The organism is Streptomyces sp. NPDC048291 (assembly GCF_043201715.1).
GTDB lineage: Bacteria > Actinomycetota > Actinomycetes > Streptomycetales > Streptomycetaceae > Streptomyces.
Map to the genome: position 1 here is coordinate 112068 of NZ_JBICZC010000016.1, position 57470 is coordinate 169537.

Here is a 57470-nt window from a genome sequence, read left to right on the forward strand (position 1 = left end):
TACGCCGACACCTGCGTCCCGGCCGAGGTGACCTCCCGTACCCACGGCGTCTTGGCGTCCACCCGGCTGCTCTTCTGGACGTCCCAGGCGCCGTAGCGCGGGTTGAGGTCGACGTGGAGCTCCTTGGAGGCGCCGGCCAGGGCCTTCCAGAAGGCGGGCTGCGAGGTGTCGGTGCCGAGCGCCTCGGCGAGCTTCTTGGCCTCCACCTGGAAGCGGAGGTTGTCGTCGAGCCGGCTGGGGGCGATGCCGTACTTCTGCAGCCAGGCCGTCTGCAGGGCGGCGGAGCTGCCGGCCTGCTGTTCGAGGCCGGAGCGCATCTGCTCGACCTCCGCGCGGGTGACGCTGACGCCGGCGTCCTGGGCGGCCCGGTGCAGCACCCGGTCGAGCACCATGTTGTACAGGGTGTCCCGGGTGAGGCTGCTGGTGGAGGCGAGGACCTGCTGGTACTGCGTCTCGTCCGGCACCGCGGCGCGCTGCGCCCGGCGCACCTCGTTCACGCGGTTCTCCAGCTGCGAGACGGTGATCCGCTGGCCGCCCACGACGGCCGCCGCGCCCGGATGCGCGTCGCTTCCGCAGGCGGTCAGGAAGGGGGCCGCGGCGGCGATCGCGGCGGAGAGGAGGAGCGCGGTGCGACGGCGGCGGTGCAAGGAGGACCTCCCGAGGAGATTGTGCGACGGTGCACAAAGTCTTGCGGTGATCGATGGTAGGCAGTGGGCAGGCTCTGGCCAACCCATTCGACCAACGATTCACGCGCGCGTCCGGCACCGCCGCACCACCCTCCGCAAGGGTTTCCGGTACGGATCCCGTGCGGCCCCCGTACGGATCCCCGCTCAGCCCGTGATCGCCACCGGGGCGTCCCACGCGTCGCGGTCCACGGTGATCGTGTAACCGCCGCGCGTCTCCTTGCTGTTCACCATGTACTGGTGGGCCCGGCTGTGCCCGGTGTACTGGGTCGAGCCGAACGGCCAGTCCGCGGTCGTGGTGTTCTGCTTGTCCCACAGCGCGTACCAGAGGTTGCCCGGCAGGTCCGTCTTGTCCGTGGCGTTCGCGATCGCCTTGGCGCTGGAGCTGGTGAAGCCGTAGTAGCCGGCGCGGTACGTCTTCGCCCGCAGTTCCTTGTCGAAGGCCCGGACATAGGTCAGCACGGCGTTGTTGCACGACGTGTTCGTCGTGTCGTACGCCTCCATGTCGAGGTAGATCGGGCTGCCGGCCTTCATGCCGAGCGCGGCGGCCTTGGACACGGCGTCGTCCGCCTCGGACTTGCCGACGGAGGCGGCGGTGGAGGCGCTGATCTTCACCGAGCCGCCGGATCCGCAGGACGGCTGGGAGCCGACGTAGAGCGGGATGAGTTTCCAGCCGAGCGCGGAGACGGACTTGACCCAGGAGGCGGTGAGGTTGGGCTGGTTGCAGCCGCGGTTCTTGCCGCCGATGTAGACGGCGGCGGCGCCGTAGAAGCCGGTGTTCCAGGCCTTCATCACGGTGGTGGAGGGTGCGGTGCAGGTGTCGAAGGCGCGGCCGGTGAACGTCTTCTGGGCGGGCCAGGTGGTGGCCGCCATGGAGGTCTGCGCGGCGATCCCGGCCCCGGCGACGACCGCGGCACCCGCGACGCCCCAGGTGATGTATCTGCGCTTCCTCGACTGCCGATGGCTGGACATGCCGGAACCCCACCCCTGTGTCTTTGCTGTACGGCCAGTTGTGCGAAAAGTAGGTGCAGTATGCACTGCGCGGAGGCTAGCCGCGCATCTGGCCCAGCCAGTGCAGGGTCCGCCGCACCTCGCCGGCCAGCGGATGGCCGGGCCCGTGCAGCCGTTCCACGTCGAACAGCAGCCGGGTGAACGTGTCGTGGGCGGCCGAGCGGTCGCCGAGCGCGAGCAGCAGATGCCCGATCCGGCGGCGCACGTCGTGCGCGAGCTGCGGGTCGCCGGCCACGTACTGGTTCTCGTAGTACGGCAGCAGCGCGCGGTACTCCGCGAGCGCCGCCGCCGGTTCGCCGAGCTGTTCCAGGCACTGGGCGGTCTCGTAGCGGAAGCGCAGGGCCTGCGGGTCGGCCTGGCCCGCCTCGGCGGCGCGTTCGTCGGCGAGCCGGCGCAGTTCGGGCAGCGCGCGCCGGTACTGCCCGTCGTCCATCAGCGTGGCCGCGTACTGCTTGCGCAGGGTGCGTACGACCGTGGAGCGCTCGCCGTGCTGGTCGGCGGCGACGGGCAGGATCGCGCCCAGGATGTCCACGGCCTGGGTGATGCGTCCCTCGTCGAGCAGCCGCTTGACCTCGTCGACGGCGGCGGCGACGTCCGGCCGGTCCGGTACGGCGGCCACGGGGGCGGCGGGCTGGGGTGCGGGCGTCCGGGCCCGGTCCGGCCAGGGGGCGTGCGGGCGCAGGAAGGGGCGGGTGGGGTCCAGGGGCGACCCGGACGGCGTCCCGCGCGCGGGCAGGAGCGATGCCAGGCTCTCGTAGACCTCCTGCGCGGAGGCCGGGCGGTGCTGCGGGTCCTTGGCGAGCAGCCGCAGCACGAGGCTCTCCAGCGGCTCCGGGACCTCGGGGCGGGTCCGGCGCACGGGCAGCGGCGGCTCGTACAGATGCCGGTGCAGCACGCCGAGCGCCGTGGAACCCGCGAACGGCACCTCCCCGCTGAGCAGTTCGTGCAGCAGCACGCCGAGCGCGTACAGGTCGGTGTACGGGCCGACCGCGCCGCCCATCGCCTGCTCGGGCGCCATGTAGGCGGGCGAGCCGATCGGGGAGCCGGTGTGGGTGAGGCGGGTGGTGTCCGTGTCCATGACGGAGGCCACGCCCAGGTCGAGGACGGTGACCGTGCCGTCCTGCTTCACCATCACGTTGCGCGGCTTGAGGTCGCGGTGGACGATCGGCACGGCGTGCACGGCGCTCAGCACGGCGCACAGCTGCGCGGCCACCGCCACCGCCCACTGCCACGGGTACGGGTCGTGCTCGGCCAGGTGGTCGGAGAGGTCGGCGCCGTCCACGTACTGCATGACGAGGAAGAGCTCCTCGCCCTCGCTGCCCGCGTCGTGCACGGTGACCAGGCCGGGGTGGTCGACCTGCGCGGTCACCCGGCACTCCCGCAGGAACCTGCGGCGCAGCTCCTCCGCCTCCGCGCCCGCCACCTTGTCGGGGCGCAGCAGCTTCACCGCCACCCGCCGGTCGAGCCGCTGGTCGTAGGCCGTCCACACCTGGCCCATGCCGCCCTGTCCGATGAGCGTGGACAGCTCGTAGCGGCCGGCGACGACCCGTCCTGTCGCCACGGTCACCGTCCGCCCTCGTGGTCGCCCTCGCGGTGTCCGTCGTGCTTGCGCAGATAGTCGCTGAGCTCGTCGAGTTCGGCGCGCACCTGGTCGATCCGGACGGGCGCCGGGCGCTGCGGCGGCGCGGGTATCGGAGGCTGCGGGGGCGCGGGTATCGGGGGCTGCGTGCCCTGGCCGGTCGTCCCCGTGGCGTACGGCGCGGCGGCGGGCGGGTAGCCGTACGCCGGCGCCTGCGCCTGCGCCCGGTACGCCTCGCGCTGCCGCTGGAAGTGGCGTACGTCGGCCACGAGGTAGTAGACGACGCCGAGCAGGAGCGTGCCGAACAGCAGGGTGATCCCCACGTAGCCGCCGGCGGTGTGCACCTCGTCGCCGGGTTCGGTGCCCAGCAGCACGATGCTGAGGACGTCGGCCGCCGCCACCGCCACCAGCAGCCCGAAATCCACCGACCTGCGGGTCACGACGGCCAGCCGCAGCAGCATCGCCCAGGCCAGGAAGCCGGCGCTGCACACCGCCATCGTCACGAACACCACACGCAGCAGGACCAGTACCGCGTCGTGCGGCGGCCGCTGCACCGGCTGCGCATGGCCCTGGCCTTGCATGATCGCTCCTGGGTGCCTGGTGCCTGAAAAAGGGCGTACGTGCCCGCCCGTCGCCGTCCGCCCGCGGACGACACCGGTCGTGCGATGGTCGGACCGAGCATATGGCCCGGCACGGACAACCGGTTCGGGTTGTACCGAACCGTTGTCGGAGCGACCGCCCGCGCGGGCCGGTCAGGGCTCCGGCGGGCCGCTCAAGGCTCGGCGGGCCGGTCAGCGCTCCGTCCGGTCGGTCAGGGCTCCGTCCCGGTCGGTCAGGGCTCAGTCGGGCGTGACGGTCCCGTCGGTGAGGCCGTCGTACATCCCGCGCACGAGGTGCTCCCCGAGCCGGCTCGCCCGGCGCAGCGTCCGCTCGAACTCGTCGAGTGCGCGGAACCGCGCGCCGTAGCGCCGCTGTTCCGCCAGCGGGAGCCGGGGCAGTTGCAGCCGGCGCACGTCCAGCCGGGTCGCCGTGGAGGCATAGCTGCTGGCCTGCCGGTTGTTGGCGGTGCCGCGCAGGAAGCCGGCGAGGAACCACGGGTCGAGGGCCGCGTGATCGGGGCGCAGCAGTACGAGGTTGCGCCCCAGGGCGGCGCCCGCCGTCGCCTCGTCGATCACCCGCGCCACCGCGCCCCCGCCGAGGACCGGCACGACGACGTCGCCCGGCTCGGTCAGCACGGCCTCCTCCTCGCTCTCGGGAAGGGTGCCCGAGGGCGCCGCCGCGGCGACGACGTCGTGGTCGGTGAGCACGGGCACGCGCGCGTGGCCGCCGTTCCCGCCGGTGCGCAGCACCAGCGCGCCGCCGCGCGCGAGTTCGCCGACGGTGGTGAGCGGCCACCGCGCGTGCGGCGCCTGGACGGCCGGGGGCGGGGTGAGGCCCACGGTCAGGCGCAGGGTCTCGCCGAGCCGCTCGCGGACCGCCGTGAGCTCCTCCGCGCCGTCGGCCGCGGCGGCCGGGGGCAGATGGCGGGCGGGGGCGAGGTCCACGTCGTCGTCGAGGAGTTCGATGACCGGCACCGACCGGGCCAGCCCCGGCCGTTCCACCGGCCCCCCGTCGCGTTCGAAGGCACGCCAGGCGTCCAGGACGGCGTCGCGTACGGCCGCCCGGTCGGGACCGCCGCGCCCCTCCCCGGTGAACCTCCCGGTGTCCACGAGCAGCACCTCGGGCGTGGCCGGCGTCCGGTCGGGCCGGCGCAGCACCCACAGGTGCAGCGGGATGCTGTACGGCGGCGCCGCCCCGGCCGGCAGCGCGACCAGCGCCCGGAGCGCGCCACGGCGCAGCAGGTCGGCGCGGATCCGGCGCCCGGAACGGCGGGACGCGACGGCCGGCGGCATCAGCAGGACCGCGGTGCCGCCGTCGGCGAGCCGGGCCAGGGCGTGCTGCACCCAGGCCAGTTCGGACTCGGTGCGGGCGGGGAAGCCGTACTCCCAGCGCGCGTCGTACGCCAGCTCGTCGTGGCCCCAGTTGCGCTCGTTGAACGGCGGGTGGCAGAGCACCGCGTCGGCGCGCAGCTCCGGGTAGGCGTCGGCGCGCAGGGTGTCGCCGGCCGCGCCGTGCACCCCGGCCCGGGAGTGCAGCGCGAGCCGCAGCGCGGTCAGCGCGGCGAGGTCGGGGGCGCTGTCCTGGGCGTACAGCTCCTGGCCGGGGCGGACGTCGACGGCCCGCAGCAGGGCGCCGGTTCCGCAGGCCGGGTCCAGCACGGTGCGGGCGGGGCCGGCCAGGTCGGCCATGAGACCGGCGAGTTCGGCCGGGGTGAGCGTGTACTGGCGGGGGTTGGCGTCCAGGTGCCGGCCCAGCAGGAACTCGAAGGCCTGCCGGGCTCCGACCTCGGCGGCCAGTTCGGCGGCGCCGCGCAGGAGGGGGGCGGAGGGGAGGAGCTGGGGGCCGGTGGGGGTGGGGACGGCGGGAGCGGCGGGCGGGGCGGGGGTGGCGAGCGAGGCGGGGCCGAGGGAGGCAGCGGGGTGGGCGGTGTTCACATCTTCCGTGCCGCCGGACCTGTTCACAGCTTCGGCGGCATCCGAGGCCCGGCCGCTGTGAACCGTGGGCTCCACCGCGCCGCGGAGGCGCGCGGTCAACACCTCGTCCAGCGCGGCCGGCAGCATCGCGGCCAGGCGCTCGTCGGAGCCGGCGCTCACGTGCAGCCAGACGGTGGGGCGCTCGTGGATCAGCAGCAGCACGCAGCCGGCGTGCACCAGCGCCGTCAGCGCGCCGTCGGGGTGCCCGGCGAGTTGCTGCCAGACCCGTTCGCGCAGCGGCACCTCGGCGAGTTTGCCCTGCTTGCGCAGCCAGGACTCGACCTCGGCGAGCGCGAAGGACGGGCTGCTCTCGGTGCCGCCGACCGGCTTGGGGAAGTCGGCGTGCCGGCGCCGCCAGTTGCTGACGGCGGCGCGGCCCACCCCGGCGAGCCGTGCGATGCCGGCCGCGGTCACCTCTGTGGCGTTGTCCTGCACGCGGCCTCGCTCCCCTTGTCCCATGTGTGCACCGAGCATACCGACGCGCACAAGATCCCCCCTTTCACGCACGTGTACACATCGACCTTCGTAAGCCATGTTGACTCGGTTCACAGCCTCTGCTGTTATTGACCCACCGCTTCACCAACTCCCGAAGGACTCCCGATGCGTCTCCCGTCCCGCGCCGTGATGCTGATAGCCGCCGCGGCCCTCCCGCTGGCCCTGACCGCCTGCTCCACCGGCTCCACCGGCTCCGACTCCGGGACCGGCACGAGCGCCGAGCCGGCCAAGGCGAAGGACCCCAACTCCGGTCTGGCCACGGGCACGCAGCTGAAGCAGGCGCTGGCGCCCGCCTCGGCCTTCCCGGCCGGGCTGACCCTGGAGTCCGACGGCTCCGCGGACAGCGGCGGCCAGTTCCTCTCCCCGGCCGGCCGGAAGGCGGGGAAGCCGGACTGCACCAGACTGGAGAGCACGTCCTGGATCCAGGTGTCCGGCTACAAGGGCGGGGTGTCGTTCGCGCAGAACGGCTACGCGAACAAGACCGAGGAAGTGGACCAGGAGATCGACGCCTTCCAGGGCACCACCGCGACCGAGGTGATGAAGGCGCTGCGGACCGTGGCCGCCGAGTGCGCCACGTTCACGGACACCGACGCGCACGCCAAGGTGAAGCTCACCGGCGGCGCGACGGCCGGACTCGGCGACGAGGCCTACACGATGACGCTGACGAGCGGCTACTGGGAGAACGGCACCACGCTGATCGCGGCCCGCTCCGGCGGCTCGGTGGTCACCGTGCTGTCCACGGCGGGCGGCGACAACGGTGCCGCGTCCGCGAAGAAGGTGACGACGACGATCCTGTCGGCACTGAAGAAGTAACCGGACGACCGGCGCCCGGGGCCCGGGGCCGGCGTCCCGCCTCCGTCCTCCGCCGCGCGGCCACCCCCTCCCGGGGCACCTCTCCCGAGGCACCCCCCGAGGCAGTGGCACCCACGGCGGGGACGGGACGGTTCAGCGCGCCTTGAAGCGGCTCGGGGCCTTGGTCGGGTTGCCGCCCGAGGGGAGTTTCTGCCCCGGGCAGCCCTCCAGCACCTTCTTCATCGCGGCCTTCTCGGCGGCGGTGGTCCACAGGCCGTACTTCTTCTTCACGGCGACCTGCGCGGCGACGTAGGTGCAGCGGTAGGACTTGTCGGGCGGCAGCCAGGTGGCGGTGTCGCCGTCGCCCTTGCCGCGGTTGGCGCTCGCGTCGACGGCCAGCAGGTTCAGCGGGTCGTTGGCCAGGGCTATCCGCTTGCTGGCGTCCCAGTACTTGGCGCCCGTCTGCCAGGCGTCGGAGAGCGCGACGAGGTGGTCGATGTCGACCAGGCTGCGACCCCGCCGGTAGGTGACCTCCTTGCCGGAGTAGGGGTCCGGCTCCAGCACCCCGTAGGAGACCTTGCAGTCGCCGCCGGTGTACTTCACGTCCTTCAGGTCGCGCTTGAGTATGTCGTCCCGGGTGTCGCAGGAGTTGGAGTCGGTATCCGCCCAGGCGGAGCCGAACTTCTCCCGGGAGTAACCGGTCTTCGGCGCCCGCCCCTTGACGGTCAGCGAATCGGCCGCGGCCAGGGCCGCCCCGCCGCCTCCGGCGCCTCCGGCGCCTCCCGCGCCGCCCTCGGCTCCCGAACTCCCCTTGTCCTGCAAGTCCTTGCAGCCGGCCACGGCGAAGACCATGACGACGGCCACGACCGCCCCGCCCCTCAGACGCGCCACGTGCGCCCCCTCTTCCTTACCCCGGTCCGCCTCCGCACGGGCGGATTTCCGCTGGTCCCACGGTAACTGCCGCGCGGTTCGCCCCGGACGGGGCGCAAAACGACACGTACCCGCAACTCGCCTCTGTCGGCCGCCGGGAGGCGACCGGGACGAAGCTCGGACCGTACGTACTTCGCGCCCGCTCACTCCCCGCGGCGAACGAATGCCCCCGATGGCGCGGCTGACACCTTGTCGCGCGCGCACGCCTCACAGGCGTGTGACGAAGAGGGCGGGGCGCGGCCCGTGCCGGGAGACCGGCGAAGGCCACGCCCCGCTTCGCGCCGGGATCCTCCGCGACGCCGGACCGGGTCCTTCTACGATCCCAGGATCGAGGCGAGGAACTCCCCGACCCAGCTCAGCAGTTCCCGCCCGACGAGCGGCTTGCCGCCCACCTTCGCGGTCTTGGGGCGGGGCACCAGCAGCTGGTGGACGGCCGGCTTGATGACGGTTCCCGGGTAGAGGCGCTTGACGCGCAGTTCCTGCGACTCGCGCAACTCCACCGGTGCGAAACGGATGTTGGTGCCCTGGAGGACGATCTCGCCGACCCCGCACGCGCGGGCGAGCATCCGCAGGCCGGCGACGAGCAGCAGGTTCTCCACCGGCTCGGGCAGCTTGCCGTAGCGGTCGGTGAGTTCCTCGCGGACGGCCCTGATGTCGTCCTCGGAGTTGGCGGAGGCGATGGAACGGTAGGCCTGGAGGCGCAGCCGCTCGCCGGGTGCGTAGTCGTGCGGGACGTGCGCGTCGACGGGCAGCTCGATCTTGACCTCCAGCGGCGGCTCCTCCCATCCTCCCGCCGAGGGCTCCCCTGCCTCCAGCTGCCGCCGGTAGTCCGCGACGGCCTCGCCGACCATGCGGACGTACAGGTCGAAGCCGACGCCCGCGATGTGCCCGGACTGCTCGCCGCCGAGCAGGTTGCCCGCGCCGCGAATCTCCAGGTCCTTCATCGCCACGTACATGCCGGCGCCCATCTCGGTGTGCTGGGCGATGGTCGCGAGCCGTTCGTGCGCGGTCTCGGTGAGCGGCTTCTCCGGCGGGTACAGGAAGTACGCGTACCCGCGCTCGCGGCCCCGGCCGACCCGGCCGCGCAGCTGGTGCAGCTGGGAGAGGCCGAAGGTGTCGCCGCGTTCCACGATGAGGGTGTTGGCGTTGGAGATGTCGATGCCGGACTCGACGATCGTGGTCGAGACGAGGACGTCGAACTTCTTCTCCCAGAAGTCGACGACGACCTGCTCCAGGGCCGACTCCGACATCTGGCCGTGGGCGGTCGCGATGCGGGCCTCGGGGACGATCTCGCGGAGTCTGGCCGCCGCGCGGTCGATGGACTCGACCCGGTTGTGGATGTAGAAGACCTGGCCCTCGCGCAGCAGTTCACGGCGGATGGCCGCGCCGATCTGCTTCTCCTCGTACGGCCCGACGAAGGTGAGCACCGGGTGCCGCTCCTCCGGCGGGGTGGTGATCGTGGACATCTCGCGGATGCCGGTGACCGCCATCTCCAGGGTGCGCGGGATGGGCGTGGCCGACATGGTGAGCACGTCGACGTTGGCGCGCAGCTTCTTCAGCTGTTCCTTGTGCTCGACGCCGAAGCGCTGCTCCTCGTCGACGATGACCAGGCCGAGGTCCTTGAACCTGGTCTCGGAGGAGAACAGCCGGTGGGTGCCGATGACGACGTCGACGGCGCCCTCGCGCAGGCCCTCCAGGGTCCCCTTCGCCTCGGTGTCGGTCTGGAACCGGGAGAGCGCCTTCACGCTCACCGGGAACTGCGAGTACCGCTCGGAGAACGTGCCGAAGTGCTGCTGCACCAGCAGCGTGGTGGGGACGAGGACGGCGACCTGCTTGCCGTCCTGGACCGCCTTGAAGGCGGCCCGCACCGCGATCTCGGTCTTGCCGTAGCCGACGTCGCCGCAGATCAGGCGGTCCATCGGGACCGACTTCTCCATGTCGTCCTTGACCTCGGCGATGGTGGTCAGCTGGTCGGGGGTCTCCGCGTACGGGAAGGCGTCCTCCAGCTCGCGCTGCCACGGGGTGTCCCCGCCGAAGGCGTGTCCGGGTGCGGCCATGCGCGCGCTGTAGAGCTTGATCAGGTCGGCGGCGATCTCCTTGACGGCCTTCTTGGCGCGCGCCTTGGTCTTCGTCCAGTCCGCGCCGCCGAGGCGGTGCAGGGTGGGGGCCTCGCCGCCGACGTACTTGGTGATCTGCTCCAGCTGGTCGGTCGGGATGTACAGGCGGTCGCCGGGCTGGCCGCGCTTGGCGGGGGCGTACTCGACGACCAGGTACTCGCGGGTGGCGCCCTGCACGGTGCGCTGGACCATCTCGATGTAGCGGCCGACGCCGTGCTGCTCGTGGACGATGTAGTCGCCGGACTCCAGGGTGAGCGGGTCGATGGTCTTGCGGCGGCGGGCCGGCATCCGCGCGCCGTCCTTGCCGGCCGCCTTCTGCCCGGACAGGTCGGTCTCGGTCAGGACGGCGAGCCGGAGCGCCGGGTCCACGAAGCCGTAGTCGATGGAGCCGCACGACACGTGGACGACGGAGGGGCCCAGTTCGGCCAGGTCGACGTCGAGGCGGGCTGCGATGCCCTCGCCGCCGAGCACCTCGACGGTGCGGGAGGCGGTGCCGTGGCCCTCGGTGACGTAGACCGTGCGCCAGCCGTCGGCCAGCCAGCCCTTGGTGTCGGCGAGGGCCTTGGCGGTGTCGCCGCGGTAGGTCTCGGTGGCGTGCATGCCGAGCTTGAGGGTGTCGGCGGACAGCTCCTCGTCGGCGGCGAACGGCGACACCGACCACCACATCATGTCCAGCTCGCGCGCGCGGTCGCGGACGTCCGCGAGGGACCACAGGGAGGCCGCGCCGACGTCGATGGGCGCCTCGCCGCCGCCCGCGGTGGCCGCCCAGGACGCCTGGAGGAACTCCTGGCTGGTCGCCACCAGGTCGGCGGCGCGCGTCCGCACCCGCTCCGGGTCGCACACGACGGCCATCGCGCCCTTGGGCAGCACGTCGAGCAGCAGTTCCATGTCGTCGACGAGGACCGGGGCGAGGGACTCCATGCCCTCGACGGCGATCCCCTCGGCGATCTTGTTGAGCAGTTCGCCGAGCTCCGGGTGCTCCTCGGCGAGGGCACGCGCACGGGCGCGGACGTCGTCGGTGAGCAGCAGCTCGCGGCAGGGCGGCGCCCACAGGCCGTGCTCGGCGACCTCCAGGGAGCGCTGGTCGGCGACCTTGAAGTAGCGGATCTCCTCGACGTCGTCACCCCAGAACTCGACCCGCAGGGGGTGTTCCTCGGTGGGCGGGAAGACGTCCAGGATGCCGCCGCGGACGGCGAACTCGCCGCGCTTCTCGACGAGCTCCACGCGCGCGTAGGCGGCGGCCGCGAGGGCTTCCACCACCTGGTTCAGGTCGGCGCTCTGTCCGGTGCGCAGCGCCACCGGTTCCAGGTCGCCGAGGCCCTTGACCTGCGGCTGGAGCACGGATCGTACGGGGGCGACGACGACGGAGACCGGGCCGGTCTCGGGGTCGTCGGGGCGGGGGTGGGCGAGGCGGCGCAGGACGGCGAGGCGGCGGCCGACGGTGTCGCTGCGCGGGCTGAGCCGCTCGTGCGGGAGCGTCTCCCAGGAGGGGTACTCCGCGACGCCCTCGGCGGGCAGCAGGGTGCGCAGCGCCGACGCCAGGTCCTCGGCCTCGCGGCCGGTGGCGGTGACGGCGAGGACGGGGCGGCCGGACTCGCGGGCCAGGGCGGCGACCGCGAGGGGGCGGGCCGCGGGCGGGCCTACCAGGTCGACGTGCATGCGGTTGCCGTCCGCGGCCGCCTTGATCGCTTCCGCGAGGGCGGGGTCCTTGACGACGGCGTCGAGCAGACCGTGCAGGCTCATTCAGGGCGGCTTTCGTCGGGGGGGTGGGCAACACGAAGTACCCGGCGCGGGCTGCGACCGGGGGGTCTCCAGCGTACGACGACGCGTCGGTGCGTGCCGGGGCTGTGGATAACCTCCGTCGCGAACACCTCAGGTCACATATGCCGCGCGAATCGCGCACCTCCGCCGGCCGTGCCGTCTGCCGTGCCTCAGCCGTCGAAGCGCCGCCGGGCCTCCTCGATGTGGCCGAGGTAGCGCTGGGTCCAGTCGCACATGCCGTCGACCGTCGCCCGCAGCCCGTGGCCGGCCTCGGTGAGGGTGTACTCGACGCGGGGCGGCACGGTGGGGTGGACGGTCCGCTCGACCATGCCGTTGCGCTCCAGCATGCGCAGGTTCTGGGTGAGCATCTTGTGGCTGATGCCCTCGACCTCCGCCCGCAGCCCGCTGAACCGCAGGGTGCCCCCGCCGAGCGCCTCGATGATCAGGAACGCCCACTTGTTGGCGATGTCGGTGAAGATCTCCCGCGCGAGCGAGTCCGCGCGCCTGAGGTCCGCGTCCTCGGCCGGGCCGTCGAACTGCTTGGTCACCATCAGGTTCCCCAGTCACCGAAAAGTGCGTTCTTCCACGTCAACGATGACTCTCCTACGGTTTCCGGGTAACCACAAGAGAGCACGGAGGCGGTACGACATGTCCATCACCCTGGTGAACCCGAGCGGGCTGCCCACGGTCGACGTCTACCGGCAGGTGGCGGTCGCGTCGGGATCGAGGCTGGTCTTCGTCGCCGGGCAGGTGGCCTGGGACGCCGACGGCGGCACGGTCGGCGCGGGCGATCTCGCCGCCCAGGTCGAGCGGTGCTACGTGAACATCGCCACCGCCCTGTCCGGGGCCGGCGCGTCCTTCGACGACGTGGCGAAGCTGACCTTCTACGTCGTCGACTGGACCCCCGACAAGATGCCCGCGCTCCTGGACGGCGTCTCCCGGGCGGCCAGGACCCTGGGGGTCACCCCGGTGCCGCCGGCCACGCTGATCGGCGTCGCGGCACTGGACGTACCCGAGCACCTGGTCGAGATCGAGGCCGTCGCCGTACTCGACTGAACGGGCCGGACGGGCCGGGACGGCGGACGGCGGACGGCGGACGGCGGACGGCGGCGGAAACGCGTCCGACGCCGAGCAGCCCCCGTGGCTGCTCGGCGCCGGACGTCCCCCGCAACCCCCGTGTGCGGTGGTCTCCCGGGCGGTCGCGGTCAGTCGGTCGCGATCGCGTTCAGGACGTTCATGCGGCCCGCGCGGAACGCCGGGACCAGGGCGGCGAACAGGCCCACGAAGGCCGAGCCGACGAAGACCCCGATGATCGTCGGCCACGGGATCTCCAGGACCTTCAGGCCCTGGAGGGCGAGCAGCTTCTGGGCGGTGGCGCCCCAGCCCATGCCCAGGCCGAGGCCCAGCAGGGCGCCGAAGAGGGCGATCACCACGGACTCCATGCGGATCATGCGGCGCAGCTGGCGGCGGGAGAGGCCGATGGCCCGCATCAGGCCGATCTCGCGGGTCCGTTCGACCACCGACAGGGCCAGGGTGTTCACGACACCGAGGACCGCGACGATGATCGCGAGGGCGAGCAGGCCGTAGATCAGGTTCAGGAGCTGGCCGATCTGGTCCTTGAGCGCCTTCTTGTAGTCGGTCTGGTCGCGCACGGTGTACTGCGGGTAGCCGTGCAGCGCGGACTTGAGCGCCGTGTACGCGGTGTCCTGCTGCCCGGACCTGGCGGTGGCGAAGACCAGGTCGTCGAGGGGCATCTTGGCGGCCGGCACGTACTTGGCGAGCGTGGTGATGTTCGTGTACTTGGAGCCGGCGTCGATCAGGCCGTCGCTGCTGGTGATCGCCCGGACCGTGAGGTGGGCCGTGCGGCCGTCCTTGAAGCTGACGGTGATCTTCGAGCCGAGGCGGATGTCGTGCGCCGTGGCGAACTTGTCGTACACGGACATCGAGTCGGGCAGGTAGGCGTCCTTGAGGTCGCCGGCGACGGTCTTGGTGCGCAGGTCGGTCGCGTACGTCGGGTCGGCGGCCGTGATGTCGGTGTCCTTGAGCGTCTTGCCGTCGGGCGTGGTGTAGTCGGCCGTGGTGGTGCGGTACTCGGTGACCCGCGCGAGTCCGGGCACGTCCTTGACGGCCTTGACCGCCTGCGGGGTGATCCGCTGGCCGCTGTCGGACTGGATGATGAAGTCGGTGCCGACGGTTTTGTCGAGCTGGTCGCTCGCGGAGGCGACCATGGAGGAGCCGACCACCGAGAGGCAGGCGACCAGCGCCAGTCCGATCATCAGGGCGGCGCCGGTGGCGCCGGTGCGGCGCGGGTTGCGCAGCGCGTTGCGTTCGGCCATGCGCCCGACCGGCCCGAACATCCGCAGCAGGACGGCGCCCAGGACCCGTACGACACCGCCCGCGAGCAGCGGGCCGATGACGACGAACCCGAGGAGGGTGAGGACGATGCCGAGGCCGAGCCAGGCCGAGCCCTGCGTGGCCTTCGAGCTGGTCGAGGCCAGGTAGAGGCCGTAGCCGCCGGCACCGGTCAGCACGAGGCCGACCAGGGCGCGTATGCGGCCCGCCCGGGCGTCGGCGGGGGCGCCCGCGTCGCGCAGCGCGGCCATCGGGGAGACCTTGCCGGCGCGGCGTGCGGGGAGGTAGGCGGCGAGGACGGTGACGACGACGCCGAGGATCAGGCCGAGCACCGGGGTGGTCCAGGCGACCGTCAGGTCACTGGTCGACAGGTGCATGCCCATGGAGCCCATCAGCTTCATCAGGCCGACCGCGATGCCGACGCCCGCGCCGACGCCCAGGACGGAGCCGACCACGCCGAGCAGCAGGGCCTCGACGAGCACGGACCGGTTGACCTGGCGGCGGCCGGCGCCGATGGCCCGCATCAGGCCGATCTCCCGGGTGCGCTGGGCGACCAGCATCGAGAAGGTGTTGATGATCAGGAAGATGCCGACCAGGAAGGCGATCCCGGCGAAGCCGAGCATCGCGTACTTCATGACGTCCAGGAAGCTCTCGACGTCCTTCTGGTTGGCGTCGGCGGTCTCCTTGGCGGTCTGCACCTTGTAGGCGGCGCCGAGTTCGCCGACGACGTTCTTCTTCAGCTGCGCGTCCGTCACGCCCGGCGCGGCCGTCACGTTGACGTTCGTGAAGACGCCGGTCCGCCCGACGAGCGTGCGCTGGGCGGTCTTCGTGTCCAGGTAGAAGATCGCGGCACCGGGGTTGGTGACGGTGAAGTCGGCGATGCCGGAGATCTTCGCGGTGTGCGTGCCGACCGCGCTGATCACGCCGATCTCGTCGCCCAGCTTCAGGTGGTGCTTGTCGGCGGTGTCGGCGTCCACCATGACCTGGCCGGAGTTCCCGGGCGCCGTACCGGAGGTGATCTTCATGGTGCGGGCGTCGTTGGAGTTCCAGCTGCCGACGATGGTCGGCGCGCCGCTGGACGGCGACAGGCTGTCCTTCTTGGCGTCCACCACGGTCACGGAGGTCGAGAAGACCGTGCCCTCCGCAGCCTTGACGCCGGTCGCGGCGCGGACCCTGCCGACCACCGCGGCCGGCATGACCGGCGGCCTGCCGTTGTCGGAGGTGGTCGCCCCGGTGTCGGAGGCGCCCTTGGCGCTGACCGTCACGTCGGACGAGGTCGCCGCGAACAGCTTGTCGAACGTCGTGTTCATGGTGTCGGTGAACACCAGCGTGCCGCACACGAACGCCACCGAGAGCAGGACGGCGACCGCGGACAGGGCCATCCGCCCCTTGTGCGCGAAGAAGTTGCGCATCGAGGTCTTCAGGACGGTCATGACGTACGCCCCCGCGCGTCGAAGTCCTTCATGCGGTCCAGGACGGTGTCCGCGGTCGGCTTGAACATCTCGTCGACGATCCGGCCGTCGGCGAGGTAGAGCACGCGGTCCGCGTAGGAGGCGGCGACCGGGTCGTGCGTGACCATCACGATGGTCTGGCCCAGGTCGTCGACGGAGCTGCGCAGGAAGCCGAGGACCTCCGCGCCCGCGCGGGAGTCGAGGTTTCCGGTCGGCTCGTCCCCGAAGATGATCTCGGGGCGGGCGGCGAGGGCGCGCGCCACGGCCACGCGCTGCTGCTGGCCTCCGGAGAGCTGGGTGGGGCGGTGCTTGAGCCGGTCCGCGAGCCCCACGGTGTCGACCACGCGCCGCAGCCACTCCTTGTCGGGCCTGCGCCCGGCGATGTCCATGGGCAGCGTGATGTTCTCCAGCGCGTTCAGCGTCGGCAGCAGGTTGAACGCCTGGAAGATGAAGCCGATCCGGTCCCGGCGCAGCTGGGTGAGCTTCTTGTCCTTCAGGCCGGTGATCTCGGTCTCGTCCAGGTAGATCTGACCGCTCGTCACGGTGTCGAGCCCGGCGAGGCAGTGCATCAGGGTGGACTTGCCGGACCCCGAGGGGCCCATGATCGCGGTGAACTGCCCCCGCGCTATGTCCACGTCGACGTGGTCCAGGGCGACGACCCGGGTCTCCCCGGCCCCGTACGCCTTGACGACCTGCCGCGCCCGCGCGGCAACGGCCGTACGCCCTCCAGTACCCCCGTGCCTGGGAATGGTCACAGCCGATGTCACGGTATGTCTCCTAAATCGGTCAGCGAACGCACAGCGTGGTGCCGTGCGTTGCTGTGCGGTGGTCGGTACGACGACGAGTCTGGCGGCAGGAGGGGCCGCTCCGCGCTGGTGCGAAGCCCCGTCCTGCCCGGGGGAAAACCCCACCCCCGCCGGTTCGGTCAACCGCCCCCCGGCGGCGTAAAGCCAGGTTAAGGACGGACGGGGCGCCGTCTCGTCCTCCGGCGGTACGAACCCTCCCCGAGCCGTAGTACGGAGAACCCCCTAGGGGAAGTCCACCGACGGGTGGAGTCCTTCTCGGGGTCGGTCTCCACCCTTCGACCCGGGCAGCCTCCACCCTCCCGTGGCGTGAGGGTCAAGTCGCCGCCGGTTCCCGCCGGGTGGCGGCCCGTTCTTGCCAGGTGGACGCCTACTCCCGCCGGGTGCGGGCGGATGGGAAGCTGTCGTACACGACATAGATGCATGAGGGGCACACGGGGAGGGGATCCGGGGTGGGGAGCACGACACCCGCGATACGCGCGGCGGGCCGGGAGTCGGGGACGGGCCGGCGCGGGGCCGTGGTGGCCGCGCTGATGCTCTCGATGGCGCTGGCGGCGCTCGACTCCACCGTCGTCTCCACCGCCGTACCGCAGATCGTCGGCGACCTCGGCGGCTTCTCCGTCTTCTCCTGGCTGTTCTCGGGCTATCTGCTGGCCGTGACGGTGACCCTGCCGGTGTACGGCAAGCTCTCCGACACCTTCGGCCGCAAGCCGGTGCTGGTCGCGGGCGCCGCGGTGTTCCTGCTGGGGTCGCTGCTGTGCGCGGTCGCCTGGAACATGGCCGCGCTGATCGCGTTCCGGATCGTGCAGGGCCTCGGCGGCGGGGCACTCCAGGGCACCGTGCAGACCCTCGCCGCCGACCTGTACCCGCTGAAGGAGCGCCCGAAGATCCAGTCGAAGCTGTCCACGGTGTGGGCGGTGTCGGCGGTCGCCGGGCCGGGGCTCGGCGGGGTGCTGGCCGCGTACGCGGACTGGCGGTGGATCTTCCTGGTCAACCTGCCGATCGGCGCGGCGGCGCTCTGGCTGATAGTGCGCCACCTCCACGAGCCGGTGCGCGCGCCGCGCACGCCCCCGCGGGTGGACTGGGCGGGCGCGCTGGCGGTCTTCGCCTGCGGGGGCGTGCTGCTGACGGCGCTCGTCCAGGGCGGGGTGGCGTGGGCGTGGTGGTCCGCGCCGTCGTGCGCGCTGTTCGCCGGCGGGTTCGCGCTGGCGGGTCTCGTGGTGTGGATCGAGCGCCGGGCGGCCGAGCCGATCATCCCGGGGTGGGTGTGGCGGCGCCGTACGATCGCGGCCGTCAACCTCGCGCTCGGCGCGCTCGGCCTGCTGATGGTGGCGCCGACGGTGTTCCTGCCGACGTACGCGCAGTCGGTGCTCGGGCTCGCGCCGGTGGCCGCCGGGTTCGTGCTGTCGGTGTGGACGCTGAGCTGGCCGGTCTCGGCCGCCCTCAGCCAGCACGTGTACCGGCGGATCGGCTTCCGCGACACCGCGCTGCTCGGCATCGGCACGGCCGCGCTGGTCCTGTTCGCGTTCCCGTTCCTGCCCTACCCGGGGTCGGCCTGGCAGCCGACGCTGCTGATGCTCCTGCTCGGCGCCGCGCTGGGCCTGTTCCAGCTGCCGCTGCTCGTGGGCGTGCAGTCGACGGTGGGCTGGGCGGAGCGGGGCACGACGACCGCGTCGGTGCTGTTCTGCCGGCAGACCGGCCAGACGATCGGGGCGTCGGTGTTCGGCGCGGTCGCCAACGGGGTGCTGGCGTCCAGGCTGGGCGGCGCGGGCGACCTCGACTCCGTCACCCGCACGCTGGACGACGGAACGGCCCCCGAGGCCACCCGGCACGCCGTCGCGGACGCCGTCCACGCGGTGTACTTCGGCGCGGCGTGCGCGGCCGCACTGGCGTTCCTGGTGCTCCTGGTCCTGGCACCCCGGCGTTTTCCGGTCCTGACGGAGCACTGAGGGCGACTGCTCCGCCACGCGCGACCGCCGCCGACCACGAGTGATCGCGGCCGTCCGCCACGCGCGACCGCCGCCGCCCGGAAGCCCGCTCCCGCTACCGCCCGTTCGCGCGGCGGCGCACCACCAGGACCGCGCCCGCGCCGAGGGCGAGGGCCGCCACGACGGCGCCGACGAGCGGGAGGGCCGTACCGCCACCGGTGTCCGCCGTGTCGCCGCCGGACGACCCGGCGGCGCCGGTGACGTCGAGCCGGATGCCGGCCTCGTCGTTCCCCGTGTCGGTGTCGAACGGCCGGGACGCGCTGGTCAGTCCGACTGAACCCCGGGCCCCCGACACCGCCTTGTCGATCCTCAGGCGGAAGGCGTAGCTCCGCTCGTACCCTTCCTCGACCCAGGGGAAGTCGACGCCGCAGACGTACTCACCGGGCCCCGTCCTGCGGCAGTAGGGGTCGGCCTTGGCCACCGTCGTACCGGAGGGCATCCTGACCACGATCCGGGCGGCAGCGGCCCGGTCACGCCGCTGCACCCAGCCGGGTCCGGCGTCGGTGAAGCTCACGGTCAGGGGGACGGTGTCCCCGACGCCTCCCTGCAACCGCGCCCCGGTGACCCTGAAGTCGGCCGTGTTCACGGCGGTCACCGGCACGTCGGCCGCGTCCCAGCGGCTGTTCTCCGCGCTGCCCGCGGGCGCCGGGGTGGCGTCGGGCCGCTCGGCCAGCTCGACCGCGGGCGCGGTTCCGTGCACCTCCGGGGTGAAGTTGTCTCCGGCGTAGGGGTACCCGGCGATCTCGGCCTTCACCCCGACCACCTCGTACAACGCGCTGCCGCGCACGGGGAAGGTCAGCTGCCTCCCGGGCGCGTAGACGACACCGGGCCGCACCGTCTGGTCGAACTCGCAGATCACTTCGGTCCTGTCCGACTGCCCGTCCACCACGGTGATCGTCGTGTACGTGCAGTTGGAAGGGAGTTCGGCCCGGTCCGGATGGGCCAGTCCGTGGCTGAGTGTGTACGTCAGCCAGACCTTGCGGAGCGCCTCCGTGCCCGTGTTGGTGAAGCCGGCGGGCACCTGGACGGTGCCGCCCGGCTCGACCCCGTCGACCGAGGCCATCCTGCCCAGGACCACCCCGGCCGACGGATCGTCGGCCGAGGCGGCCACGGCGGGCGCGGCAGGGGTGGCACCCGGCGCGACCAGGCAGAGGGCGCCGAACGCGCCGACGGCCCGCCCGAGGACGCGAAGTCCGGAAGTGGTCTGGAACACGGGGCCCCCAGGTGAAGCATCGGCGACGTACGGGCGAACGGCGGGTCACGGCGCGCCCCGCCCATCAGACTCCCACCGCCGTCGAACAGTTGTAGCGGCCGGCGAGAGGCAGGAGCACCACCCGAGCCGCCGCGGATCGAGGCGCGCGGGAGAATCCGGGTTAACGCGGGTAACACCCGAGGTCAGACACGTTCGCGTGAAGTAAGCGCGTACCGGGCGGCCAGTTGCCGAAAATGGCCGCACGCCCCGGATACCTGCGAGTAACGTGCGTCCCCCGCTCCCTCCTCTCCCTGCGGTCCGCCGCCACGGACCCGAGCCACGCAAGGAGCACCGGGATGTCCCACGACCTTTCCGGCCCAGCCGACCCAGCCGATCCAGCCGACTCCGCGGCCCCTTATGGCCTTTCCGGCCTCTCCCCGCGGGATCCGTCGCACCTCACCTACCCCTGGCAGCCGCTGCCGCCCGAGCCGCCGAGTCCCCGCCACGCGCCGCGCCGGGAGCCGGTCGGCCACCACAGCGACCTGCGGGTGCTGCGCGGCGCCTACCGCCTCCAGCGGCGCACCGCGGCCCTCACCGCGCTCGGCTACTTCACCCTGTTCCTGGTGCTGTCGGCGTTCGCCCCGGGCTTGATGACGAGCACGGTCGCCGACGGCGTACCCGCGGGGCTGCTCCTCGCCCTCCTCCAACTCCCCGTCACCTGGCTGGCGATCGCCCTCTACGAGCACACCGCGCGGCGCCACGTCGACCCGCTCGCCGACCGCATCCGCAGGACCGCGGAACTGGACGCCAGGCGCGGGGCCCTGCGGTGACCGGCTTCAGCGGCTCCGCCCAGTCCATGTCGCTGGTCGCCTTCACCGCCGTCGCCACGCTCACGCTCCTGCTGTGCGTGATGACCGGCCCGGACCGCGACGACCTCGACGAGTTCTACACCGGCTACGGCTCCCTCTCCCCGCTCCGCAACGGCCTGGCCATCGCCGGCGACTACATCTCCGGGGCCGGCGTCCTCGCCACCGCCGGCGTGATCGCCCTGTGCGGCTACGACGGCGTCGTCCTCGCCCTCAGCACGGCCCTGTCGCTGCTGCTCCTGATGTTCCTGCTGGCCGAACCGCTGCGCAACGCGGGCCGGTTCACCATGGGCGACGCGCTGGCCCGCCGGATGCCCGGCCGCGGCGTACGGATCGCGGCCTGCGCGGTGACCGTCGCCGCCCTGCTGCCGCTGATGCTGGTCCAGCTCGCCGGCGCCGGCCAGCTGATGGCCTTCGTCCTCGGCTTCTCCAACGAGACCGTGCAGACCGGCTGCGTCATCGGCCTCGGCGCCCTGATGATCAGCTACGCGGCCATCGGCGGCATGAAGGGCACCGCCCTCATCCAGATCCTGAAGATCGTGATGCTGCTCGGCTCCGGCACCGTGGCCGCCCTGCTGGTCCTGCACCGCTTCGACTGGGACCCGGGCGCCCTGCTCGCCGCGGCGGCCCGGGGCAGCGGCGCCGGAACCGCCTACCTGCAGTCCGGCCTCCAGTTCGGCGGCGGTCCCGCCCCCCGCCTGGACATGATCAGCTCGGAGCTGACCGTCGTCCTCGGCGGCGCCTGCCTGCCGCACATCACCATGCGCATGTACACCGCCTCCAGCGCCCGGCAGGTCCGCCGCTCGATGTCCTGGGCGGTGTCGTGCGTGGCCCTGTTCGTGCCGGTCGTCGCCGTCGTCGGCTTCGGCGCCACCGCCCTGGTCGGCCGCGCCGCCGTCACCGCGGCCGACCCGCAGGGCAACACCGCCTACCTGCTGGGCTCCCGCGCGGCCTTCGGAGCCCACGTGTCGACGGCGGAGACCCTGCTCTTCACCACGGTCACCACGGCGGTCTTCCTGACCCTGCTCGCCAGCGTCGCCGGCATGATCCTCGCCTGCGCCAACTCCCTCGCCCACGACGTCTTCGCGACCCGCGTCCAGGAGATGCCGGCCCGCCGCGAGATGACCCTGGCCCGCGTCTCCGCGCTCGCCATAGGAGTTCCCACGATCCTGCTGGCGGTCCTGGTCCAGCACCACAGCCTGCAGCCCCTGATCACCCTCTCCTTCTGCATCGGCGCCTCCGCCCTCGCCCCCGCCCTGGTCTACGGCCTCTTCTGGCGCCGCTACACCCGCACCGGCCTGCTCTGCACCCTGCTCGGCGGCAGCCTCACCGTGCTGCTGCTGATGCCCGGCACGAACCTGGTCTCGGGCTCACCGGGCGCCGCCTTCCCGCACGCCGACTTCAACTGGTTCCCCTTCACCACCACCGGCCTCGTCTCCATCCCGGCCGGGTTCTTCCTGGGCTGGCTGGGGACGGTGGCCTCCGGCCGGCGCCGGGCCGCGGAACAGCGCCGGCAGTACGAGGCGGTGGAGGGGTGGATCCTGGCGGGGGCGGTGCGGAGGGGGAGCTGAGAGGGAGCCGGGTGGGAGCCCGAACGGGAGCCCAGTGGGCGTCAGCGGAGAGGGAGGCGACGGCGCCGGGCCGGGCGCGGGGCGCTATTCCGCCGCCGCGCGCCCCGTCAGCGTCACGAGGCTGTCCCGCATGTGGTCCATGTGCGCCTGCACGTCGTCCCAGGTCTCGCCGTGCTCGCGCAGCACCCGCTCGGTCTCCCGCGCGACGTGCTCCTCAGTGGCCTTGGCCTCCGCGAGGACCTCGTCGGCCCGCACCTGCGCCTCCTCCTCGGAGCGGCGCGCCGACTCCCCGGCCTCCTCCAGGGCCCGCTCCGCCTCCGCCAGGGCGGCCTCGGCGCGCGCGATGCGTTCGGCGTTGTGCGCGTCGACCGCGGCGGCGCGCGCGGCCTCCTCACGCTCCTCCTCGGCCCAGCGTTCGGCGTGCTCCTTGGCCTGCTCGGCGAGCATCCCGGTGGTGCGCTGCCGCACCTCGCGCAGCGCCGAGAGGGCCTCGCCCCGCTGCTCCTTGACCTCAAGACGGGCGCCGATGCGGATGTCCTCCGCCTCGGCGTTCGCGGCGAGCAGCAGCTGGCGGGCGCGTTCCTCGGTGTCCGTGCGGAGCGCCTCGGCCTGCTCCCGCACCGCGTCGCACTCGCCGTCGGCGAGCGCCGCGGCCTCCACGACCCCCTCCGTCAGCTCGCGCCGGGCGCCCTCGCGCAGGTTCTTCGCCTCCTCCGCCACGAGCCGGAAGATCCGGTGCGCGCGGTCCCCGAGCGCCTCGTACGTCTGCGGCGGAAGCTCCTCGACCACGGCGCGCATCCGCTCGGCCTCCGCCTCCATCTCCTTGGCGAGCACGGTGAGCCGCGCGGCCCGCTCCCAGGCCGCGTCCCGGTCCTCGCCGAGCACCACCATGAACGCGTCGACCTCGTCGGGGCAGTAACCACGCCCCCGGACGGTCACGAACTCGTACGGCGACATCGATGCGCTGCTCACCTGGAACCCCTCTCCGCCGGACCCGCACGAAATGATGATTTCGCGGATATCTTGATGGATCGGACGTAAGTGTTCATAACGCGACACTCCGCTTGCCGCGCCGGAAACACCGCACGCCGCACCGGAGAGGGGAAAGCGCGTCAGGGGGCGCGAAAGCTCAGCCGCGCGCCCTTCGGTAGCGGGTCAGCACCGTCGCACCCACGCGTTCCGCGGACAGACACTCCAGCTCGGCGGGCGGCCCGCCGGCCGGGAAGAGCGGCCGGCCGGCGCCGAGGACGGTGGGGAAGGTCAGCAGCCGGTACTCGTCGACCAGGTCCGCGTCCGCCAGGGCCTGGACGACCCCGATGCTGCCCATGACCACCACGTCCCGCCGCTCGGTCTTCACGGCGTCCAGGAGATCACCGTCGAGGAGACGGGAGTTCGCCCACGCGGACACGGCGGACCCGCCGGACAGGGTGCGGGAGGCGACCAGCTTCGGTGCGGCGTTCAGGCGCGTGGAGAAGTCGTCGTCCCGGCCCGGCCACACCCGGGAGAACGCCTCCCAGGTGGAACGTCCCAGCAGTACGACCCCGTCGTCCAGGGTGCGGCCCAGACCGAACCTGTCCCCGGCGATCTCCTCCCGGCCGAACCGGAAGATCCAGCCGCCGTACGGTGTGCCTCCGGAGCCGTCGGGGTCGGACACGATCCCGTCCAGGGTGGTGAATTCGATGACGACAACGCTCATGACGGTTGTCCCTTCGCTCGATGGTCACCGGTACATACCGGCGGCACGGGGCGGACTCATCGGCGTCGACGGAACTTCTTCAGGGGACTTCTTCAGCTGCTTCAGGGAACTTCCGGCGGTGCCAGCGCCGTCAGTACGCCCGGGTCCGTGAACACCGTGTTGCGCGCGATCCGGCCGTCGCCGGTGACCGTGAAGACCTGCACGCTGTGCAGCCGGTGCCCGCCGCCGGGCTCCGGGGCGTACGCGGCGAGCGCGGGCTGTGCGCTGACGCTCAGCAGGCGCGTACGCCAGCCGGTCCCGCGCATCCGGAACACGCGCTCCATGAACAGGCCGTAGCCGTCACGGCCCCGGTACCACAGCGCCAGCGGCGGCATCTCCAGGACCGCGTCGTCGGTGAGCAGCCGTACGAGCGCGGGCACATCCGCCGCCTCGAACGCCCGCGCGTACCTCCGGACCGCCTCCCGCACCCCGGGATCGTCCGGCTCGGCCACCTCGTCCGCGGCGCCCGTGCCCGCGAGAGCGGCCCGCGCCCGCTGCAGCGCGCTGTTCACCGCCGGCACCGACGTCTCCAACTGGTCCGCGACCTCGACGGCACTGAACTCCAGCACCTCGCGCAGCACCAGCACGGCCCGCTGCCGCGCGGGCAGCAGCTGCAACGCCGCCACCAGCGCGAGCCGCAGATCCGCGCGCACCTCCACGTCGAAGCGCGCGTCGGGGAACGGCTCCAGCCACGGCACGTCGAGCGCCGGCGTCAGCGGCGCCTCCGGGTCCGCGCCGGGCGCCCCGAGCCCCGACGGCAACGGCCTTCGCGCGCGCCCCTGAAGCGCCGTCAGGCACACGTTCGTCGCGATCCGGTACAGCCAGGTCCGCACCGACGCCCGCGCCGGGTCGTAGCGGTCGCGGGCCTTCCAGGCGCGCAGCATGGTCTCCTGCACCAGGTCCTCGGCCTCGTGGAACGAGCCCAGCATCCGATAGCAGTACGCCACCAACTCGCCCCGGTACGGCTCGAAGTCCACCCGCCCATCATGCCCGCGCGGCCCGCACGCCGGGGGGCGAAGCCGTGCACACGCGCGGAGGGCCGGTCCGGTCAACCGACCGGACCGGCCCTCACCGGTCGTTCCTACCGCCGCATCACAGCAGCCCGTCCCACATCTGCTCCAGCAGCACCGACCACCAGCTCTCCGGCGAACCGAGCGCCGCCGGGTCCAGGGAGGCCAGCTGGGCCTGGAAGTCGACGGTCCAGCGGCCCGCCTGCTCCTGGTTCAGGCCGAACCTGAGCCGCCACATCCGGCCCAGCAGCGCCAGACAGCGGGCGAACTCCGGCAGCCCCGTGTTCACGAACTGCGGCGGCGCGGACGCCCCGCCCGGCCCCGCCTCCACGGGCACGGCCACGATGTTCGCGGTGCCGTACTGCACACAGAGCGCCTTGCCGAAGTCGGTCCCCATCACGAGGTACGACGCCGCGTCCGACGCCGGCTGCAACCCGCGCTCCTGCGCCAGCTCCGCCAGCGTCGGCACCGGCCGGCCCGGCTGCGCCTGCGCCCAGAAGAACGGCCCCATGTCCAGCGGCAGCCCCGCCGCCACCAGCGTGTGCGCCACGACCGGCGGCACGCCCTGGCGCGACACCGCCGCCTGCTCGAACCGGAACACACCGGGACCGAACGCCGCCGCCAGCTCCTGCGCGATCGCCTCGGGCGGGATCGGCGGCGCCGCCTGCACCTGCGGCAACGGCGCCCGCACCGGCGCGGGCCGCGCGGGACCCGCCGCCACCTGGTGCAACTCGCCCTGATGCGCCAGCAACTGCCGCATCCCCTGCTGCCGGCTCGCGTGATCCGTGCCGTACGGCGCGATGCTCGCGAGCCGCGCCTGCGGCCACTGCTCCCGGATCATCCGCGCGCAGTAGGCACCCGGCAGCTCGCACGACTCCAACTCGGTGTGCAGCTCCAGCACCTGGTCCGGCGGCACGTTCATGGCCCGCAGCTCGTGGAAGATCTGCCACTCCGGGTGCGGAGTGCCCGGCGCCGAACGCCGGATCAGCTGCTGCTCCGAACCGTCCTGCGCCCGGTAGCGCAACACCGCCTGGTATCCCGGCCCGACCGTCGGCTGCCCCTGCTGCGGGTAGCCGTACGCCGGCGGCTGCTGGCCGGGAACGGGCTGGCCGGGAACGGGCTGGCCGGGCGGCGGCATCGCACCGGCCGGCATCGGCGGCGGCATCTGCGGGGCGCCGGGCGGCGCACCGGGGGCGGGCGGAGCTCCCACCGGGGGCGCGGCCAGCACCGTCTCCGCGTGGTGAACCGCCGGCCCGCCCGCACCACGGGCAGCGCCCTGCGCGGGAGGCGTGCCAGGGACGCCGGGGGCTCCCGGAGGCTGCGCTGCGCCGGGGGCAAAAGGCGCACCGGGAGCGCCCGGAGGCTGCTGCACGCCCCCGCCCACTCCACTCGGACCGGCCAGCATCGTGGCCGCATGCTGAACGTCGCCCTGCGGCGGACCGCCCGGAACACCGGGCGCGGCGGGCGGGTTGGGGGCGCCCTGCGGAGTCGGCGCACCCGGCACCCGCGGCGGCCCCTCAGACCCCTTGGGCCCCGACGGCGACACCATCTGCGTCGGCGCATACCCACCCGCGGGCGGCTGCGGCGCACCCCCGGGATGGGCACCCGGGACACCCGGGGTTCCCGGCGCACCCGGGACGCCCGGCGGCGGAGGCGGCGCACCGGCCCCGCCGCGCGCCTTGCGCGGAGGCGGCGCGGCCCTGCTCGTCGCGGCGTCCGCTATGTCACCGGCGTTCGGCGCGAGAGGCCGCCCCGGACCGGCGGGAGCGGCCGGACCCGCCGGACCCACCGGACCCGCCGGAGGCTGGGGCGCACCCGGAGCACCGGCCGGTGCCTGCGGATAGCCGTAGCTCGGGGCGGGCGGCGCCTGCGGGTAACCGTAGGAAGACGCGGGCGGCGGCACGGGCGCCTGCGGCCGTCCCGCCGCACCCGGCGGGGGCGTACCGGGAACCGCCGGTCCCTGCGGGTAGCCGTACGACGGGGCGTCCTGCGGAGCCGGCGCGGGCGTGCCGCCCTGCGGCGCACCGCCCTGCGCGCTCGCCTCGTCGAGCGCCGGAGACACCGCCGTGCGCGGCAACTGGCTGCCGCCCGCCATCAGCGCCGTCTCGGCCTCTCCCAGGCCACCGTCGTCGGCATCGCTCAGCGGCGGCGCGAACACCGTCGCGGGCAACGGGACGGAACGGTCCTCGCCGGCATCGGCGTTCGTGTCGGTGCCGGCCCAAGGAGTCGCACCGGCGGGCACGTTGTGCGCGCCCGGCGCACTCGCCCCGGCACCGGAGGCCGCGCCCGCACCGGCCGCCGGCCAGGCAGCACCACCGCTCCCCGCCGGCACCCCGGCCTGCGTCTCGGCCAGCCCATTGGAACCGGAACCCGCGCCGGAAACGGAACCCGCGCCGGCACCCGCACCCGCCGACGCCCCGTCACCCCCCGACCGCCGATCGGGAATACCCAGCTTGTCCGCCGCCTCCTGGAGCCACTCCGGCGGGCTCAACAGGAACGACGTCTGGTTCAGGTCCACCCGGGCCGCGGGCGCCGGCACCGCGTCGGCGACCTCCGCCTCCCGGCCGTACTCCTCCTCGTACCGGCGGATCACCTCGCCCACCGGCAGCGCCGGCCACAGCGTGGCCTCACCGCTGTCACGGGCGATGACCAGCCGCTGCCCGCCCGCGTCCGACCGCGGGCCCTCCGCACGGTCCTCGCCCCACACCACGAACCCGAGGCCGAACTCCCGCACCCGCACCTCACGATGCTGGTACGCGGGCACGTCCCCGTTGATCCACTCCTCCGCGCGCTCCTGCGCCTGCGCGAACGTCACCATGCCGGACCTCACTCCCCCGAGCCAACAGAAGAGACCGGGACAACATGCGCGAAGCCGCCGTCCACCATCAGGTTCGCCACCGTCTCCAACTCCGGCGGGGACCCCGCCAGCCGGGACAGGAACGCGTCGAAGTCCTCACCGCACGGCAGCAGCAGGCGCTCCACCCGCTCCGCCGGCGGCCACCCCGGATCCACGTCACGCGCGTCGTCGTACGCGCAGAACCACACCGAACCCAGCCGGTCGCCCTTGACCTTCACCGCCAGCAGACCGCCCTGCACGAAGCCGACGCCCAGGTAGTCCTTGGTGAGATGGTCGCGCAGGCACTTGTTGACGTACACCAGGTCGTTCACCGCCGCCTCGTCGCGGACCGTGAAGAACGGCTGGTCCACCAGCAGTCCGAGGCCCGCGTCCAGCGCCGTGCCCACCGGCGCACAGCCGCCCGCGGCCTTCAGGAACGAACGGTACGCACCCGGCAGCCGGTACCCGAGGTCCTCCTCGACCCCCTGGACCTGTGACTCCGACACCGCCACACCCGACTTCGGCAGCCCGAAGTGCGCCGGACGCGTCTCCTGCAACGGCCGCGTCCCCCGCTTGTCGTGGTCCACCCGCGCCGTCGCCACCCCGCCGTGATGCCGCAGCAGCGCCTTCACCTCGACCGGGACCAGTTCCAGCCGCCGCGACCCCGCCACGTGATGCCACGTCCAGCCGTGCGGCGTCGCCACCGCCGGCACCGTGTCCCACAGCTCATGCCCCGAAGCCGCCAGCACCGCGTTCGCGGACACGAAGTCCGTCAGCCGCAACTCGTCGACGCCGAAACCCTCCGGCGGATCGGCGATCTCCGCCGCCGCACGCGCGTAGGGCGAGAAGTCGGGGTAGCCGTGCTCGTCGATCCGTACCCCTCTCGGGTGACGTGCCGCCCGGACCGGATCCGGGAAATGCACGACCTGCCCGGCATAGGCCGCGTTCGGCGGCGCGGCCTGCTGCCCGAGCCGACCTGTCGTCATGACGGTTGCCCCCTGCGGCACTCTGTACGAACCGGCATCACGCCCCTGCGGCGCGGCACGGCCCGTATCCGGCTGTCTCTCCCACGTCCCAGACGCGTCGACCGCGCCCATCGCGGTTGCCGACAGCCTATGCGGTACACGAACCCCGGTCACCGGGCCTCCGGTTCCGTGACCAGCCGTCACCCCGCCGTGACAGCCTGCCCAAACCCGGGCGTGTCGCACCGCCCCAGCTACCGCACCCGCCACGGGATTTGGCAGTCTGTGACTTTCGGGGGGATGCCCGGGAGGGGAAGACGATCATGAACACCACACAGACGGGACCACACACCGCCATGTCCGGCGCCGCCCACGGCGCCTCCAACGGCGACCCCCGCATCGGCTGGAGCAGCAGCGAAATACCTCCCGCGCCCACCCTCCAGCACCGTCGCGACGGCATCCTGCCCACCGTCGCCGCCGCCCTCTCCGTCCGCGGCGCCACCCTGGCCGGCACCGCAGCCCGCGGCGACCAGCCGCCCCCGCTGCACCCGCTGGTCCAGGAGTTCCTCGACACCCTGCCCAGCGGACAGCGCGACCGCTTCACCGGCCGCTGCGCCGAGGCCATCCTCATCTCCCGGCACATCAGCGCCGCCGACGACGCCCGCAGCAAACGCGCCGCCCGCAAACCCATGACCAACGGCGAAGCGCGCAAGTCCCTCAAGCAGGCCAAGCTCACCGCCCGCCGCATACGCGAGGACGGCGACCCCCTGCACGGCAGCTTCGCCGCCCCCTGCCGGGCCTGCGCCGCCCTCACCGCCCACTTCGGCGTCCGCGTCGTCGACCCCACCACCACGGACGCCTGACGCACACCCGCCCCCACACGCCGCACACCCGCACCACCGAGTCACCCGAACCACCAGCACCAGCACCCGCACCCGCACCCGCCGCACCAACCAGGACGATCGAAGGGCAGATGCACGCCGACCGCACCTCCACCACGCGCTTCTCCGTGCCCGTCGACGCAGCCCTGCGCGCCGCCGGCTGGCAACCCGGACGCTGGGACATAAAACAGGCCGAGGTCTGGGCCGACGCCCTGCGCGAGCACGCCTCACCCGCCGGACACCGGCACGCCGTCTTCCCCGCCGCGGTGGAAGCCTGGGCCGAATTCGGCGGCCTGCACATCAACCCCGCCGGCACCGGCCGCCAGGTCGCCCCCGCCATCCTCCACCTCGACCCCCTGCACGGCCTCCACCTGGCCCGCACCCTCGGCGACCTCGGCCGCGCCCTCGACACCGAGGTCTGTCCCCTCGGCGCCGAGACCGACACCCAATCCGTCCTCGCCATCGACGCCGAGGGCGGCGTCTACACCCTCGACCACACGGGCGACTGGTACGTCGGCCCCGACATCGACCACGCCCTGACCGCCCTCATCGCCGGCGTCGAACCCCGGCGCCTCACCACCCGGCTCTAGAGGCCGAGAGGCCGCGGGTCAGGTCGCCGGAATCACCGCCGACACCCGGAAACCCCCGGCGTCCGTCGGCCCCGACACGAACACCCCGCCCAGCCCCAGCACCCGCTCGCGCATCCCCACCAGACCGTTCCCGCCCGACGGCAACCCCGCCGACGCGGCCGACGCCGGCTCCGGCGGCGGCTCGTTCTCCACCTGCATCGCGATCTCCGCCACCCGGTGCGCCAGCCGCACATGCGTCTTCGCACCCGCCGCGTGCTTGTGCACGTTCGTCAGCGCCTCCTGAACCACCCGGAACGCCGTCTGCTCGATCGCCGCCGCATACGACCGCGCATCCCCCTCCACCGACAGATCCACCACCATCCCCGCCGCCGCCGACTGCCCCACCAGCACCTCCAGCTCCGACAGCCACGGCCCCTCCTCCTCGGCCGCCACCCGCGAAGCCGCCGCCGCGGCCGCCACCCCCACCGCGGCCAACGGCACCGAAACCGCCACCGAGGCAGAAGCCGAGGCCACCGTCGTACGCCGCTGAGCCGCCTCCCCCGAACGCAGCACCCCCAGCATCTCCCGCAACTCCGTCAACGCCTGACGCCCCATGTCCCCCACCAGCGCCGCGTTCTTCACCGCCTTCTCCGGATCCTTCCGGGCCACCGCCTGCAACGCCGCCGCGTGCACCACCATCAACGACACCCGGTGCGCCACCACGTCGTGCATCTCCCGCGCGATCCGCGTCCGTTCCTCACCCCGCGCCCACTCCGCACGCTCCTCCGCCCGCTCCGCGAGCAGCTGAAGCTCCCGCTCCAGACTGTCCGCCCGCTCCCGCAGGCTCTCCATCAACCGCCGCCGCGCACCCACGTACAACCCCAGCAGCACCGGAGGCGCCGTCAGCCCCAGCGAAGTCGCCAGCGACGCGAACGGGACGAACCAGTCCCCCAGCGTCAGATCCCCCCGCGCCATGCTCTGCCGCACCCGCACGAACGTCACGATCAACGTGCCCAGGAACGTCATCCCCGCGAGCGCCACGATGATCCGCCGCGGCAGCTCCGCCGCGGCCAGCGTGTACAGGCCGACGATGCCCATCAGGAAGCCCATCTGGGCCGGCGTGATCGCGATCGCGACCAGCACCACGGCGATCGGCCACTTCCGGCGCAGCAGCAGCACGGAACCGGCCAGCAGACCGAACACGATCCCCGCGGACACCGGGATCCCCGCGTCCCGCGAGAACGGAATCCCCTCCGCGGCACACTCCAGCGCCGACACCAGCGCGAGCCCCACGTCCAGCACCGCACTACGCCACCGCGACCACCACCACGGCCCTCTCAAGGCCGTCGCGTGGTCTGCCCCCGTCGTGGTCATGCCTCCAGCCTACGGGCGCGGGGGTGGGCTTTTCCGGTGAGTTTCGTCTACTCGCCCACACCACACTCCGTAACCGAACACCACCGAAATGCGCCGATCATTCCGCCCGGACGGTATGTCACATCCACCCGATGCGTGCGGGACTTCGGGGTGCCGCGGGAGCGGACGGGCACACACGGGGGCCGGGAGGGAGCCGACTTGCACCGTCGCGTCGAAGGCGCCCGGTACGGCATAGTAGGGAGCGCCACTCGGCGGCCCGACTAAATGTCCGGTTCAGTCGAGAATTTTCCCCCGTGGTGTAATTGGCAGCACTGTGGCTTTTGGTGCCATCTGTCCGGGTTCGAGTCCTGGCGGGGGAGCCACGCCCGGTCCGGGCCCTGACAGCTCCGTCAGGGCCCGCTCCCATGTCCCCCACGAAACGCCCCGGTATCCTGCGGATGTCACCCCCACCATCCAAAAAGCCGAAGGGCAACCCCGTGAGCGCCATTCGCCCGGCAGCCGTCGTCGTTCTCGCAGCGGGTGAGGGCACCCGTATGAAGTCGGCCACACCCAAGGTCCTGCACGACATCTGTGGCCGTTCCCTGGTGGGTCATGTGCTCGCCGCCTCCCGTGAGTTGGACCCCGAGAACCTGGTCGTCGTCGTCGGGCACGCGCGAGAGCAGGTCGCCGCGCACCTCGGTGAGGTCGACCCCGGCGTCCGTACCGCGGTGCAGGAGCAGCAGAACGGCACCGGGCACGCCGTGCGGATGGCGCTGGATGAGCTGGGCGGCACGGTCGACGGGACCGTGGTCGTGGTGTGCGGGGACACCCCGCTGCTGACCGGGGAGACGCTGAAGCGGCTCGCCGGGACACATCACGGCGACGGCAACGCGGTGACCGTGCTGACGGCGGAGGTGCCGGACGCGACCGGTTACGGCCGTATCGTGCGGGACGCCGCCTCGGGGGCCGTGACGGCCATCGTGGAGCACAAGGACGCCTCGGACGAGCAGCGGGCGATCCGGGAGATCAACTCCGGGGTGTTCGCGTTCGACGGCCAGCTGCTGGCAGACGCGCTGGGGAAGGTGCGCACGGACAACAGCCAGGGCGAGGAGTACCTGACCGACGTGCTGGGGATCCTGCGGGAGGCCGGGCACCGGGTGGGGGCGTCGGTGGCGGGGGACCACCGGGAGATCGCCGGGATCAACAACCGGGTGCAGCTGGCGGAGGCGCGGCGGATTCTCAACGACCGGCTGCTGGAGCGGGCGATGCTCGACGGCGTGACGGTCGTGGACCCGGCGACGACGTGGGTGGACGTGACCGTGACGTTCGAGCAGGACGCCGTCGTGCATCCGGGGACGCAGCTGCTCGGCGCGACGCACCTCGGGCAGGGCGCGGAGGTCGGGCCGAACAGCCGGCTGAAGGACACCCGGGTCGACGCCGGGGCGCGGGTGATCAACACGGTGTCCGATTCCGCTCATGTCGGCGCGGACGCGAGCGTGGGACCGTATGCCTATCTGCGGCCGGGGACTCGGCTGGGGGCGAAGGGCAAGATCGGTACGTACGTGGAGACGAAGAACGCGTCGATCGGGGAGGGGACGAAGGTTCCGCATCTCTCGTATGTCGGTGACGCGACGATCGGCGAGTACTCGAACATCGGCGCGGCGAGCGTGTTCGTGAACTACGACGGTGAGAGCAAGCACCACACCACCGTCGGGTCGCACTGCAAGACGGGTTCGGACAACATGTTTGTGGCGCCTGTCACGGTCGGGGACGGTGCGTACACCGCTGCCGGGTCCGTGATCACGAAGGATGTGCCGCCCGGTTCGCTGGCCGTGGCCCGCGGTCAGCAGCGGAATATCGAGGGTTGGGTGGCCCGGAAGCGTCCGGGGAGTGCGGCGGCGAAGGCCGCCGAGGCGGCTTCCCGGCAGGGCGCAAGCGAGGACTGACCGGAAACAGGTGCGCCGAAGACGTCGTACCGTGATAAGTGCACACCCGCACCTAACCAGCTGTTTCGCCCTTCCGCGCCGGACACTCGGGGCGCGGAGGATCCAGCTGTACGGCTGAGACACCTCTGAGGAGACAGTGCTGTGACCGGGATCAAGACGACCGGCGAGAAGAAGATGATGTTCTTCTCCGGCCGCGCCCACCCCGAGCTTGCCGAGGAGGTCGCCCACCAGCTGGGTGTCGGGGTCGTCCCGACGAAGGCCTTCGACTTCGCGAACGGCGAGATCTATGTGCGCTACCAGGAGTCGGCGCGTGGTGCCGACTGCTTCGTGATCCAGAGCCACACGGCTCCGATCAACCAGTGGATCATGGAGCAGCTGATCATGATCGACGCGCTCAAGCGTGCCTCGGCGCGGTCCGTCACGGTGATCGTGCCGTTCTACGGTTACGCGCGGCAGGACAAGAAGCACCGCGGTCGTGAACCGATCTCGGCGCGGCTGATCGCCGATCTGATGAAGACGGCCGGTGCGGACCGGATCCTGACCGTGGATCTGCACACGGACCAGATCCAGGGCTTCTTCGACGGTCCGGTGGACCACCTGTTCGCGCTTCCGCTGCTCGCGGACTACGTGGGCACGAAGGTGGACAAGGACAAGCTGACGATCGTGTCTCCGGACGCCGGCCGGGTGCGGGTGGCGGACCGTTGGTGCGACCGGCTGGGTGCGCCGCTGGCGATCGTGCACAAGCGGCGCGACAAGGACGTGGCGAACCAGGTGACCGTCCACGAGGTCGTGGGTGAGGTCAAGGGCCGCGTGTGCGTCCTGGTCGACGACATGATCGACACCGGTGGCACCATCTGCGCGGCGGCCGACGCGCTCTTCGCGCACGGCGCGGAGGACGTCATCGTGACCGCCACGCACGGCGTGCTCTCCGGTCCGGCGGCGGACCGGCTGAAGAACTCGCGGGTGAGCGAGTTCGTGCTGACGAACACGCTGCCGACGCCGGGTGAGCTGAGCCGGGATCTGGACAAGATCACGGTGCTGTCGATCGCGCCGACGATCGCGAGTGCGGTGCGTGAGGTGTTCGAGGACGGTTCGGTGACGAGCCTGTTCGACGAGCAGTGAGTTGTAAAAACGCTTCTGCATGATCGCCAGCGCCCGGAGGGCGCTGATCGATTTCCTCGTGGCCTCCCGCGCCGAGTAGACTTCTCCAGTTGCTCGGCGAGGGAGGCCACGCCTCCGTTATCGACGCGCTCTTCGTAGCAGGCCGTTCGTGGCCGGGTGACCTCCCCCACTCTCGACTCCGCTCGGGCGGGGGGACCCCCATCGTTTCTACCTCTACGAGGAGTGATCACCATGTCCGAGGTGAAGATCGCCGCCGAGACCCGCAGCGAGTTCGGCAAGGGTGCCGCGCGCCGCATCCGTCGTGACAGCAAGGTTCCCGGTGTCCTGTACGGCCACGGTTCGGACCCGATCCACCTGACCCTGCCGGGCCACGAGCTGCTGCTCGCGCTGCGTACGCCGAACGTCCTGATCTCCCTCGACATCGACGGCAAGTCGAACGAGCTGGCGATCCCGAAGTCCGTCGTGCGCGACCCGATCAAGGGCTACCTGGAGCACGTCGACCTGCTGCTGGTCAAGCGCGGCGAGAAGGTCACCGTCGAGGTCCCGGTGCACGCCGAGGGCGAGCTGGCGCCGGGCGGCAACCTGCTGGAGCACGTGCTCAACGCGCTGCCGGTCGAGGCCGAGGCCACCCACATCCCCCAGGCCGTCACGGTCTCCGTCGAGGGCCTGGAGGCCGGCGCGTCCGTCCTCGCCAAGGACATCACCCTGCCGTCCGGCGTGACGCTGGCCGTCGACGAGGACGCGGTCGTCCTTCAGGTGCTGGCCGCGCAGGCGGAGGAGGCCGAGTCCGGCGAGGGCGAGGCCGAAGAGGCCGCCGAGGCCTGAGCCTCGCCGTCGTCGCTTCGTCAGCCGCTGTTCCCCCACGGGGGGCAGCGGCTGACGTGCAGCGTGAGCGCGCTGTACGCACGCTCGCTCTCCTTGTCATCGCTCGCCGCTCGCACTCGCACGCCGCGCGTATCAAGGAGAGGTGACTCCGCACCACCGCCGAAGCGGCGGGCTTCCAACCCGAAGGCTGCGGTCCAGCCCGAACCGGCCCCTAAAGGACTACAGGAAGGTTCCACGGCGCTACGCACCGTGCGCACCAGGAAGCGAGATGGACGTGAACACCCCTGCCAACGCCCCCTGGCTGATCGTCGGGCTCGGGAATCCCGGGCCCGAGTACGCGATGAACCGGCACAACGTCGGGTTCATGGTCGCGGACCTGCTCGCCGGGCGGATCGGGGGGAAGTTCAAGCGGGCCGGGAAGGCTCAGGCGCAGGTCGTGGAAGGGCGGCTCGGGGCGCCGGGGCCGGGGAGCCGGCGGGTGATCCTGGCGAAGCCGATGTCGTTCATGAACCTCTCCGGCGGCCCGGTGAACGCGCTGCGCGACTTCTACAAGGTGCCGGTCGGCAACATCGTCGCGGTCCACGACGAGCTGGACATCGACTACGGGGTGCTCCGTCTGAAGCTGGGCGGTGGGGACAACGGGCACAACGGGCTGAAGTCGATGACGAAGGCGATGGGCGCGGACTACCACCGGGTGCGGTTCGGGATCGGGCGGCCTCCGGGTCGTATGCAGGTCGCCGACTTCGTGCTGAAGGACTTCTCCTCGGCCGAGCGCAAGGAGCTGGACTACTTCGTGGACCGGGCCGCCGACGCGGTGGAGGCGCTGGTCACCGAGGGGCTGGAGCGGGCGCAAAGCTCGTACAACTCCTGACTTGTCCCGCACCTCTCCCGCACTTCTCCCTCGCTTGTCCCCTACGGAAGTTGACCGGCCGTAGGGACATGGCCAATGATCCCGGCCATGCCTGCTGCCTCTGCCGCCTCGTCCCGTACGGCTCCGGTCGACGCGCTGCGTCTCGTGTCGATGGGTGCGGTCGCCGTGCTGATCCTGGTCGCCGGGGTGTGGGGGTCCTGGGGCACCGCGCAGGACGTGATGCTGACGAAGGGCAAGGAGCGGGGCGCGGTGACGGTGACGGCGTGCGGGGACGACACCTGCACGGGGCCGTTCGCGCCCGCCTCGACCGGCGCGTCGAAGCGCGCGAGTGTCGTCCTCGACAAGTCGGTCGGGGTGCGCAAGGGGCAGACGTACGACGTGATCGTGAAGCCCGGTACCGGTGATGTGGTGCGGTCCGGTCCCGCCGGGGTCCTGTACGCCTGGGTGCCGCTGGGCGGCGCGCTGCTGCTGGCGTCGGTGGTGGTGGCCGGGGGGCTGCGGCTGAGGCGGGTGGCGTGGGTGCTGGGGGGTTCGGGGCTCGCGCTGCTGACGGCGGCGTTCGCGGCGTTGCAGTGAGACGGGCGGTGCCCCCGGGGTCGTCGTACGACCCCGGGGGCACCGGTGTGTTCGCAGGTGCCGTCAGCCGGTGTTGCGCAGGCCCGCCGCCACGCCGTTGACGGTGAGGAGCAGGGCGCGGGCGAGGAGCGGGTCGGCCGGTTCTCCCGCTGCCACGGCGTCGCGCTGGCGCTTGAGCAGGGTGACCTGGAGGTAGGAGATCGGGTCCAGGTAGGCGTCGCGGATGGTGAAGGTCTGCTTGAGGACCGGGGTGGCGTCGAGGAGTTCGGCCTCACCGGTGATCTTGAGGACCTCGGCGACGGTCATGGCGTGCTCTTCGCGGATGGTGTCGAACACGTGCTTGAGCTCGTCGGGGACGAGGGTGTCCACGTAGTGCTGGGCGATCCGCAGGTCCGTCTTGGCGAGGGTCATCTCGACGTTGGAGATGAAGTTGCGGAAGAAGTGCCACTGTTCGTGCATCTCGTCCAGGACGCTGTCCAGGCCCGCCTCGCGCAGCGCCTTGAGGCCGGAGCCGACGCCGAACCAGCCGGGGACGATCTGCCGGGACTGGGTCCAGCCGAACACCCACGGGATGGCCCGCAGGCCGTCGAGCGAGACGCCGGAGCCGGGGCGGCGGGACGGCCGCGAGCCCAGGTGCAGGTCGGCGAGCTGGTCGACCGGCGTCGACGCGAGGAAGTACGTCGGCAGGTCCGGGTCCTCCACCAGGCGGCGGTAGGCGCCGTGGGCCGCGTCCGAGACCACGTCCATGGCCGCGTCCCAGCGGGCCAGGGCCTCCACGGACTGGCGGGGGGAGGTGTGCAGGGCGGAGGCCTGGAGCGTGGCGGCGACCGTCAGTTCCAGGTTCTCCCTGGCCAGGGACGGGATCAGGTACTTGTCGGAGATGACCTCGCCCTGCTCGGTCACCTTGATCTCGCCCTCCAGGGTGCCCCAGGGCTGGGCGAGGATCGCGTCGTGCGAGGGGCCGCCGCCGCGGCCGACGGTGCCGCCGCGGCCGTGGAAGAGGCGCAGCCGTACGCCGTAGCGGTGGGCGACGTCGCGCAGCCGGCGCTGGGCGCGGTGGATCTCCCACTGGGAGGTGGTGATGCCGCCGAACTTGGAGGAGTCGGAGTAGCCGAGCATGACCTCCTGGACGTCTCCGCGCAGTGCCACCAGACGGCGGTACGACGGGTCGGAGAGCATGTCCTCCAGGATGGTGTCGGCGGCCTTGAGCTCGTCGGTGGTCTCCAGGAGCGGCACGATGCCGACCTTCGCCCAGCCGGCGTGCAGGTCGACCAGGCCGGCCTCGCGGGCGAGGACGGCAGCGGCGAAGACGTCGTCGGCGCCCTGGCACATGGAGATGATGTACGACTCGACGACCTCGGGGCCGAAGATCTCCAGGGCCTTCTTCACGGTCTCGAAGACGCCGAGGGTCTTGGCGCCTGCCGCGTCGACGGGGGCCGGGGTCGGGGCCAGCGGCCGGCGCGAGCGGAGCTCCTTGGCGAGGAGCTTGGCGCGGTACTCGCGGGGCATGTCGGTGTAGCGCCAGGACTCCTCGCCGAGCCGGTCGAAGAGCTGGCCGAGGGCGTGGTGGTGGGCGTCGGCGTGCTCGCGGACGTCCATGGTGGCGAGCTGGAGGCCGAACGCGGCGAGGGTGCGGATCGTCCGGGCCAGGCGGCCGTCGGCGAACAGGCCGCCGCGGTGTTCGCGCAGGGAGGCCTGGATCAGGCGCAGGTCGCCGAGGAGCTCGGCGGTGCCGAGGTAGTCGCGGCCGGGCTCGTGCGGGGTGCCGGTGGCCAGGCGCTGCTTGGTGTTGGTGAGCTTCTGCCGGATGCAGGTGGCCTTGAGGCGGTAGGGCTCCTCGGCGTTGAGGCGCTTGTAGCGGGGGCTGATCTCGGGGAGGAGCTCCAGGTCGGTCCGCAGCGACTCCAGGAGTTCCTCGGTGGCTCCGGTGTAGCGGATGGAGTTGGAGAGGAAGCCGCGGAGTTCGTCGATCATCTCCACGGCGTCGTTGATGCCGTGCTCGTGCTGGAGGATGAGGACGTCCCAGGTGACCTGGGGGGTCACGTTGGGGTTGCCGTCGCGGTCGCCGCCGATCCAGGTGCCGAAGGTCAGCGGCCGGGTGTCGTCGGGGAGCTTGACGCCGACCCGCTCCAGTTCCGCCGTCAGGTCCTCCAAGACGTCGCCGACCGCGTCGGCGTGCAGCTCGTCCAGGTAGTAGATGGCGTTGCGGGCCTCGTCGGCGGGCTCCGGGCGGACCACGCGCAGCTCGTCGGTCTGCCAGACGAGGTCGATGTTCTCGGCGAGGCGGATGTCGGTGCGGCGGCGGTCGGACTCGATGACCGGGGTCTCCAGGAGCGCGGCGATGCGCCGGAGCTTGTTGAGGACGGACCGGCGGGCGGCCTCGGTGGGGTGGGCCGTGAACACCGGGCGGACGTTGAGGTTCTGCACGGTCTCGCGCAGGTGCTCGGGGTCGGCGTCCTTGAGCCGGTCGGCGGTGCGGGCGAGCAGGCCCCCCTCGGCGGCGCGGCGGGCGCGCAGCTCACGGCCGCGGTGCACCTGCTCGGTGACGTTGGCGAGGTGGAAGTAGGTGGAGAAGGCGCGGACGAGCTTGGCGGCGGTCTCCAGTTCGGTGCCGCGCAGCAGTTCGGCGGCGGCCTCGCCGTCCTCGCGGGTGAGGCGGCGGACCTTCTCGACGAGCTCCAGCAGCTCGGGGCCCTCCTGGCGGACGAGGGTCTCGCCGAGGAGATCGCCCAGTCGGCGGATGTCGGCGCGCAGCTCACTGCCGGTCGTGGTGGTCTGGTCGTCGGCACTGCTCACAGGTGCGGCTCCTTGCAGTGTTGAAGCTCGTCTGGAGGGAACCCCTCGGTCGGCCGGGCGGCAGGTGGAGCCTGTTCGCATAGCGGCCGGACATCAGGGAAGGAAACAGAGCGGACCGCGCTGTCCGACCGAATCCAAGGATAGGTGTCCATGAGGACGCGCAGGTGCTGGGGCTCTTGCCGTGAGACGCCCCGCTGCCATACTTACGTCGCCGTAGGTTACGGAACCGTAGGGAACCTCCTTTTCGTCCCGTCCGGTCGCCGCGGATCGGCGCATCTCTCAACCCTCGACCCCACAGGGGACGCGCATGACCTCGTCTAGTTCCGATGTGATCGAAGACCCCCGGAAGGCGGCCGACACCGGACTCACCTCCGCCACCCTGGGGGGCGAGCGGAAGGGTTCGCTGGAGCAGATCACCCTGCTGCTGTTCATCGTCGTGCCGTTCCTCGCGCTGCTGGCGGCGGTGCCCCTGGCGTGGGGATGGGGCGTGAGCTGGCTCGACCTGGGACTGATGGTGTTCTTCTACTACCTGGGCTGTCACGGTGTGACGATCGGCTACCACCGTTACTTCACCCACGGTTCCTTCAAGGCGAAGCGGCCGCTCAGGATCGCGCTGGCCGTCGCCGGGTCGATGGCGGTGGAGGGGCCGCTGGTGCGCTGGGTGGCCGACCACCGCAAGCACCACAAGTTCTCCGACGCGGAGGGCGACCCGCATTCGCCGTGGCGGTACGGGGAGACCGTGCCGGCGCTGGTCAAGGGCCTGTGGTGGGCGCACATCGCCTGGATGTTCGACGAGGAGCGGACCCCGCAGGACAAGTACGCGCCGGACCTGGTCAAGGACCCGGCGATCCGGACGATCTCCCGCCAGTTCATCTACTGGACCGTCGTCTCCCTGGCGCTGCCGCCGCTGATCGGCGGGCTGGTGACGATGTCCTGGTGGGGTGCGTTCACGGCGTTCTTCTGGGGGTCACTCGTGCGGGTGGCGCTGCTCCACCATGTGACGTGGTCGATCAACTCGATCTGTCACGCGGTGGGCAAGCGGCCGTTCAAGTCGCGGGACCGGTCGGGCAACGTGTGGTGGCTGGCGGTCCTGTCCTGCGGCGAGTCCTGGCACAACCTGCACCACGCCGACCCGACCTCCGCGCGGCACGGGGTGGAGCGCGGCCAGATCGACTCGTCGGCGCGGATCATCCGCTGGTGCGAGCAGCTGGGCTGGGCGTACGACGTGCGCTGGCCGTCACGCTCACGTATCGATTCGCGCCGTAACACCGGGGAAGACGGCTCCCCGCAGGGGGCGGAGGCCGCGAAGGCGGCATGATTGACGGCGTGGCGACCGACTCCAGCACCCCCAGTCCCGAGAAGCAGCGGCGGGCGCGTCGTACCCGTATGACCGGTGCGGAGCGTCGCCAGCAGCTGTTGGAGATCGGTCGCACCCTGTTCGCGGCGAAGGGGTTCGAGGGCACGTCGGTGGAGGAGATCGCGGCGAAGGCCGGGGTGTCCAAGCCGGTGGTGTACGAGCACTTCGGCGGCAAGGAGGGGCTGTACGCGGTGGTGGTCGACCGGGAGATGCGGCGCCTGCTGGACATGGTCACCGGCTCCCTGACGGCCGGCCATCCGCGGGAGCTGTGCGAGCAGGCCGCGTTCGCGCTGCTCGACTACATCGAGGAGTACACGGACGGGTTCCGGATCCTGGTCCGGGACTCGCCCATCCCGCAGTCGACGGGTTCCTTCGCGTCTCTCATCTCGGACATCGCGACCCAGGTGGAGGACATCCTGGGCCGTGAGTTCAAGAGCCGCGGCTTCGACCCCAAGCTGGCCCCGCTGTACGCGCAGGCGCTGGTGGGCATGGTCGCGCTGACCGGCCAGTGGTGGCTGGACGTGCGCCGCCCGAAGAAGGCGGAGGTCGCCGCCCACCTGGTGAACCTGGCCTGGCACGGCCTGGACGGCCTGGAGCAGAAGCCGCGGCTGATAGGGCACCGCAAGGCCTGAGCCGCGCGCTCGGGCGGCCCCGGCCGGTGCGCTCAGCGCACCGGTTCCAGGAACTCCAGGCGGTTGCCGACGGGGTCCTGGGAGAAGAAGCGGCGGTGTCCGGGGAGGTCCTCGTCCCAGGTGACGGGGGCGCCGCCGGCTTCGAGCCGTTCGGCGTACGCCTCGATGCCGGTGACCCGCAGCCCCGGGTGGGCCTGGAGGGCGGGGCGGAAGGCCGCCTCGACCCCGAGGTGCAGGTGCACGGTCCCGGCCCGGAACCAGCAGCCGCCGCGGGCCGCGAGCACGGGCGGTTTGGGGATCTCGGTCATGCCGAGGAGATCGCCGTAGTAGGCGCGCAGCAGGTCCTCCGAGCCCGGCGGTACGGCGAGCTGGACGTGGTCGAGGGCGGTGAGCATCAGGCGTCCTCCCTGCGGGCGACGGCGAACAGGCGGCGGAAGGGCAGGACGGTGCCGTAGGGGGCGCTCGGGTAGGCCTCCCGCAGCAGATCGCGGTATTCGGCGACGAAGGCGTCCCGGGCCTCGGGGTCGTCGCCGAGGGCGGTCAGGGCGGGGCGCAGCCCGGTGCCCTTGACCCAGTCCAGGACGGGGTCCTCGCCCGTCAGGACGTGCAGGTAGGTGGTCTCCCAGACGTCGGTGGCGCAGCCGAGGCGGGCGAGCCGGTCGAGGTAGGCGGCGGGCGGGTGGACGGAGTCCTCGTGGCGCAGCACGTCGGCGAGCCGGGCCTTCCAGCGGGGCGTGGCGGCGAGTTCGCGCATCAGGGCGTGCAGGGGCGCGTCGATGTTGTTCGGCACCTGGAAGGCGAAGGTGCCGCCGGGGGCGAGCGCGTCGAGCCAGTCGGCGAAGCGGTCGAGGTGGCCGGGGACCCACTGGAGCGCCGCGTTGGACACGATCAGGTCGTACGGCCGGCCGGGCGCCCAGGTGCGCAGGTCGGCGTGGGCGAAGTCGAGGCGGCCGCCGCCGGGGGTGGGGCCCGCGTGGTCGACCTGGGCCTTGTCGAGCATCGCGGCCGAGTTGTCGTAGCCGGTGATGAGCGCGGTGGGCCAGCGGTCGGCGAGGACGGCGGTGACGTTGCCGGGGCCGCAGCCGAGGTCGGCGACGGCCGGGGGGTCGCCGGGGAGGGCGGGGACGTGGGCGAGGAGGTCGGTGAAGGCGCGGGCGCGGTGACCGGAGTGACGGAGGTACTGGGCGGGGTCCCAGGCGGGAGTGGTCATGTGCTCCACCTTCCCCGCCGAGATATCTCGATGTCAAGAGACTCGATGTCAAGAGACTTCATGTCGACACAACCACTACACTGATCGCCATGGAGGACGAGGTCGATCGGCTGGTCGCTGCGTGGCGCCGGGAGCGCCCGGACCTCGACGTGGAACCGCTCGAGGTGCTCAGCCGGGTGAGCCGGCTGGCGCGGCACCTGGACCGGGCACGTCGGCTGGCCTTCGCCGAGCACAGCCTGGAACCCTGGGAGTTCGACGTGCTGACCGCGCTCAGGCGCGCGGGCACGCCGTATCAGCTCTCCCCCGGGCAACTGCTGACCCAGACCCTGGTCACGTCGGGGACGATGACCAACCGCATCGACCGGCTGGCCAAGAAGAGCCTGGTCGAGCGGCTGCCGGACCCGAGCGACCGGCGCGGTGTGCTGGTCCGGCTCACCACCGAGGGCCAGGACCGCGCGGACCAGGCCCTGGCGGGCCTGCTCGACCAGGAGCGGGCCATCCTCGGCGAGCTCTCCCCTGCCCAGCGCGCCGAACTCGCCGGACTACTACGCCAACTGACCGCCCCGTTCGACAACATCCCGGGCTAAGCGGGCAGCGCCCCCGAAGGGGCGCGGGGAACTGCGCGACCAGCCACGACGGCGCCGCAGTCGACACACGGCCTGGTGCGCCGGTCAGGCGCTGCTGCTCTCCTCCGGCATGATCCGCCCGGTGGGCCCCAGGTCCACCGGCCCGACCCCCGCCCGCCGCGCCAGCGCAACCGCGGCCAGGGTGGAGTGGACGCCCAGTTTGCCGAGGACGTTCTGCATATGGGTGCGGACGGTGTGCGGGGACAGGAAGAGGCGCTCGGCGACCGCCTTGCGCCCCAGGCCCGCCACCATGCACCGGAGCACTTCCCGCTCCCTCGGCGTGAGGGACTCCACCAGCCGCTCGCTCTCGGTGCGGTGCTTGCGGGCCGCGGTCAGCTCCCGCAGGACGCCCGTGAGCAGGGCGGGCGGCAGATGCGTCTCGTCGCGCAGCACGCCCCGGATGACGTTCAGCAGCCGGGACAGCGAGCAGTCCTTGGCGACCCAGCCGCAGGCCCCGGCCTGCAGGGCCAGGGCCGCGCGCCGCGGGTCGTCCTTCTCGGCGAGGACGACGACCCGGACGGCCGGATGGGCGGAGCGGACCCCGGCGACCAGCGATATGCCGTCGACCAGCCCCTCCGCGTTGGCCTCCTGCACCGGCACGGCCGCCCGGCCGCCCGGCAGTTGACCGCCCAGGTCGGCGTCGACGAGCAGCACGTCGTAGCGGCGGCCCTCGGCGACCGCGCGCTCCAGGCAGCGCAGCGCGGCCGGACCGCTGCCGGCCGCGGACACGTCGACGTCGGGCTCGGCGGCCAGTGCGGCGGCCAGCGACTCGGCGAAGATGCGGTGGTCGTCGACGACCAGGACTCGGATGCGAACCACGAAACCCCCTTCCCCAGTGCTCTTCACGAGCCGGGGATACCCCAAGGTCCGGAGAACGACGAACCGTGCGGACACGACACCCACGGGAGGACGGAACCGCACGACCGCCGTCGTGCCTGAACTGCTACCCCCACCGCGGGCGTCGTATCCGACTTGTCTCGCCCCCTGATCAGTACCGGCCCCCACCGGCACTGCTCATCAGAGTACGACCGGTCGCCGTGAGCGGAAGGCAATTTGCAGAACTGCCCGGCCGACGCGTTTATGGTGTGCCGCATGTTTCGTATTGAGGCGGAAGTCGACAAGGAACGACGCGATCTGCTCCGCGCGCGGCTGCTGGAAACCAACACGGCGGCCTCGCCCGTCCTGGCGGCCCTGCGCGGCACCCCGGCCGAACGCGAAGTGCCGCTGCACCTCTGGGCGACGGACGGGAGTTCGGGCGAACTGGCGGGCGGTCTGGTGGGGCACAGCTGGGCGTCCTGGCTGCACGTCACCTACCTCTGGGTGGACGCCCGCCACCGCGGCACCGGCCTCGGCGGCGCACTCCTCGCGGAGGCCGAGCGCATCGCCCACACCGACCGCGGCTGCACCGCGGCCCGCCTGGAGACCTGGGACTTCCAGGCCCCGGAGTTCTACCGGAAGCAGGGGTACGACGTGGTGTGCGTGATCCCCGACTACCCGCCGGGGATCACGGAGTACACGCTGACGAAGCGGCTGGGCTGAGCCTCAGCGCTCCCGGCGGGCGCCGGCCGACGGCACCGCCTCGAAGACCCGGGGGGCCTTGAAGCCGGCCGCCGCGAAGGCCTCCTCGACCGCCTTGGCGATCGTGTCGACGTCGGCCGCCTCCGCGAGGACGATCGCCGAGCCGCCGAAGCCGCCGCCGGTCATCCGGGCGCCCAGCGCGCCGGCCGCGTTCGCCGCCTCCACGACCAGGTCCAGCTCGGGGCAGGAGACCCGGAAGTCGTCGCGCAGCGAGGCGTGGCCCTCGGTGAGGACCGGCCCGATGGCGCGGGTGTCGCCCGCTTCCAGGAGGGCGACGACGCGCTCGACGCGGTGGTCCTCGGTGACCACGTGCCGGACCAGGCGCCGTACCTCCTCCTCGTCGCCGAGGCGTGCCAGCGACACGTCGAGGTCGGTGTAGGCGATGTCCCGCAGCGCGTCCACGCCCAGCAGGGCCGCGCCCTTCTCGCAGCCGGCCCGGCGCTTGCCGTACTCGCCGCCGCTGTGGGCGTGCTTGACCTGGGTGTCGACGACCAGCAGGCGCATGCCCTCGGCCGCGAGGTCGAAGGGGATCTGCTTCTGCGAGAGGTCGCGGGTGTCCAGGAACAGGGCGTGGCCTGCCTCGCAGCAGGCGGACGCGGTCTGGTCCATGATGCCGGTCGGCGCCCCGACGTAGACGTTCTCCGCGCGCTGGCACAGGCGGGCCAGCTGCCAGCGCTGCAGGCCCAGTTCGTAGAGGTCGTCGAGCGCGAGGGCGATCACCACCTCCAGGGCCGCGGAGGAGGACAGGCCCGCGCCGGTCGGCACGGTGGAGGCGAGGTGCACGTCGGCGCCGGTGACCGGGTGACCGGCCTCCCGCAGCGCCCAGACCACGCCCGCCGGATACGCCGTCCACTCCTGGTCGGTGCCGGGTTCCAGGGCGTCGAGGGAGAACTCGACGACCCCGCCCTCGACGTCCGAGGAGTGCAGCCGCAGCACGCCGTCGGTGCGGCGGGCGACGGCCGCCGTCGCCACGTGCGGCAGCGCGAACGGCATCACGAAGCCGTCGTTGTAGTCGGTGTGCTCACCGATCAGGTTGACCCGGCCGGGTGCGGCCCACACGCCCTCGGGAGCCGTGCCGTACAGCTCCTCGAACGCGGCTCCGACCTGTGCTGCTGCCCCCACTACTGCTCCCTAGCTGCGCTGATGGTCTGCGCGAACTCCCAGGCGTCCGCGACGATCCCCGCGAGGTCCGCGCGGGTCGGGTTCCAGCCCAGCTTCTCGCGGGCGGCGGCCGCCGAGGCGACCAGGACCGCCGGGTCGCCGCCCCGGCGGGGGGCCACGACCTCGGGGATCGGGTGGCCGGTGACCTGGCGGACGGTCTCGATGACCTCGCGGACCGAGAAGCCCTCGCCGTTGCCGAGGTTGCAGATCAGGTGCTCGCCGGGCTGCGCGGCCGCGACGGCCAGCAGGTGGGCGTCGGCGAGGTCGGCGACGTGGATGTAGTCGCGGATGCAGGTGCCGTCGGGCGTCGGGTAGTCGTCGCCGAAGACGGAGATGGCCTCGCGGCGGCCCTGCGCGACCTGGAGGACCAGCGGGATCAGGTGCGACTCGGGGTCGTGCCGCTCGCCCTGCGCGCCGTACGCCCCGGCCACGTTGAAGTAGCGCAGGGAGACCGCGCCCAGGCCGTGGGCGGCGGCCTCGCCGGTGATCATGTGGTCGACGGCGAGCTTGGTGGCGCCGTACGGGTTGGTCGGCTGCGTCGGCGCGGTCTCGACGATCGGGACCTGCTCCGGCTCGCCGTAGGTGGCCGCCGTGGAGGAGAAGACGAGCTTGCGGACGCCGGCCTCGCGCATCGCGGCGAGCAGCGCCATGGTGCCGCCGACGTTGTTGTCCCAGTACTTCTCGGGCTTGACGACCGACTCGCCGACCTGGGAGGACGCGGCGAAGTGCAGCACCGCCTCGTAGGAGGAGTCCAGCCACTTGGCGGCGTCGCGGATGTCGCCCTCGACGAAGGCGGCGCCCGCGGGGACGCCCTCGCGGAAGCCCGTGGAGAGGTTGTCGAGGACGGTGACCTCGTGGCCCGCCTCCAGCAGGTGCTGGGCGACCACGCTGCCGACGTATCCCGCCCCGCCCGTCACCAGGTACTTCATCAACTCGCTACCTCTCGCAGTCGCTCGGCCGCGCGCTCCGGCGGCACGTCGTTGATGAACACGCTCATGCCCGACTCGGAACCCGCGAGAAACTTCAGCTTGCCGGACGTTCGGCGGATGGTGAAAAGCTCCAGGTGGAGCGCGAAGTCGTCGCGCGTGACACCGTCGAACTCCTCCAGCGTCCCGAACGGCGCCTGGTGCCAGGCGGCGATGTAGGGCGTGGGAGGTTCACCCTCACCGAAGATACGGTCGAAGCGCCTCAAGAGTTCCAGATAAACCTGGGGGAACTCTGAGCGTGCCGCCTCGTCGAGGCCGAGCAGGTCGGGGACGCGGCGCTTCGGGTACAGGTGGACCTCGTAGGGCCAGTGCGCCGCGTACGGCACGAAGGCGACCCAGTGTTCACTCTCAAGGACGACCCGCTCGCCTGCGAGTTCACGCGCAAGGACGGCGTCGAACAGGTTCTCCCCGCCGGTCGCCTCCTTGTGGGCCGCCAGTGAGCGCAGCATCAGGGCGGTGCGCGGGGTGGTGAAGGGGTAGGCGTAGATCTGGCCGTGCGGGTGACCGAGCGTCACGCCGATCTCCTCGCCCCGGTTCTCGAAGCAGAACACCTGCTCGACGGAGGGGAGGTGGGACAGCTCCGAGGTCCGGTCGGTCCACGCGTCGAGGACCAGGCCCGCCTGCTCCTCGGTGAGGCTCGCGAAGGACGCGTCGTGGTCCGAGGTGAAGCAGACCACCTCACAGCGCCCGGAGTCGCCGGCCAGCGAGGGGAAACGGTTCTCGAAGACCACGACGTCGTACGACGAGTCCGGGATCTCGCTCAGCCGGTCGCCCTGGGTCGGGCACAGCGGGCACTGGTCGGCCGGCGGGTGGTAGGTGCGGCCCTGCCGGTGCGAGGCGATGGCGACCTGGTCGCCGAGCAGCGGATCCCGGCGGATCTCGGAGGTGGTGTGCGTCCGCTCCAGCGGGCGGCGGTCCACCGCGTCCCGCACGGTGTCGTCGCGCAGGTCGTAGTAGATGAGTTCGCGACCGTCGGCCAGCCGGGTCGAGGTCTTCTTCACTGCGGACTCCCATTGATCGAGCCAGCCAACCATCAAACAGAACCGAACACACCAAAACACAACTCACCATCCCAGTCAACATCGCAATCAATCAAGGTGAGACAACGAAAGTGTTGAATTACCGGGTGCAGAACCCCACAGATGCCCCCGTATCGCCCACATACCTCGCGACAGGCCACCCCACGGACCTCGCGGCGGGGCTGCGGCTCCCCACCAACGGCCTGGACTACACGATCCTGGCGATCTACTTCGTCGTCGTCCTGGGCATCGGCTTCGCGGCCCGTCGCTCGGTGAAGACCAGTCTCGATTTCTTCCTCTCCGGACGGTCGCTGCCCGCCTGGATCACCGGCCTCGCCTTCATCTCGGCGAACCTGGCCGCCACCGAGATCCTCGGCATGGCCGCCAACAGCGCGCAGTACGGCGCGTACACCGTGCACTGGTACTGGATCGGCGCCATTCCGGCCATGGTCTTCCTGGGCCTGGTGATGATGCCCTTCTACTACGGCAGCAAGGTCCGCTCGGTCCCCGAGATGCTGCTGCTCCGCTTCGACAGAGCCGCACACCTGCTCAGTTCGATCCTGTTCGCCTTCGCGGCCATTCTGATCGCCGGTGTGAACCTGTACGCCCTGGCGATCGTCGTGGAGGCGCTGCTGGGCTGGCCGCAGTGGGTGGCGATCGTGGTGGCCGGCGCGTTCGTGCTGGCGTACATCACCCTCGGCGGTCTCTCCTCGGCCATCTACAACGAGGTGCTCCAGTTCTTCGTGATCCTGGCCGCCCTCATCCCGCTCTCCGTGCTGGGCCTGAAGAAGGTCGGCGGCTGGGACGGCCTGGTCGACAGGCTCACCGCCACCCACGGCCACAACTTCGCCACCGCCTGGGGCGGCACCGGCATCGGCTCCGTCAACCCGCTCGGCGCGAACTGGCTGACCATCGTCCTCGGCCTCGGCTTCGTGCTCTCCTTCGGCTACTGGACGACGAACTTCGCCGAGGTGCAGCGTGCCCTGTCGGCGAAGAACCTCTCCGCCGCCCAGCGCACCCCGCTGATCGCCGCCTACCCGAAGATCTTCATCGTCTTCCTGGTGATGATCCCGGGCCTGGTCGCCGCCGCGCTGGTACCGGACATCGGCACGTCCGGCTCGGACCTCCAGTACAACGACGCGATCCCCTACCTGATGTCCCAGCTGCTGCCCAACGGCGTCCTCGGCATCGCGGTGACCGGGCTGCTGGCCGCCTTCATGGCCGGGATGGCGGCGAACGTGTCGTCCTTCAACACCGTGTTCACGACGGACATCTGGGCGAAGTACGTGGTCCGCGGCCGGGAGGACGGCTACTACGTGCGCTTCGGACGCCTCATCACCGCGATCGGCGTCTGCGCGTCCATCGGCACGGCGTTCCTCGCGTCCTCCTTCTCGAACATCATGAGCTACCTCCAGACGCTGTTCTCCTTCTTCAACGTGCCGATGTTCGTCGTCTTCGTCGTCGGCATGTTCTGGAAGCGGGCCTCGGCGAAATCCGGCTTCTGGGGGCTCCTCGCGGGCACCGTGACCGCGATGGTCAACTACTTCGTCCTCTACAAGAGGGGCGTCATCGGCATCCCCACCGACCAGGGCGCCAACTTCGTCTCCGCGATCGCCGGGTTCGTCGCGGGCGCGGTCGTGATGGTGATCGTGTCCCTGTTCACCGCGCCCAAGCCTGAGGCGGAGCTGGCCGGGCTCGTCTACGGCACGACGTCCCCGGGGATGACCGAGGCGCCCTCGCCGGGCGACGAGGCCTGGTACCGGCGGCCGGCGCTGCTCGGCTGGGGCGCGGTGATCATCGCCGCCGCCTGCTACATCCCGTTCTCGTTCTCGTTCTCGTTCTCGTTCTAGTCCCGGTCGCGGGAGGATGGAGGAACCATGACCGACGACTCCGGGCAGTCCGGATTCCACTACTCCGAGCAGGACGTCCAGCGGGAGGTCACCGAGCTGGAGGGGCGGTCCGCGACCGCCGCGCGGATCTTCGACCTGCGGCGGATCATCGGGGGGCTGTTCGTGCTCTACGGGATCATCGTCACGATCACCGGGATCACGGACTCGCAGGCCGAGATCGACAAGGCGCAGGGGATCAACATCAACCTGTGGACCGGGATCGGGATGCTGTTGCTGGGGGTGTTCTTTCTGGTGTGGCTGTGGCTTCGCCCCACCCCGCCGCCGGTACCTCCCGTGGAGGGGGCCGAGGAGTAGGTCGTCTTTCGGCTGCGGGTGCGTGGGGGCTGGGCGCGCCCGCGCGGCGGAGCCGCAGATCGATACAGCCCCGCGCCCCTAAAGGGGCGCTTGTGGGCCGCCGTTGAGCGGTCCCGCTCGGTCCAGCAACCCAGTGCGGGCTGCCAGTGCCGCCGCTTCCAGTCTCGACCCCACACCCAGTTTCATCAGGACCCTCTGCACATGGGTGCGGGCCGTGCTGGGGGCGATGCCCATGCCAGCGGCGATGAGGCGGGTGTCCTCGCCGTCGGCGACGCGGACCAGGACCTCCACCTCCCTCGGGGTGAGCATCTGGAGGAGGCGCTGGCCCTCGTCGTCGGGCTGGGCGGCCGGGTTGAGGAGTTCACCGAAGGCGCCCTGGAGCAGGGCGGGGGCCACGGCGGCCTCCCCTGCCCGCGCCTTCATGATCGCCCGCTCGACGCCTTCTATCCGCTCGTCGTGCCGTACGTACCCGGAGGCGCCCGCGGCGAAGGCCGCCGCGATGCCGCGCGGGGAGGGCACCGGGCCCAGGACCAGGACGGCGACCTGCGGACGCTCCCGCTTGATCTTCACCACCGGGTCGAAGATCCCCGGCTCGGCCGGGGACGCCGTACCGAGCAGGCACACCTCGGGCGCCCGTGTGATCACCAGCTCGGCCGCGCCCGCCGCCGGTGCCGCCGCGGCCAGCACCCGGTGGCCGCGCAGTTTCAGCGCCGAGGCCAGCGCCTCCGCGAGCAACCGGTGGTCGTCGACCACCATGAGCCGCACTCCCATAGAGCAACCCCCCAGTCCCCCCAATGGATGCCCCACTATGGATGCCCACTGGTCCGCATGGACAGAGGGCCCCCCGGCACCCCGTCCTTCATGCCCCCGGAAGCTACACGCTTGTTCGACGTTGCGCTGCCCCTACTGATGAGAAGTGCCCCGGATCGGAGGAATCTCAGGGTTTTCTCGTATTCGAGGGTCAAGAGCGCGTATCAGCCACCCGCACCGAAGGCGGTGACCAGGTACTCCTTGGCCGACGACGAGGAAGTGGCGGCGTGGGCGAAGGCGGCGGACAGGTAGAGGTGCCCCTGGGCGTAGCGGACTTCGGCGTAGTCGGGCGACATGGCCGTCTCCACGGCCTTGACCGCCGTGCTCACCGGGTTCTCCAGCAGCTTGGTCTCCTTGAACGAACCGCCGTCGATGCTGACGACCTGGGCACCCTTGTCGTACGGCGCGTTCTTGTACGCGATCACGTCGGGGCCGTCCATGCGCAGGGGCGTGATCGTGTAGTTGTTCCCGGCGTCGGCGCGCTGGCCGGTCTGCTTGCCGGTGCCCAGGTCGAAGGCGACGATCTCGTTGGTCTTCGCGAAGTCCCCGTCGCCGTCGTGCTGTTCGGTCGCCAGGTACAGCCTGTCGTTGCCGACCACCACGCCCGTGCACTTCTCCAGGTCGTAGATACCGTCGCAGCGGGCCGCGTAGGAGCTGCCCGGCGTGGAGATGCGGGTGCGCAGGGCGCCGGTCCTGCCGTCGATGGAGAAGACGTCCGAGAAGCCGCTGCCGTCGCCGGCGCTGTCGTTGACGTCGGCGGCCACCACCAGCGGGTCGGTCGACACGACGCTCGCGTAGTCGATGCCCGAGGTCATCCGGTACTCCGAGAGCACCTTGCCGGAGACCGGGTCGAGGGTCTGGATGCGCAGCTGGCCGGCGTCGCCGCTGCCGCACCTGCGGACCGCGACCAGCTTGGCGCCGCCGCCGTACCCGGCGTCGTAGCAGCTGTCGGCCGCCTTCGGCTGCCAGCGGACCTTGCCCGAGGCGAGGTCGAAGGCGGCGCCGCCGCTGGAGCCGCCGACCGCGACCGTCTGCTGAGCGACCGTCACGTTGTCGAAGTTGATCGGGACGTCACCGGACTTGATCGTCTGGGTCCACAGTTTCTTACCGGTGTTCAGGTCGATGGCGGCGACCCGGGTGCAGCCGGCCGTGGAGCCCTTGGGGGGCATCTTCGGCTGGAAGACGACTGCCGTCCTGCCGTCGGCGCTGACGTGTCCGGTGGCGCGGCAGACCGGGCCGGAGAGCGGGATCGTCCACAGCTCGGCGCCCGAGTCGGGGTCGTAACCGGTGATCTCGGCGACGCCGGTCTTCGCGTACACCTTGCCGGTGAGCCAGGAACCGGCGGTGACGGTGGTGTCCTTCGCGGTGGGCAGCGGGACCTGGAAGAGGACCTTGGAGGTGGTGTCCGCGGGCACCTTCTCGGTGCCCTTGCCCTTCTCGCCGCCGTTCGCGTCCTGGCCGCCGGTGGCGCCGCCGCTGGAGTGCGCCGTGTCGTCCTTCTTGCCGTCGCCGCCGGAGGACTTGGCGTACCAGATGCCGCCGCCGACGATCAGTGCGATGGCGACGACCGCGGCGACGACGATGAGCAGCGTCGCGTTGTTCCGCCCGCGGCCGGGAGCGGGCGCGGGGCCGCCCGGCTGGCCTGGTTGGCCGCCCGGGTAGCCGTAGCCGTAACCGGGCTGGGGCGGCTGGTTCGGGTAGCCGTAGCCGGGCTGCTGGGCGTACGGGTTCGGGGCCGGGGGCTGCTGGGGATAGCCGTAGCCGGGCTGCGGGGGTTGCTGCGGGTAGCCGTAACCGGGCTGCTGGGCGTACGGGTTCGGAGGCTGGTTGGGCGGCTGGTTGGGCGGAGGCGGCGGCTGGGTCATGGTGGGAGTACCTCGGGGGACGGGGCGTGAGCGGGCTGGGGACGGCGGGACGGCTCGGGGCGGGGCCCGCTCAGTTGCCGAAGGCCATCATCAGCTTCTCCTTCGCCTGGTCGCTGCCGGTCAGCCGCGTGGAGGAGAGGTAGAAACGGCCGTCGGCCCAGTCGACCGCGCCGTCGTAGAAGCCGCCCTCGATGTCGGCGGTGTGCTGCGGGTTCTGCAGCAGCCTGGTGGTGGCGTGGGCGGAGCCGGTGGTCGGGATGGACACGACCTGGCCGCCCGCGTCGTACGACGGCCGCACATAGGCGACGAGCTTGCCGCCCTCGACCTTGACCGGGTACATCGACTCGTCCGTCGGGGACTTCACACGCCACTTCGCCTTGCCGTCGGTGAGGCTGATCGCGACGATCTCGTTGGCGCTGCCGCTCACGTCCGTCGGCAGGTAGAGGGTGTTCGCGTCGACGGCCACGCCCTGGCAGCCCTGCAGGTCACGGGCGAGGAGCGCCCAGCCGCACTGGGGCGCGAACTTCTCGTCGACCTTGACCTCGGAGCGGAACGTGCCCTTGTCGTCCAGGACCGAGATGTTCCAGGCGTTCTTCTCCTCGTTGGTCATGTAGACCACGAGCGGGTCGACGGAGTAGGTCCGCTCGACCTGCCAGCCCTTCTTGACCGGCTGGGTCCACCGGACCTTGCCGGTGGCCGGGTCGAGCTGCGAGATCTCGTCGTGCTCGGTGCTGGCTCCGGCGCCGCAGGACGCCACCTCGACCAGCCGGTCCGTGCCGCCCGCGAACGCCGTCGGGAAGCAGGACGCGCCGTACTCCTTCTTGTCGTACAGCTTGTGGCCGCTGCCGAGGTCGTACGCCGTGCCGGACTCGGAACGGCCCACCATCAGCGTCTTCCCGCTGATCGTCAGCTCGATGCTGAGCGCGCTGTCGAACAGCCCGCCGTCGGCGACGGTCGCGGTCCAGCCCTTCCGGCCCGTGTCGAGGTCGATCTCCTGCAACTGGTTGCACTTGGCGCGGTCGCTGGTGCCGTCCATGTAGGCCACGACGACCTTGTCGTCCGCGGACTTCCGCGAGGTGACCGCGCAGATCTTCTGCGGGAACGCGATCGGGGCCCAGGCCGGGTCGCCGTTGCCCACCCGGTACGCGAAGACCTGCTTGTACGCCGCCTTCACCGCCGTCTTCCCGGTGATCCACATGCCGGGCGCGTCGGCGCCGGAAGCGGGCGCGTCGGGCGCCGACTTGTACCAGAGCACCTTGGCTTCGCCTGACTTGCGGCCCGCGTTCAAGTTCTCCGGGTCCGCACCGCCCCCGCTGCCGTCACCGGGGTCGGCCGGGGTACCGGAGGCCTTCGGGTCGTCGGACCGCTGGGCGACCGGCTTCTTGTCGCCGCCTTTGCCGCCGGTCACGGCGTACACCGTGCCGCCGACGACCAGCAGCCCGGCCACCGCCGCCGCGACGATCAGCGCGGGCCTGCCCTTGAACGGGCCGCCGCCTCCGCCGCCGGGCGGCGGTGGCATCCCCGGGCCGCCGGGGTACTGCGGCTGCTGCTGGGGGTATCCGTACCCGTACCCGGGCTGCGGCCCGTACGGGCCCGGCGTGCCGTAGGGGCCGGGGGCGGGCTGCTGCGGATAGCCGTAGCCGGGTTGCGGCTGCTGCTGGGGGTGCGGCTGCGGCTGCGGTGCGCCGAAAGCTCCCGGTGCGGGCGGCTGTTGCGGGGGGCCGAATCCGCCGCCCGGCGGCGGCTGGTCCTGCGGCGCTCCGAAAGCACCCTGCGGCGGCTGGCCGGGCGGCTGTGTCATCAGCGTTCTCCCCCTCGTTCACTGATTTCGAGCCATGCCCGAGGCCGGTGACGGCAGCGGCGGTCGCACTCAGGCAGTTCTCAGACTGACCTTTCTACCACCCGCCACCGACAGCCCACGGGCCCGCGTCGGCCGCCGTTCCCAAGGGAGAACCGCCCCGTGATGCCACCGTTACGCGCCTTCACGCCCCCTTCACCGGGCCCGCGCAAGGGGGTTGCGCGCGGGCTCGCGGTGGGCTGATTCACGCCGGTGGGTACGTCCGTTACGCGTCCTCGGCCAACTCCAGCCAGCGCATCTCCAGTTCCTCGCGCTCGCCGGCCAGGTCGCGCAGCTGGGCGTCGAGTTCGGCGACCTTCGCGAAGTCCGTGGCGTTCGCGGCGATCTGGTCGTGCAGCTTGGTCTCCTTCTCGGAGACCCGGTCCAACTGCCGTTCGATCTTCTGGAGTTCCTTCTTGGCGGCGCGCTGGTCGGCGGCGCTGCGCTCGGTCGTGGCGGCCTTGGGGGCCGCGGCGCCGGCGGTCGCGGCGACCGCCTCCTCCATGCGCTGCCGGCGCTCCAGGTACTCGTCGATGCCGCGCGGCAGCATCCGCAGCGTGGCGTCGCCGAGGAGGGCGAAGACGCGGTCGGTGGTGCGCTCGACGAAGAACCGGTCGTGGGAGATGACGATCATCGAGCCGGGCCAGCCGTCGAGGACGTCCTCCAGCTGGGTGAGGGTCTCGATGTCGAGGTCGTTGGTGGGCTCGTCGAGGAAGAGGACGTTGGGCTCGTCCATGAGCAGACGGAGGAGCTGGAGGCGGCGGCGCTCACCGCCGGAGAGGTCGCCGACCGGCGTCCACTGCTTCTCCTTGCTGAAGCCGAACGTCTCGCACAGCTGACCGGCGGTCAGCTCGCGCCCCTTGCCGAGGTCGACGCGCTCGCGGACCTGCTGGACCGCCTCCAGGACCCGCGTGTTCGGGTTCAGCTCGGCGACCTCCTGGGAGAGGTAGGCCAGCTTGACGGTCTTGCCGACGGCGACCCGGCCGGCCGCGGGCTGGGTCTCGCCCTCCGTCCGCGCCGCCTCGGCCATGGCGCGCAGCAGCGACGTCTTGCCCGCGCCGTTGACGCCGACCAGGCCGATGCGGTCGCCGGGGCCGAGCTGCCAGGTGACGTGCTTGAGCAGCACCTTCGGCCCGGCCTGGACGGTCACGTCCTCCAGGTCGAAGACGGTCTTGCCGAGCCGGGAGGAGGCGAACTTCATCAGCTCGGAGGTGTCCCGCGGCGGCGGCACGTCGGCGATCAGCTCGTTGGCGGCCTCGACCCGGAACCGCGGCTTGGAGGTACGGGCGGGAGCGCCGCGGCGCAGCCAGGCCAGCTCCTTGCGGACCAGGTTCTGCCGCTTGGTCTCCTCGGTGGCCGCGATCCGCTCGCGCTCCGCGCGGGCGAAGACGTAGTCGGAGTAGCCGCCCTCGTACTCGTAGACGGCGCCGCGCTGCACGTCCCACATCCGGGTGCAGACCTGGTCGAGGAACCACCGGTCGTGGGTGACGCAGACCAGCGCCGAGCGGCGCTCGCGCAGGTGCCGGGCCAGCCAGGAGATGCCCTCGACGTCGAGGTGGTTGGTCGGCTCGTCGAGGACGAGCAGGTCCTGCTCCTCGATGAGCAGCTTGGCGAGCGCGATACGGCGCCGCTCACCACCGGAGAGCGGCCCGATGACGGTGTCGAGCCCCTTGGGGAAGCCCGGCAGGTCGAGCCCGCCGAACAGCCCGGTCAGCACGTCCCTGACCTTGGCGTTGCCGGCCCACTCGTGGTCGGCCATGTCACCGATGACCTCGTGGCGGACGGTGGCGGCCGGGTCGAGGGAGTCGTGCTGGGTGAGGACGCCGCTGCGCAGTCCGCCGGAGTGGGTGACACGGCCGGTGTCGGCATCCTCCAGCTTCGCGAGCATCCGGATGAGGGTGGTCTTGCCGTCGCCGTTGCGGCCCACCACGCCGATGCGGTCGCCCTCCGACACGCCGAGCGAGACGCCGTCCAGCAGGGCACGGGTGCCGTAGACCTTGCTGACGTTCTCGACATTGACCAGGTTGACGGCCATTTCACTCCTGCGCACGGGGGATGGATCGCCCATCCAGGGTAGTCGGAGGCCAGCCGTCCTCCTGCTGCTCCTGCTGCTCCGTCTGCTCCCGACGCCGCCGCGTCCGCGTCCGCCGTGTCCGTGTGTGCGCTCTCTCCCCGCCCGGCCGCGTCGGAAGCGGCACCGGGAGCGGAGCGTACGGGCTCCACCGGAAGTGCCGCGATGGCCCGTGTGCCGACTGCTGCGCCGTCGTGGCCGGTCGCGCAGTTCCCCGCGCCCCTTCGGGGGCGCTGCCGGACCGCAGTCGGGAGCGGTCTCGTCGGTGGCGCAGCCCTATTTCGGCGCGGTGCAGGGACGGGACACCGTATTACCGCGCGGAGGGCGAGACCGAGCGCCGCTTACCGCGGGGGGGCGAGACCGAGCGCCGTATTACCGCGCCGCTGCGGGACCGGGCCGCCGCATTACCGCGCCGCTGCGGGACCGGGCCGCCGCATTACCGCGCCGCTGCGGGACCGGGCCGCCGCA

At 72.0% G+C, this 57470-nt stretch carries 46 protein-coding genes and 1 tRNA gene (1 of these 47 only partly in view); 19 read left to right on the forward strand and 28 right to left on the reverse strand.

The annotated features are described in order from the left end of the window. From ACGF5O_RS38400 to ACGF5O_RS38420, 5 genes are all read right to left on the reverse strand, one after another. Nucleotides 1–647: the 5' portion of a SurA N-terminal domain-containing protein gene (locus ACGF5O_RS38400; protein WP_393814552.1), read on the reverse strand. 1 nt of this gene lie to the left of the window's left edge; only the first 647 of its 648 coding nucleotides appear in the window; its start codon is at nucleotides 645–647; its stop codon straddles the left edge of the window (only 2 of its three bases are visible, at nucleotides 1–2). A gap of 183 nt (nucleotides 648–830) precedes the next feature. Beyond that, nucleotides 831–1655: a glycoside hydrolase domain-containing protein gene (locus tag ACGF5O_RS38405; RefSeq protein ID WP_393814553.1), complete on the reverse strand. Its 825-nt coding sequence runs from the start codon at nucleotides 1653–1655 to the stop codon at nucleotides 831–833. A gap of 76 nt (nucleotides 1656–1731) precedes the next feature. After that, a complete protein-coding gene (locus ACGF5O_RS38410) occupies nucleotides 1732–3219 on the reverse strand; it encodes a protein kinase (RefSeq protein ID WP_393814721.1) in 1488 nt (495 codons plus the stop codon). A gap of 38 nt (nucleotides 3220–3257) precedes the next feature. Next, nucleotides 3258–3854, reverse strand: coding sequence for a hypothetical protein (locus ACGF5O_RS38415; protein WP_393814554.1), 597 nt, complete (start codon nucleotides 3852–3854; stop codon nucleotides 3258–3260). A 258-nt stretch (nucleotides 3855–4112) separates the two neighbouring features. Continuing rightward, nucleotides 4113–6281, reverse strand: a complete 2169-nt coding sequence (locus ACGF5O_RS38420; protein WP_393814555.1) for an N-6 DNA methylase — start codon at nucleotides 6279–6281, stop codon at nucleotides 4113–4115. A gap of 165 nt (nucleotides 6282–6446) precedes the next feature. Between ACGF5O_RS38420 and ACGF5O_RS38425 the strand changes: the two genes are divergently transcribed. After that, nucleotides 6447–7154, forward strand: a complete 708-nt coding sequence (locus ACGF5O_RS38425) for a hypothetical protein (protein WP_393814556.1) — start codon at nucleotides 6447–6449, stop codon at nucleotides 7152–7154. Between the two features lie 132 nt (nucleotides 7155–7286). Here the strand turns inward: ACGF5O_RS38425 and ACGF5O_RS38430 are convergent, their stop codons facing one another. The 3 genes from ACGF5O_RS38430 to ACGF5O_RS38440 all read right to left on the reverse strand — a co-directional run bounded on the left by ACGF5O_RS38430 (nucleotide 7287) and on the right by ACGF5O_RS38440 (nucleotide 12492). Next, complete coding sequence (locus ACGF5O_RS38430; RefSeq protein WP_393814557.1) at nucleotides 7287–8024, reverse strand: HNH endonuclease family protein; 738 nt, start codon at nucleotides 8022–8024, stop codon at nucleotides 7287–7289. A 353-nt stretch (nucleotides 8025–8377) separates the two neighbouring features. Then, nucleotides 8378–11923 carry a transcription-repair coupling factor gene (gene mfd / locus ACGF5O_RS38435; protein WP_393814558.1) on the reverse strand — a complete coding sequence of 1182 codons (3546 nt, stop codon included), beginning with the start codon at nucleotides 11921–11923 and terminating at the stop codon, nucleotides 8378–8380. A 188-nt stretch (nucleotides 11924–12111) separates the two neighbouring features. Further along, nucleotides 12112–12492, reverse strand: coding sequence for a winged helix-turn-helix transcriptional regulator (locus tag ACGF5O_RS38440; protein WP_393814559.1), 381 nt, complete (start codon nucleotides 12490–12492; stop codon nucleotides 12112–12114). A gap of 97 nt (nucleotides 12493–12589) precedes the next feature. Between ACGF5O_RS38440 and ACGF5O_RS38445 the strand changes: the two genes are divergently transcribed. After that, the gene (locus ACGF5O_RS38445; protein WP_393814560.1) at nucleotides 12590–12997 is read left to right on the forward strand and encodes a RidA family protein; all 408 of its coding nucleotides are present in this window, start codon (nucleotides 12590–12592) and stop codon (nucleotides 12995–12997) included. Between the two features lie 149 nt (nucleotides 12998–13146). Here ACGF5O_RS38445 and ACGF5O_RS38450 read toward each other — a convergent pair whose 3' ends face one another. Beyond that, complete coding sequence (locus tag ACGF5O_RS38450) at nucleotides 13147–15726, reverse strand: ABC transporter permease (protein ID WP_393814561.1); 2580 nt, start codon at nucleotides 15724–15726, stop codon at nucleotides 13147–13149. Beyond that, on the reverse strand, nucleotides 15723–16511 hold the full coding sequence (locus tag ACGF5O_RS38455) for an ABC transporter ATP-binding protein (RefSeq protein ID WP_362596218.1): 789 nt from the start codon (nucleotides 16509–16511) through the stop codon (nucleotides 15723–15725). The genes ACGF5O_RS38450 and ACGF5O_RS38455 overlap by 4 nt, the downstream gene beginning before the upstream one ends. A 488-nt stretch (nucleotides 16512–16999) precedes the next feature. Here ACGF5O_RS38455 and ACGF5O_RS38460 point away from each other — a divergent pair, with 488 nt between their 5' ends. Further along, on the forward strand, nucleotides 17000–18496 hold the full coding sequence (locus ACGF5O_RS38460; RefSeq protein ID WP_393814562.1) for an MFS transporter: 1497 nt from the start codon (nucleotides 17000–17002) through the stop codon (nucleotides 18494–18496). Nucleotides 18497–18590: 94 nt separating this feature from the next. Here the strand turns inward: ACGF5O_RS38460 and ACGF5O_RS38465 are convergent, their stop codons facing one another. Continuing rightward, nucleotides 18591–19748 (reverse strand): hypothetical protein, encoded by a 1158-nt coding sequence (locus ACGF5O_RS38465; protein WP_393814563.1) that lies wholly within the window; start codon nucleotides 19746–19748, stop codon nucleotides 18591–18593. Between the two features lie 335 nt (nucleotides 19749–20083). Between ACGF5O_RS38465 and ACGF5O_RS38470 the strand changes: the two genes are divergently transcribed. Both ACGF5O_RS38470 and ACGF5O_RS38475 read left to right on the forward strand, forming a co-directional pair. Beyond that, nucleotides 20084–20557 carry a DUF485 domain-containing protein gene (locus ACGF5O_RS38470; RefSeq protein ID WP_393814564.1) on the forward strand — a complete coding sequence of 158 codons (474 nt, stop codon included), beginning with the start codon at nucleotides 20084–20086 and terminating at the stop codon, nucleotides 20555–20557. Beyond that, nucleotides 20554–22164, forward strand: a complete 1611-nt coding sequence (locus ACGF5O_RS38475; protein ID WP_393814565.1) for a cation acetate symporter — start codon at nucleotides 20554–20556, stop codon at nucleotides 22162–22164. Before ACGF5O_RS38470 ends, ACGF5O_RS38475 begins: the two co-directional genes overlap by 4 nt. Nucleotides 22165–22248: 84 nt before the next feature. Here ACGF5O_RS38475 and ACGF5O_RS38480 read toward each other — a convergent pair whose 3' ends face one another. The 5 genes from ACGF5O_RS38480 to ACGF5O_RS38500 all read right to left on the reverse strand — a co-directional run bounded on the left by ACGF5O_RS38480 (nucleotide 22249) and on the right by ACGF5O_RS38500 (nucleotide 28731). Next, complete coding sequence (locus ACGF5O_RS38480; protein WP_393814566.1) at nucleotides 22249–23136, reverse strand: cellulose-binding protein; 888 nt, start codon at nucleotides 23134–23136, stop codon at nucleotides 22249–22251. 157 nt (nucleotides 23137–23293) lie between these two features. Next, the gene (locus ACGF5O_RS38485) at nucleotides 23294–23860 is read right to left on the reverse strand and encodes a dihydrofolate reductase family protein (protein WP_393814567.1); all 567 of its coding nucleotides are present in this window, start codon (nucleotides 23858–23860) and stop codon (nucleotides 23294–23296) included. Nucleotides 23861–23961: 101 nt separating this feature from the next. Then, nucleotides 23962–24876: an RNA polymerase subunit sigma-70 gene (locus ACGF5O_RS38490; RefSeq protein ID WP_393814568.1), complete on the reverse strand. Its 915-nt coding sequence runs from the start codon at nucleotides 24874–24876 to the stop codon at nucleotides 23962–23964. Nucleotides 24877–24991: 115 nt separating this feature from the next. Next, nucleotides 24992–27727: an SUKH-4 family immunity protein gene (locus ACGF5O_RS38495; protein ID WP_393814569.1), complete on the reverse strand. Its 2736-nt coding sequence runs from the start codon at nucleotides 27725–27727 to the stop codon at nucleotides 24992–24994. A gap of 8 nt (nucleotides 27728–27735) precedes the next feature. Next, entirely contained in the window at nucleotides 27736–28731 is a 996-nt protein-coding gene (locus ACGF5O_RS38500) for an SMI1/KNR4 family protein (RefSeq protein WP_393814570.1), read from the reverse strand. Between the two features lie 299 nt (nucleotides 28732–29030). On the opposite strand from ACGF5O_RS38500, the gene ACGF5O_RS38505 reads away from it, so the two are divergent. Both ACGF5O_RS38505 and ACGF5O_RS38510 read left to right on the forward strand, forming a co-directional pair. Beyond that, nucleotides 29031–29570 carry a YwqJ-related putative deaminase gene (locus ACGF5O_RS38505; RefSeq protein WP_393814571.1) on the forward strand — a complete coding sequence of 180 codons (540 nt, stop codon included), beginning with the start codon at nucleotides 29031–29033 and terminating at the stop codon, nucleotides 29568–29570. Between the two features lie 110 nt (nucleotides 29571–29680). Next, nucleotides 29681–30178 (forward strand): SUKH-3 domain-containing protein, encoded by a 498-nt coding sequence (locus ACGF5O_RS38510; protein WP_393814572.1) that lies wholly within the window; start codon nucleotides 29681–29683, stop codon nucleotides 30176–30178. Nucleotides 30179–30196: 18 nt separating this feature from the next. On the opposite strand, the gene ACGF5O_RS38515 is transcribed toward ACGF5O_RS38510, so the two are convergent. Further along, a complete protein-coding gene (locus ACGF5O_RS38515) occupies nucleotides 30197–31531 on the reverse strand; it encodes a sensor histidine kinase (protein WP_393814573.1) in 1335 nt (444 codons plus the stop codon). A 287-nt stretch (nucleotides 31532–31818) separates the two neighbouring features. Between ACGF5O_RS38515 and ACGF5O_RS38520 the strand changes: the two genes are divergently transcribed. From ACGF5O_RS38520 to ACGF5O_RS38545, 6 genes are all read left to right on the forward strand, one after another. Continuing rightward, nucleotides 31819–31893, forward strand: a tRNA-Gln gene (locus tag ACGF5O_RS38520). A 114-nt stretch (nucleotides 31894–32007) separates the two neighbouring features. Then, nucleotides 32008–33456, forward strand: coding sequence for a bifunctional UDP-N-acetylglucosamine diphosphorylase/glucosamine-1-phosphate N-acetyltransferase GlmU (glmU, locus tag ACGF5O_RS38525; protein ID WP_393814574.1), 1449 nt, complete (start codon nucleotides 32008–32010; stop codon nucleotides 33454–33456). A 141-nt stretch (nucleotides 33457–33597) separates the two neighbouring features. Continuing rightward, nucleotides 33598–34578 carry a ribose-phosphate diphosphokinase gene (locus ACGF5O_RS38530; protein ID WP_294004061.1) on the forward strand — a complete coding sequence of 327 codons (981 nt, stop codon included), beginning with the start codon at nucleotides 33598–33600 and terminating at the stop codon, nucleotides 34576–34578. 231 nt (nucleotides 34579–34809) lie between these two features. Then, nucleotides 34810–35403 (forward strand): 50S ribosomal protein L25/general stress protein Ctc, encoded by a 594-nt coding sequence (locus ACGF5O_RS38535; protein ID WP_393814575.1) that lies wholly within the window; start codon nucleotides 34810–34812, stop codon nucleotides 35401–35403. Nucleotides 35404–35671: 268 nt separating this feature from the next. Next, nucleotides 35672–36274: an aminoacyl-tRNA hydrolase gene (gene pth / locus ACGF5O_RS38540; protein WP_393814576.1), complete on the forward strand. Its 603-nt coding sequence runs from the start codon at nucleotides 35672–35674 to the stop codon at nucleotides 36272–36274. A gap of 75 nt (nucleotides 36275–36349) precedes the next feature. Then, nucleotides 36350–36850 (forward strand): hypothetical protein, encoded by a 501-nt coding sequence (locus tag ACGF5O_RS38545; RefSeq protein ID WP_393814577.1) that lies wholly within the window; start codon nucleotides 36350–36352, stop codon nucleotides 36848–36850. A 63-nt stretch (nucleotides 36851–36913) separates the two neighbouring features. Here ACGF5O_RS38545 and ppc read toward each other — a convergent pair whose 3' ends face one another. After that, nucleotides 36914–39646, reverse strand: coding sequence for a phosphoenolpyruvate carboxylase (gene ppc, locus ACGF5O_RS38550; RefSeq protein ID WP_393814578.1), 2733 nt, complete (start codon nucleotides 39644–39646; stop codon nucleotides 36914–36916). A 307-nt stretch (nucleotides 39647–39953) separates the two neighbouring features. Between ppc and ACGF5O_RS38555 the strand changes: the two genes are divergently transcribed. Together ACGF5O_RS38555 and ACGF5O_RS38560 are read left to right on the forward strand one after the other, a co-directional pair. Then, on the forward strand, nucleotides 39954–40964 hold the full coding sequence (locus ACGF5O_RS38555) for an acyl-CoA desaturase (RefSeq protein WP_393814579.1): 1011 nt from the start codon (nucleotides 39954–39956) through the stop codon (nucleotides 40962–40964). Further along, the gene (locus ACGF5O_RS38560; protein ID WP_393814580.1) at nucleotides 40961–41635 is read left to right on the forward strand and encodes a TetR family transcriptional regulator; all 675 of its coding nucleotides are present in this window, start codon (nucleotides 40961–40963) and stop codon (nucleotides 41633–41635) included. Before ACGF5O_RS38555 ends, ACGF5O_RS38560 begins: the two co-directional genes overlap by 4 nt. Nucleotides 41636–41667: 32 nt before the next feature. Here the strand turns inward: ACGF5O_RS38560 and ACGF5O_RS38565 are convergent, their stop codons facing one another. Next, complete coding sequence (locus ACGF5O_RS38565) at nucleotides 41668–42030, reverse strand: glyoxalase (protein ID WP_393814581.1); 363 nt, start codon at nucleotides 42028–42030, stop codon at nucleotides 41668–41670. Continuing rightward, nucleotides 42030–42845, reverse strand: coding sequence for a trans-aconitate 2-methyltransferase (locus ACGF5O_RS38570; RefSeq protein WP_393814582.1), 816 nt, complete (start codon nucleotides 42843–42845; stop codon nucleotides 42030–42032). The genes ACGF5O_RS38565 and ACGF5O_RS38570 overlap by 1 nt, the downstream gene beginning before the upstream one ends. 89 nt (nucleotides 42846–42934) lie before the next feature. Here ACGF5O_RS38570 and ACGF5O_RS38575 point away from each other — a divergent pair, with 89 nt between their 5' ends. Continuing rightward, nucleotides 42935–43432: a MarR family transcriptional regulator gene (locus ACGF5O_RS38575; RefSeq protein WP_351710668.1), complete on the forward strand. Its 498-nt coding sequence runs from the start codon at nucleotides 42935–42937 to the stop codon at nucleotides 43430–43432. A gap of 84 nt (nucleotides 43433–43516) precedes the next feature. On the opposite strand, the gene ACGF5O_RS38580 is transcribed toward ACGF5O_RS38575, so the two are convergent. Then, entirely contained in the window at nucleotides 43517–44290 is a 774-nt protein-coding gene (locus ACGF5O_RS38580; protein ID WP_362596173.1) for a response regulator transcription factor, read from the reverse strand. Between the two features lie 261 nt (nucleotides 44291–44551). Here ACGF5O_RS38580 and ACGF5O_RS38585 point away from each other — a divergent pair, with 261 nt between their 5' ends. Then, nucleotides 44552–45010 carry a GNAT family N-acetyltransferase gene (locus tag ACGF5O_RS38585; RefSeq protein ID WP_393814583.1) on the forward strand — a complete coding sequence of 153 codons (459 nt, stop codon included), beginning with the start codon at nucleotides 44552–44554 and terminating at the stop codon, nucleotides 45008–45010. A gap of 3 nt (nucleotides 45011–45013) precedes the next feature. Here ACGF5O_RS38585 and galK read toward each other — a convergent pair whose 3' ends face one another. The 3 genes from galK to galT are packed head-to-tail and all read right to left on the reverse strand — an operon-like array spanning nucleotide 45014 to nucleotide 48197. Next, on the reverse strand, nucleotides 45014–46171 hold the full coding sequence (galK, locus tag ACGF5O_RS38590) for a galactokinase (RefSeq protein ID WP_393814584.1): 1158 nt from the start codon (nucleotides 46169–46171) through the stop codon (nucleotides 45014–45016). Next, nucleotides 46171–47139, reverse strand: coding sequence for a UDP-glucose 4-epimerase GalE (galE, locus tag ACGF5O_RS38595; protein ID WP_393814585.1), 969 nt, complete (start codon nucleotides 47137–47139; stop codon nucleotides 46171–46173). The genes galK and galE overlap by 1 nt, the downstream gene beginning before the upstream one ends. Next, nucleotides 47139–48197, reverse strand: a complete 1059-nt coding sequence (gene galT, locus ACGF5O_RS38600) for a galactose-1-phosphate uridylyltransferase (RefSeq protein WP_393814586.1) — start codon at nucleotides 48195–48197, stop codon at nucleotides 47139–47141. The genes galE and galT overlap by 1 nt, the downstream gene beginning before the upstream one ends. A gap of 125 nt (nucleotides 48198–48322) precedes the next feature. Between galT and ACGF5O_RS38605 the strand changes: the two genes are divergently transcribed. Both ACGF5O_RS38605 and ACGF5O_RS38610 read left to right on the forward strand, forming a co-directional pair. Then, nucleotides 48323–50065 (forward strand): sodium:solute symporter family protein, encoded by a 1743-nt coding sequence (locus tag ACGF5O_RS38605; protein WP_393814587.1) that lies wholly within the window; start codon nucleotides 48323–48325, stop codon nucleotides 50063–50065. 27 nt (nucleotides 50066–50092) lie between these two features. Next, entirely contained in the window at nucleotides 50093–50419 is a 327-nt protein-coding gene (locus ACGF5O_RS38610; RefSeq protein ID WP_393814588.1) for a hypothetical protein, read from the forward strand. 78 nt (nucleotides 50420–50497) lie between these two features. Here the strand turns inward: ACGF5O_RS38610 and ACGF5O_RS38615 are convergent, their stop codons facing one another. The 4 genes from ACGF5O_RS38615 to ACGF5O_RS38630 all read right to left on the reverse strand — a co-directional run bounded on the left by ACGF5O_RS38615 (nucleotide 50498) and on the right by ACGF5O_RS38630 (nucleotide 56966). After that, nucleotides 50498–51190: a LuxR C-terminal-related transcriptional regulator gene (locus ACGF5O_RS38615; RefSeq protein WP_393814589.1), complete on the reverse strand. Its 693-nt coding sequence runs from the start codon at nucleotides 51188–51190 to the stop codon at nucleotides 50498–50500. Between the two features lie 203 nt (nucleotides 51191–51393). After that, the gene (locus tag ACGF5O_RS38620) at nucleotides 51394–53094 is read right to left on the reverse strand and encodes a PQQ-binding-like beta-propeller repeat protein (RefSeq protein ID WP_393814590.1); all 1701 of its coding nucleotides are present in this window, start codon (nucleotides 53092–53094) and stop codon (nucleotides 51394–51396) included. A 70-nt stretch (nucleotides 53095–53164) separates the two neighbouring features. Beyond that, the gene (locus ACGF5O_RS38625) at nucleotides 53165–54895 is read right to left on the reverse strand and encodes a PQQ-binding-like beta-propeller repeat protein (protein ID WP_393814591.1); all 1731 of its coding nucleotides are present in this window, start codon (nucleotides 54893–54895) and stop codon (nucleotides 53165–53167) included. A gap of 262 nt (nucleotides 54896–55157) precedes the next feature. Further along, on the reverse strand, nucleotides 55158–56966 hold the full coding sequence (locus ACGF5O_RS38630; protein ID WP_393814592.1) for an ABC-F family ATP-binding cassette domain-containing protein: 1809 nt from the start codon (nucleotides 56964–56966) through the stop codon (nucleotides 55158–55160). Nucleotides 56967–57470 lie beyond the last annotated feature (504 nt).

Bases quoted from the DNA above. Each gene is read 5' to 3' on its own strand.
- ACGF5O_RS38405 (WP_393814553.1), bottom strand. From the start codon at position 1,655: ATGTCCAGCCATCGGCAGTCGAGGAAGCGCAGATACATCACCTGGGGC.
- ACGF5O_RS38415 (WP_393814554.1), bottom strand. From the start codon at position 3,854: ATGCAAGGCCAGGGCCATGCGCAGCCGGTGCAGCGGCCGCCGCACGAC.
- ACGF5O_RS38425 (WP_393814556.1), top strand. From the start codon at position 6,447: ATGCGTCTCCCGTCCCGCGCCGTGATGCTGATAGCCGCCGCGGCCCTC.
- mfd (WP_393814558.1), bottom strand. From the start codon at position 11,923: ATGAGCCTGCACGGTCTGCTCGACGCCGTCGTCAAGGACCCCGCCCTC.
- ACGF5O_RS38440 (WP_393814559.1), bottom strand. From the start codon at position 12,492: ATGGTGACCAAGCAGTTCGACGGCCCGGCCGAGGACGCGGACCTCAGG.
- ACGF5O_RS38445 (WP_393814560.1), top strand. From the start codon at position 12,590: ATGTCCATCACCCTGGTGAACCCGAGCGGGCTGCCCACGGTCGACGTC.
- ACGF5O_RS38450 (WP_393814561.1), bottom strand. From the start codon at position 15,726: ATGACCGTCCTGAAGACCTCGATGCGCAACTTCTTCGCGCACAAGGGG.
- ACGF5O_RS38470 (WP_393814564.1), top strand. From the start codon at position 20,084: ATGTCCCACGACCTTTCCGGCCCAGCCGACCCAGCCGATCCAGCCGAC.
- ACGF5O_RS38485 (WP_393814567.1), bottom strand. From the start codon at position 23,860: ATGAGCGTTGTCGTCATCGAATTCACCACCCTGGACGGGATCGTGTCC.
- ACGF5O_RS38495 (WP_393814569.1), bottom strand. From the start codon at position 27,727: ATGGTGACGTTCGCGCAGGCGCAGGAGCGCGCGGAGGAGTGGATCAAC.
- ACGF5O_RS38500 (WP_393814570.1), bottom strand. From the start codon at position 28,731: ATGACGACAGGTCGGCTCGGGCAGCAGGCCGCGCCGCCGAACGCGGCC.
- ACGF5O_RS38505 (WP_393814571.1), top strand. From the start codon at position 29,031: ATGAACACCACACAGACGGGACCACACACCGCCATGTCCGGCGCCGCC.
- ACGF5O_RS38510 (WP_393814572.1), top strand. From the start codon at position 29,681: ATGCACGCCGACCGCACCTCCACCACGCGCTTCTCCGTGCCCGTCGAC.
- ACGF5O_RS38515 (WP_393814573.1), bottom strand. From the start codon at position 31,531: ATGACCACGACGGGGGCAGACCACGCGACGGCCTTGAGAGGGCCGTGG.
- ACGF5O_RS38535 (WP_393814575.1), top strand. From the start codon at position 34,810: ATGTCCGAGGTGAAGATCGCCGCCGAGACCCGCAGCGAGTTCGGCAAG.
- pth (WP_393814576.1), top strand. From the start codon at position 35,672: ATGGACGTGAACACCCCTGCCAACGCCCCCTGGCTGATCGTCGGGCTC.
- ACGF5O_RS38545 (WP_393814577.1), top strand. From the start codon at position 36,350: ATGATCCCGGCCATGCCTGCTGCCTCTGCCGCCTCGTCCCGTACGGCT.
- ACGF5O_RS38555 (WP_393814579.1), top strand. From the start codon at position 39,954: ATGACCTCGTCTAGTTCCGATGTGATCGAAGACCCCCGGAAGGCGGCC.
- ACGF5O_RS38560 (WP_393814580.1), top strand. From the start codon at position 40,961: ATGATTGACGGCGTGGCGACCGACTCCAGCACCCCCAGTCCCGAGAAG.
- ACGF5O_RS38565 (WP_393814581.1), bottom strand. From the start codon at position 42,030: ATGCTCACCGCCCTCGACCACGTCCAGCTCGCCGTACCGCCGGGCTCG.
- ACGF5O_RS38570 (WP_393814582.1), bottom strand. From the start codon at position 42,845: ATGACCACTCCCGCCTGGGACCCCGCCCAGTACCTCCGTCACTCCGGT.
- ACGF5O_RS38575 (WP_351710668.1), top strand. From the start codon at position 42,935: ATGGAGGACGAGGTCGATCGGCTGGTCGCTGCGTGGCGCCGGGAGCGC.
- ACGF5O_RS38585 (WP_393814583.1), top strand. From the start codon at position 44,552: ATGGTGTGCCGCATGTTTCGTATTGAGGCGGAAGTCGACAAGGAACGA.
- galE (WP_393814585.1), bottom strand. From the start codon at position 47,139: ATGAAGTACCTGGTGACGGGCGGGGCGGGATACGTCGGCAGCGTGGTC.
- ACGF5O_RS38610 (WP_393814588.1), top strand. From the start codon at position 50,093: ATGACCGACGACTCCGGGCAGTCCGGATTCCACTACTCCGAGCAGGAC.
- ACGF5O_RS38615 (WP_393814589.1), bottom strand. From the start codon at position 51,190: ATGGGAGTGCGGCTCATGGTGGTCGACGACCACCGGTTGCTCGCGGAG.
- ACGF5O_RS38620 (WP_393814590.1), bottom strand. From the start codon at position 53,094: ATGACCCAGCCGCCGCCTCCGCCCAACCAGCCGCCCAACCAGCCTCCG.
- ACGF5O_RS38625 (WP_393814591.1), bottom strand. From the start codon at position 54,895: ATGACACAGCCGCCCGGCCAGCCGCCGCAGGGTGCTTTCGGAGCGCCG.
- ACGF5O_RS38630 (WP_393814592.1), bottom strand. From the start codon at position 56,966: ATGGCCGTCAACCTGGTCAATGTCGAGAACGTCAGCAAGGTCTACGGC.